57 protein-coding genes and 3 pseudogenes (1 of these 60 cut by a window edge) are annotated in these 57370 nt (G+C 50.1%); 36 read left to right on the top strand and 24 right to left on the bottom strand.

Annotated features, from left to right (window positions below; genetic code table 11):
- The 3 genes from HCX92_RS10530 to HCX92_RS10520 all read right to left on the bottom strand — a co-directional run.
- Window positions 1-142: the beginning of a TRAP transporter large permease subunit gene (locus tag HCX92_RS10530; RefSeq protein WP_169294923.1), read on the bottom strand. Its footprint begins 1784 nt before the window's first position; 142 of the gene's 1926 nt are visible here — the first part of the coding sequence; its start codon is at window positions 140-142; the stop codon falls past the left edge of the window.
- Window positions 139-765, bottom strand: coding sequence for a TRAP transporter small permease subunit (locus HCX92_RS10525; RefSeq protein WP_169294922.1), 627 nt, complete (start codon window positions 763-765; stop codon window positions 139-141). Before HCX92_RS10525 ends, HCX92_RS10530 begins: the two co-directional genes overlap by 4 nt.
- 118 nt (window positions 766-883) lie before the next feature.
- Window positions 884-2050, bottom strand: coding sequence for a TRAP transporter substrate-binding protein (locus tag HCX92_RS10520; RefSeq protein WP_169294921.1), 1167 nt, complete (start codon window positions 2048-2050; stop codon window positions 884-886).
- Window positions 2051-3080: 1030 nt separating this feature from the next.
- Between HCX92_RS10520 and flhD the strand changes: the two genes are divergently transcribed.
- The 13 genes from flhD (at window position 3081) to flhA (ending at window position 17983) form a co-directional block, all read left to right on the top strand.
- Window positions 3081-3440: a flagellar transcriptional regulator FlhD gene (gene flhD / locus HCX92_RS10515; protein ID WP_371808414.1), complete on the top strand. Its 360-nt coding sequence runs from the start codon at window positions 3081-3083 to the stop codon at window positions 3438-3440.
- Window positions 3437-4045: a flagellar transcriptional regulator FlhC gene (gene flhC / locus HCX92_RS10510; RefSeq protein WP_371808413.1), complete on the top strand. Its 609-nt coding sequence runs from the start codon at window positions 3437-3439 to the stop codon at window positions 4043-4045. The genes flhD and flhC overlap by 4 nt, the downstream gene beginning before the upstream one ends.
- Window positions 4046-4243: 198 nt before the next feature.
- On the top strand, window positions 4244-5827 hold the full coding sequence (locus tag HCX92_RS10505) for a PAS domain-containing methyl-accepting chemotaxis protein (protein ID WP_169294920.1): 1584 nt from the start codon (window positions 4244-4246) through the stop codon (window positions 5825-5827).
- A gap of 124 nt (window positions 5828-5951) precedes the next feature.
- Complete coding sequence (gene motA / locus HCX92_RS10500; RefSeq protein WP_169294919.1) at window positions 5952-6815, top strand: flagellar motor stator protein MotA; 864 nt, start codon at window positions 5952-5954, stop codon at window positions 6813-6815.
- A gap of 9 nt (window positions 6816-6824) precedes the next feature.
- Complete coding sequence (gene motB / locus HCX92_RS10495) at window positions 6825-8735, top strand: flagellar motor protein MotB (protein ID WP_169294918.1); 1911 nt, start codon at window positions 6825-6827, stop codon at window positions 8733-8735.
- A gap of 11 nt (window positions 8736-8746) precedes the next feature.
- Window positions 8747-10933, top strand: a complete 2187-nt coding sequence (locus HCX92_RS10490) for a chemotaxis protein CheW (protein WP_169294917.1) — start codon at window positions 8747-8749, stop codon at window positions 10931-10933.
- 2 nt (window positions 10934-10935) lie between these two features.
- Window positions 10936-11415: a chemotaxis protein CheW gene (locus HCX92_RS10485; RefSeq protein ID WP_169294916.1), complete on the top strand. Its 480-nt coding sequence runs from the start codon at window positions 10936-10938 to the stop codon at window positions 11413-11415.
- Between the two features lie 2 nt (window positions 11416-11417).
- Window positions 11418-12239 carry a protein-glutamate O-methyltransferase CheR gene (locus HCX92_RS10480; protein WP_169294915.1) on the top strand — a complete coding sequence of 274 codons (822 nt, stop codon included), beginning with the start codon at window positions 11418-11420 and terminating at the stop codon, window positions 12237-12239.
- 28 nt (window positions 12240-12267) lie between these two features.
- Complete coding sequence (locus tag HCX92_RS10475) at window positions 12268-13341, top strand: chemotaxis response regulator protein-glutamate methylesterase (RefSeq protein ID WP_281421613.1); 1074 nt, start codon at window positions 12268-12270, stop codon at window positions 13339-13341.
- Between the two features lie 38 nt (window positions 13342-13379).
- Window positions 13380-13784, top strand: a complete 405-nt coding sequence (gene cheY / locus HCX92_RS10470; RefSeq protein WP_169294913.1) for a chemotaxis response regulator CheY — start codon at window positions 13380-13382, stop codon at window positions 13782-13784.
- A 51-nt stretch (window positions 13785-13835) separates the two neighbouring features.
- On the top strand, window positions 13836-14510 hold the full coding sequence (locus tag HCX92_RS10465; protein WP_169294912.1) for a protein phosphatase CheZ: 675 nt from the start codon (window positions 13836-13838) through the stop codon (window positions 14508-14510).
- Window positions 14511-14673: 163 nt separating this feature from the next.
- Window positions 14674-15831 (top strand): flagellar biosynthesis protein FlhB, encoded by a 1158-nt coding sequence (gene flhB, locus HCX92_RS10460; RefSeq protein WP_169294911.1) that lies wholly within the window; start codon window positions 14674-14676, stop codon window positions 15829-15831.
- A gap of 49 nt (window positions 15832-15880) precedes the next feature.
- Window positions 15881-17983, top strand: coding sequence for a flagellar biosynthesis protein FlhA (flhA, locus tag HCX92_RS10455; protein WP_169294910.1), 2103 nt, complete (start codon window positions 15881-15883; stop codon window positions 17981-17983).
- Between the two features lie 26 nt (window positions 17984-18009).
- Here the strand turns inward: flhA and flgN are convergent, their stop codons facing one another.
- The 3 genes from flgN to flgA form a co-directional block, all read right to left on the bottom strand.
- Entirely contained in the window at window positions 18010-18516 is a 507-nt protein-coding gene (flgN, locus tag HCX92_RS10450) for a flagellar protein FlgN (RefSeq protein WP_169294909.1), read from the bottom strand.
- Between the two features lie 13 nt (window positions 18517-18529).
- The gene (flgM, locus tag HCX92_RS10445) at window positions 18530-18817 is read right to left on the bottom strand and encodes a flagellar biosynthesis anti-sigma factor FlgM (protein WP_169294908.1); all 288 of its coding nucleotides are present in this window, start codon (window positions 18815-18817) and stop codon (window positions 18530-18532) included.
- Window positions 18818-18980: 163 nt separating this feature from the next.
- Entirely contained in the window at window positions 18981-19703 is a 723-nt protein-coding gene (flgA, locus tag HCX92_RS10440) for a flagellar basal body P-ring formation chaperone FlgA (RefSeq protein ID WP_169294907.1), read from the bottom strand.
- A 165-nt stretch (window positions 19704-19868) separates the two neighbouring features.
- Here flgA and flgB point away from each other — a divergent pair, with 165 nt between their 5' ends.
- The 12 genes from flgB (at window position 19869) to HCX92_RS10380 (ending at window position 31915) form a co-directional block, all read left to right on the top strand.
- Complete coding sequence (flgB, locus tag HCX92_RS10435) at window positions 19869-20276, top strand: flagellar basal body rod protein FlgB (protein ID WP_169294906.1); 408 nt, start codon at window positions 19869-19871, stop codon at window positions 20274-20276.
- A 15-nt stretch (window positions 20277-20291) separates the two neighbouring features.
- Window positions 20292-20711: a flagellar basal body rod protein FlgC gene (flgC, locus tag HCX92_RS10430; RefSeq protein WP_169294905.1), complete on the top strand. Its 420-nt coding sequence runs from the start codon at window positions 20292-20294 to the stop codon at window positions 20709-20711.
- A 17-nt stretch (window positions 20712-20728) separates the two neighbouring features.
- Window positions 20729-21403 (top strand): flagellar hook capping FlgD N-terminal domain-containing protein, encoded by a 675-nt coding sequence (locus HCX92_RS10425; protein ID WP_169294904.1) that lies wholly within the window; start codon window positions 20729-20731, stop codon window positions 21401-21403.
- 30 nt (window positions 21404-21433) lie between these two features.
- Entirely contained in the window at window positions 21434-22888 is a 1455-nt protein-coding gene (locus HCX92_RS10420; RefSeq protein WP_169294903.1) for a flagellar hook protein FlgE, read from the top strand.
- Between the two features lie 18 nt (window positions 22889-22906).
- On the top strand, window positions 22907-23677 hold the full coding sequence (locus tag HCX92_RS10415; protein ID WP_169294902.1) for a flagellar basal body rod protein FlgF: 771 nt from the start codon (window positions 22907-22909) through the stop codon (window positions 23675-23677).
- A gap of 55 nt (window positions 23678-23732) precedes the next feature.
- Window positions 23733-24518, top strand: a complete 786-nt coding sequence (gene flgG, locus HCX92_RS10410; protein WP_169294901.1) for a flagellar basal-body rod protein FlgG — start codon at window positions 23733-23735, stop codon at window positions 24516-24518.
- Between the two features lie 35 nt (window positions 24519-24553).
- Window positions 24554-25246 (top strand): flagellar basal body L-ring protein FlgH, encoded by a 693-nt coding sequence (locus HCX92_RS10405; protein WP_169295006.1) that lies wholly within the window; start codon window positions 24554-24556, stop codon window positions 25244-25246.
- 36 nt (window positions 25247-25282) lie between these two features.
- Window positions 25283-26398: a flagellar basal body P-ring protein FlgI gene (locus tag HCX92_RS10400; RefSeq protein ID WP_169294900.1), complete on the top strand. Its 1116-nt coding sequence runs from the start codon at window positions 25283-25285 to the stop codon at window positions 26396-26398.
- 15 nt (window positions 26399-26413) lie between these two features.
- Window positions 26414-27463, top strand: a complete 1050-nt coding sequence (gene flgJ / locus HCX92_RS10395) for a flagellar assembly peptidoglycan hydrolase FlgJ (RefSeq protein WP_169294899.1) — start codon at window positions 26414-26416, stop codon at window positions 27461-27463.
- Between the two features lie 97 nt (window positions 27464-27560).
- On the top strand, window positions 27561-29213 hold the full coding sequence (gene flgK, locus HCX92_RS10390) for a flagellar hook-associated protein FlgK (RefSeq protein ID WP_169294898.1): 1653 nt from the start codon (window positions 27561-27563) through the stop codon (window positions 29211-29213).
- 10 nt (window positions 29214-29223) lie between these two features.
- Window positions 29224-30459, top strand: a complete 1236-nt coding sequence (gene flgL / locus HCX92_RS10385) for a flagellar hook-associated protein FlgL (protein WP_169294897.1) — start codon at window positions 29224-29226, stop codon at window positions 30457-30459.
- A 16-nt stretch (window positions 30460-30475) separates the two neighbouring features.
- Window positions 30476-31915 carry a methyl-accepting chemotaxis protein gene (locus HCX92_RS10380; protein WP_169294896.1) on the top strand — a complete coding sequence of 480 codons (1440 nt, stop codon included), beginning with the start codon at window positions 30476-30478 and terminating at the stop codon, window positions 31913-31915.
- Here the strand turns inward: HCX92_RS10380 and fliR are convergent, their stop codons facing one another.
- The 12 genes from fliR to fliF all read right to left on the bottom strand — a co-directional run bounded on the left by fliR (window position 31916) and on the right by fliF (window position 43203).
- On the bottom strand, window positions 31916-32695 hold the full coding sequence (gene fliR, locus HCX92_RS10375; protein WP_169294895.1) for a flagellar biosynthetic protein FliR: 780 nt from the start codon (window positions 32693-32695) through the stop codon (window positions 31916-31918). It abuts the gene before it with no gap.
- A gap of 39 nt (window positions 32696-32734) precedes the next feature.
- The gene (fliQ, locus tag HCX92_RS10370) at window positions 32735-33004 is read right to left on the bottom strand and encodes a flagellar biosynthesis protein FliQ (protein ID WP_169294894.1); all 270 of its coding nucleotides are present in this window, start codon (window positions 33002-33004) and stop codon (window positions 32735-32737) included.
- 32 nt (window positions 33005-33036) lie between these two features.
- Entirely contained in the window at window positions 33037-34092 is a 1056-nt protein-coding gene (gene fliP / locus HCX92_RS14995) for a flagellar type III secretion system pore protein FliP (protein ID WP_371808417.1), read from the bottom strand.
- A gap of 102 nt (window positions 34093-34194) precedes the next feature.
- Window positions 34195-34626: a flagellar motor switch protein FliN gene (gene fliN / locus HCX92_RS10360; protein ID WP_169294892.1), complete on the bottom strand. Its 432-nt coding sequence runs from the start codon at window positions 34624-34626 to the stop codon at window positions 34195-34197.
- Window positions 34627-34638: 12 nt separating this feature from the next.
- Entirely contained in the window at window positions 34639-35742 is a 1104-nt protein-coding gene (gene fliM, locus HCX92_RS10355) for a flagellar motor switch protein FliM (RefSeq protein ID WP_169294891.1), read from the bottom strand.
- A gap of 2 nt (window positions 35743-35744) precedes the next feature.
- Window positions 35745-36254, bottom strand: a complete 510-nt coding sequence (locus HCX92_RS10350; protein WP_169294890.1) for a flagellar basal body-associated FliL family protein — start codon at window positions 36252-36254, stop codon at window positions 35745-35747.
- A 175-nt stretch (window positions 36255-36429) separates the two neighbouring features.
- Window positions 36430-37875 (bottom strand): flagellar hook-length control protein FliK, encoded by a 1446-nt coding sequence (locus HCX92_RS10345; protein ID WP_248290045.1) that lies wholly within the window; start codon window positions 37873-37875, stop codon window positions 36430-36432.
- A 17-nt stretch (window positions 37876-37892) separates the two neighbouring features.
- Window positions 37893-38354, bottom strand: a complete 462-nt coding sequence (gene fliJ / locus HCX92_RS10340) for a flagellar export protein FliJ (protein WP_169294889.1) — start codon at window positions 38352-38354, stop codon at window positions 37893-37895.
- A complete protein-coding gene (gene fliI / locus HCX92_RS10335; RefSeq protein WP_371808412.1) occupies window positions 38351-39805 on the bottom strand; it encodes a flagellar protein export ATPase FliI in 1455 nt (484 codons plus the stop codon). Before fliI ends, fliJ begins: the two co-directional genes overlap by 4 nt.
- A gap of 3 nt (window positions 39806-39808) precedes the next feature.
- The gene (locus tag HCX92_RS10330) at window positions 39809-40594 is read right to left on the bottom strand and encodes a flagellar assembly protein FliH (RefSeq protein WP_169294888.1); all 786 of its coding nucleotides are present in this window, start codon (window positions 40592-40594) and stop codon (window positions 39809-39811) included.
- Window positions 40581-41585, bottom strand: coding sequence for a flagellar motor switch protein FliG (gene fliG / locus HCX92_RS10325; RefSeq protein WP_169294887.1), 1005 nt, complete (start codon window positions 41583-41585; stop codon window positions 40581-40583). The genes HCX92_RS10330 and fliG overlap by 14 nt, the downstream gene beginning before the upstream one ends.
- Complete coding sequence (gene fliF, locus HCX92_RS10320; protein ID WP_169294886.1) at window positions 41566-43203, bottom strand: flagellar basal-body MS-ring/collar protein FliF; 1638 nt, start codon at window positions 43201-43203, stop codon at window positions 41566-41568. The genes fliG and fliF overlap by 20 nt, the downstream gene beginning before the upstream one ends.
- Window positions 43204-43457: 254 nt before the next feature.
- Here fliF and fliE point away from each other — a divergent pair, with 254 nt between their 5' ends.
- Complete coding sequence (fliE, locus tag HCX92_RS10315) at window positions 43458-43820, top strand: flagellar hook-basal body complex protein FliE (RefSeq protein WP_371808416.1); 363 nt, start codon at window positions 43458-43460, stop codon at window positions 43818-43820.
- 46 nt (window positions 43821-43866) lie between these two features.
- On the opposite strand, the gene HCX92_RS10310 is transcribed toward fliE, so the two are convergent.
- Genes HCX92_RS10310 through fliD form a run of 5 tightly spaced genes read right to left on the bottom strand, consistent with a single transcriptional unit; the run spans window position 43867 to window position 47768 of the window.
- The gene (locus HCX92_RS10310) at window positions 43867-44148 is read right to left on the bottom strand and encodes an EscU/YscU/HrcU family type III secretion system export apparatus switch protein (RefSeq protein ID WP_169294884.1); all 282 of its coding nucleotides are present in this window, start codon (window positions 44146-44148) and stop codon (window positions 43867-43869) included.
- Entirely contained in the window at window positions 44148-45503 is a 1356-nt protein-coding gene (locus HCX92_RS10305; protein ID WP_169294883.1) for a flagellar hook-length control protein FliK, read from the bottom strand. The genes HCX92_RS10310 and HCX92_RS10305 overlap by 1 nt, the downstream gene beginning before the upstream one ends.
- A 9-nt stretch (window positions 45504-45512) precedes the next feature.
- Window positions 45513-45917 carry a flagellar protein FliT gene (locus HCX92_RS10300; protein ID WP_169294882.1) on the bottom strand — a complete coding sequence of 135 codons (405 nt, stop codon included), beginning with the start codon at window positions 45915-45917 and terminating at the stop codon, window positions 45513-45515.
- Window positions 45918-45953: 36 nt separating this feature from the next.
- Window positions 45954-46370, bottom strand: coding sequence for a flagellar export chaperone FliS (gene fliS / locus HCX92_RS10295; RefSeq protein ID WP_169294881.1), 417 nt, complete (start codon window positions 46368-46370; stop codon window positions 45954-45956).
- Window positions 46371-46400: 30 nt separating this feature from the next.
- Window positions 46401-47768: a flagellar filament capping protein FliD gene (gene fliD / locus HCX92_RS10290; protein WP_169294880.1), complete on the bottom strand. Its 1368-nt coding sequence runs from the start codon at window positions 47766-47768 to the stop codon at window positions 46401-46403.
- Window positions 47769-48078: 310 nt separating this feature from the next.
- Between fliD and HCX92_RS10285 the strand changes: the two genes are divergently transcribed.
- The 7 genes and pseudogenes from HCX92_RS10285 to HCX92_RS15080 all read left to right on the top strand — a co-directional run bounded on the left by HCX92_RS10285 (window position 48079) and on the right by HCX92_RS15080 (window position 54887).
- Window positions 48079-48837 carry an RNA polymerase sigma factor FliA gene (locus HCX92_RS10285; RefSeq protein ID WP_169294879.1) on the top strand — a complete coding sequence of 253 codons (759 nt, stop codon included), beginning with the start codon at window positions 48079-48081 and terminating at the stop codon, window positions 48835-48837.
- Window positions 48838-48982: 145 nt separating this feature from the next.
- Window positions 48983-50248 (top strand): FliC/FljB family flagellin, encoded by a 1266-nt coding sequence (locus HCX92_RS10280; RefSeq protein WP_169294878.1) that lies wholly within the window; start codon window positions 48983-48985, stop codon window positions 50246-50248.
- Between the two features lie 382 nt (window positions 50249-50630).
- Entirely contained in the window at window positions 50631-50966 is a 336-nt protein-coding gene (locus tag HCX92_RS10275; protein ID WP_169294877.1) for a hypothetical protein, read from the top strand.
- 433 nt (window positions 50967-51399) lie between these two features.
- Window positions 51400-51825, top strand: a complete 426-nt coding sequence (locus HCX92_RS10270) for a hypothetical protein (protein ID WP_169294876.1) — start codon at window positions 51400-51402, stop codon at window positions 51823-51825.
- Between the two features lie 572 nt (window positions 51826-52397).
- Window positions 52398-52538 (top strand): annotated as a pseudogene (locus HCX92_RS15085) (IS3 family transposase); the annotation flags it as partial.
- A gap of 108 nt (window positions 52539-52646) precedes the next feature.
- Window positions 52647-54110, top strand: a complete 1464-nt coding sequence (locus HCX92_RS10265) for a hypothetical protein (RefSeq protein WP_169294875.1) — start codon at window positions 52647-52649, stop codon at window positions 54108-54110.
- Between the two features lie 351 nt (window positions 54111-54461).
- On the top strand, window positions 54462-54887 hold the full coding sequence (locus HCX92_RS15080; RefSeq protein ID WP_169294874.1) for a transposase: 426 nt from the start codon (window positions 54462-54464) through the stop codon (window positions 54885-54887).
- Between the two features lie 111 nt (window positions 54888-54998).
- Here the strand turns inward: HCX92_RS15080 and HCX92_RS15075 are convergent.
- Window positions 54999-55122, bottom strand: a pseudogene (locus tag HCX92_RS15075) (transposase); the annotation flags it as partial.
- Window positions 55123-55330: 208 nt separating this feature from the next.
- On the opposite strand from HCX92_RS15075, the gene HCX92_RS10255 reads away from it, so the two are divergent.
- The 3 genes and pseudogenes from HCX92_RS10255 to HCX92_RS10245 form a co-directional block, all read left to right on the top strand.
- On the top strand, window positions 55331-55609 hold the full coding sequence (locus tag HCX92_RS10255; protein WP_169294873.1) for a type II toxin-antitoxin system RelE/ParE family toxin: 279 nt from the start codon (window positions 55331-55333) through the stop codon (window positions 55607-55609).
- A gap of 12 nt (window positions 55610-55621) precedes the next feature.
- Entirely contained in the window at window positions 55622-55954 is a 333-nt protein-coding gene (locus HCX92_RS10250) for a HigA family addiction module antitoxin (protein ID WP_169294872.1), read from the top strand.
- Between the two features lie 223 nt (window positions 55955-56177).
- Window positions 56178-57296, top strand: a pseudogene (locus HCX92_RS10245) (N-6 DNA methylase); the annotation flags it as partial.
- Between the last annotated feature and the right edge of the window lie 74 nt (window positions 57297-57370).

Genomic DNA, 57370 nt, shown 5'->3' with positions numbered 1-57370 from the left:
GCATGATGGCCACAACAATCAGGGCCAGCATGAGCAAGCCCATATGCCCATTAGTGATATCCGCCGGGGCGGGCATGAAAATAACCAAGGTGATAATAATGCCAAATAATATGGTAAGTCCGAACCAGGCTTCTTTTTTCATGGTTGATTCCTGTTTTTATCTGTTATGTATTCATCTGCTTGAATAATGTCTTGCGTTGAAACATGAACCATGTTTTTCAGCTTATCAACATCAACCTCTTCCACATCAATGTTCCGTGATGGCCATTGCCCCTTTTTCAGGCACATGATGCATCTGACGACTTCCACAAATCCTTGCAAAAACAAGGCAAAACCGGCAATGGGAATAATGGCCTTGAATGGATAGATAGGAGGGCCATCGGCCGTAATGGTGGAGTGTTCATTGATCACCCACGATTCGGAGGCGTAGTTGTAACCTGCCCAAACCAGGGCAATAATGCCGGGAAAGAAAAAAAGAAAATAAAGGATAAGATCCAGGCTGGCCTGCAGGCGAACCGGAAAAAAACCATACAGGACATCACCGCGAACATGGCCGTTTTTTCCTAGCGTATAAGCACCGGCCATCATGAATAGTGCACCGTATAGCATGTTCATGACATCAAATGCCCAGGCATGGGGTTGATGCAATGCATAACGTGAAAAAACTTCGTAGGTAACAAAAAGCGTGAGGATAAGGGCGCACCAACTGAATAGTTGGCCAATTAATGTGTTGACTTTATCAATAAAGCGCAATATTTTTCGCATACGAATTCGCCTGGCAGTATTGATCCATGGATGTCACTTTCACGCTTGGGAAGAATGAAAGTGACATGAAAGTGCCGTAAACGTCTAGTGCGTTTACAGAAGAGAACAAGCCCCGGCTTTAGGGTTTTTTGGCGGCTGGCCGGGCAAAATAATGGTTATAGGCCATGCGTCGGTTATTGTTGGTGTCCATGTCCCAACTGACCGCCCGCTCAGCAAATGCCCGCTGTGATTCCTCAATTTCCTTGAACAGGGGATTGCTTTCCGCTTTTTTGGCGACAATATCGTCCCAAGTGGTTAATTGCTGCTGAAGAATGGCGTCTGGCGTTTTGTAGAACTTGACATTGTCTTCGGCTTTCAGTTTGACGTAATCTTGTGAATAACGGTCTATGGCTTTCCAGGACATATCGGCCGAAGCGGCTTCTACCGCGTTTTCTATAATGGCCTTCATTTTGTCTGGCAGTGCATTATATTTATCTTTATTGAAGGTGATCTCAAAGGTTTCGGAGGGCTGGTGAAAGCTTTGCAGCATACATACCTTTGAAACATCGGGGAAGCCAAGCAAACGGTCGGAAGAAGCGTTGTTGAATTCAGCGCCATCTAACAGCCCGCGATCAAGGGCGGGTACGATTTCACCACCCGGCAGGGCATTAACGGCAGCTCCCATGGCGGTAAACAGGTCAATGGCCAGACCGTTGGTGCGGAATTTCAGACCTTTCAGGTCTTCTGCTTTGGCAATGGGCTTTTTGAACCAGCCCAGTGGCTGTGTTGGCATTGGGCCGCTCAGGAAGGAAACGACATTGCCACCAATAGAGTCATACAGCTTGACCAGTAATTCTTTACCGCCACCATATTTAAACCAGGCAAGCAACATATTGGCATCCATGCCATAGGCGGGTCCGGAAGAAAACAGGGCAAGCGCATTCTGTTTTCCATAGCTATAACCAAGTACGCCATGTCCGCCATCCAGGGTTCCCTTGGAAACGGCATCGAGCAAGGCGAAGGCAGGTACAACTGCACCAGCCGGAAGAACTTCGATTTTAAGCTCTCCGCCAGTCATGTCATTGATTTTTTTAGCAAAATCAAGGGCGTACTCGTGGAAAATATCCACAGTTGGCCAAGTGCTTTGAAAGCGGAAACTGGTGGGGGTTTGTGCACTGACAATGGCCGGGAAACCCATGCCTACGGCAGCGGCCGTACCGGCTGCCGCCGTGCCCAGGAATTTACGGCGTGATTCGGTTTGTGGTGGGGGTGCGGAAGGTTTTTTTGCAGGACTGTTATTAGCCATGGTTTGTCTCCTATGTGGCTGATACAACTGGTGATACCTGATAGTGATTATGTTTGTTGTGCTACAGACTGCGACTCCAACTAAATTTATACGCACTCTATTATTCATTGTCAAGATCTATGGACTAAGTGTAAGTGCCCATATTTAAATGCAAATTTTATGCTTTTTAAATTGTGCGTATGCATTGCCATGCTCTGCGTGGGAATGCCAGATGACACTCAAAATAATGTTCTTGATAATCGTGTTTTGAACTTGATGTGAATTTACATTTTGTGTGCTATTTTACTTACAATTATTTTGCATTGATCTATATCAAGAAAGTGCCATTTTGTATGGTGCTGAAATAACTGGTCATAATTTCACAATGTGGAATTTAGAAGGATGTAGGCGTGTGGGGAATGTGGCTATTGTGATTGATGGTAATAGAAATCATGGGATTTTTATCAAAAAACATTCTAATCAAATGATTTGAATAAAAGATATTTATTTTTAAAACAACAAAATAGTGCTCAAATTTGTAACATAATAATTCACTTGAATTTCAGGAAATGTAAATTTTGATGTTTTTATTTTTGTAAAAAATATTTTCATATAATTCATTTTTTCATTTGCTAAAGATCTGGATCCTAAAAACACAGATTTTTAAATAATCTCAAATTTTCATTATTGGAGTAATTATTATTAATTAGGGTGTTTTTTGAGGGCGAGAAACGTTACTTAATTGACTATAACAACACGATTTTTATAAAGCCATTCTTGTTTTTTTGTATTAAGCAGGCATAATTCGGTGGTCAAGACAATTAATAAAACACAAATTTATTATTTTGTCATCTAGGGTTTACCGCAGGATTCATAAAAAATAACAATTCTTTTTTATGATGGAAGCTTTGTTAATTAACTTTTTGTTTATCTGGTTTGTTAACAATGAGTTCAGAAGCGTGCAAGTAATTTGTAAATTGGCAAGACTATAATCAACGATGCGGTTATGACTTTGCTTGTGTTTCCGAATAAATTTAATAAGTGACTACGAATGATTAGTATTGGCCAGTCTCCCTTTATGCAGGACACCAACCTGGTGAATGAGTTAAGAGAAGTTAACTTGTCTTATTTACTGTTGGCTCAACGCATGTTGCGAGATGATTTTTCCAAAGGAATGTACCGTTTGGGACTTGGCAGGGAGGTCGCCGAGTTGTTGATGGATTTAAGCACTTCGCAGGTATTGTCGTTGGCATCTTCAAACTCCCTTATTTGCGGGTTCCGCCTGAATGATATTGCATTGCTGGGAGCTCTTACTAAAGATGGTATGAACGGTACCCTTAAGCAGGTACAGGCCTCCATGATGTTGGCACAGCAGAAGCCTGATCGTGTTATGCAGGAGGCATCTCGGTGAGAGAAAAGGTGAAAGCCAAGGCAACAGTGACGGCCAAGGCAAAACCAAAAAGTGTTCTGAAAGATGGTATGGACATTGCTCTGGCCAGCCAGATGATCCAGTTGGGGGCACGCTTGCAAGTGCTCGAGGCGGAAACCGATTTAAGCAGTGATCGGCTGTCCCGGCTCTATCATGAGATTCATCACCGCTCTCCGCCCAAGGGTATGTTGCCATACTCCACCGACTGGTTCATGTCTTTTTACCAGAATATTCATGCAACCCTGTTTTACAGCATTTATCTTAATCTGGTCAGTCATACTGATACCCAGGGGATACAGGCGATTATTGAAGCCTATACGCTTTATCTTGAACATGATGAGGTACAACGATCTTGGGATGAACAAAGCAACGAGCCGGTGTTGAGTTTTACCCGCGCCTGGATGCTGGTTCGATTCTTTAAAAGCGATTTAATGCAAATGTCCACCTGCTCACAGTGCAGTACGGCTTTTGTTACCCACAAGCATGAGTTGGAAAGTGGTTTTGTCTGTGTCATGTGCAAGCCGCCAGCCAGAATTGTGGGCATGCTTAACAAACAGGCAACCGCTTCTTATTACGGCAAGTTTTAGTCGATCTTCTGTCTGTCGGCCCCGTCTTGGTGGCTTGCCTTTGCCTTGGTTGCAGTGTCGTTCAAGGGGGCAGGGGTGCGGCCCTGTTTTTTAAAAAAATTAAATTAATGTCATTTATTGACGTTAATGAACATGCAGCACCGAAAACTATTAACAATTGTTGGCTGACATAAACAGCCTGAATGGATTGCCCAAATCATGCGTAAGAATTTGCCTGTTAACGATATTGAAACTTTAGTCCAGGATGACCAGTACCTCATTTCCAAAACCGATTTAAAAGGGCGTATCACTTACTGTAATCCGGCTTTTGTTGAAATAAGTGGCTTTACCCGGGAAGAGTTGATAGGCAAGCCGCATAATATTATTCGTCACCCGGATATGCCCGAGCTGGCATTCCAGGATTTGTGGGAAAGCGTGCAAAGCAAAAAGCCCTGGACGGGGCTGGTTAAAAACCGTCGCAAGGATGGTGGCTTTTACTGGGTTCTGGCCAACGTGACGCCTATTTTTCAGGGTAGTGAGGTAACAGGCTATGCTTCGGTCAGGGTCAAGGCGGATCCCGAGAGTATTGCCAAGGCCGAAGCCCTGTACAGGCAGATCAACAATGGCGAGAAAATACCCTATACGATCAAACAGGGGCGCAAAGTGCCCTTGGGAATCCGTCGTATCTTTGCCGGGGCAGGCCGCATTTTACAGAAAGGATTTGCACCTGGCCTGATGCGGGCAGCCATGTTGTCTGTCATAGGCATGTTGTTCCCGACATGGCTGGTTGCCACCCAAACCCAATTGCCGGGTGGTAACCCGACCCTCTTCGGAATCATGGCCTTGTTTGTTTTATCCATTGTGTTGCTGTCTCTGAAAATGGCCAGGGATATCAAACAGCCCATTGATGGTGCTGCCGATATTATCCGCCAGATTTCTGCTGGCAACCTGAACAATAACGTCAATTCCATTCCCAAAAACGAGATGGGTGAGCTGTATTACTACCTGGATATGATGCGCAAGGCGCTTATTGGCATCAGTGGTGAGGTCATGGTTGGGGCGGATGCAAACTCAAGAATTGTGACTGCATTGCAGAAAAACAGCCAGACGCTGGCCATGCAAACGGAAGATCAGGCGGCCTCGTTGCAGGAAACCGCAGCCAGCCTTGAAGAGCTGACGGTCACTGTCAAGCAGAATGCCGAGAATGCGCGTTCGGCCAACTCGATTGCCCTGGAAGGCTTGCGGGTGGCGGAAAATGGTAGTGACAAAGTCAATCAGGTCGTGCGTTCAATGGAAGAAATGAACGACAGCTCAAGAAAAATTGAAAGCATTGTCAAAATTATTGAAGATATCGCATTTCAGACCAATCTCCTGGCGATTAATGCCAGTGTCGAATCTGCGCGTGCCGGTGAGGCTGGACGCGGGTTTGGGGTGGTGGCTGCCGAGGTGCGTAATTTATCGCAAAAAAGCTCAGATGCCGCCAAGGAAATCAAGGCACTGGTTCTGGCTTCGGTAGAGGATGTCACACAAAGCTCCCGTCTGGCAGAAGAGGCGGGCAGTGTGATGAAGGAAATCATGGATTCGGTGCAGGGGATGGTCAATATCATGGCTGAAATTTCCACTGCTTCGGTTGAACAGTCCAGCGGGCTGCAACAAATCAACCTGGCCGTCAATCAGATGGATCATGCCGTACACCAGAATTCGGCCATGGTTCAGGTCCTGTCGCAGACCTCCGTTGAGTTGGGTCAGCAGGCACAGGAACTGAAGCAGTCCATTGGCGTGCTCAACAATATGCAGGGTTAAGAGCGGCTAAATGCAGAAGTAAGCCGGTTTTTGCGGGCTGTTCTATTCAATGGCCTGTACGCCCTGCCCGTAAAATGGTATTTTGGTCAGTTTTGGTGTCTTCGGATACGGGTAAGGGGCTAGCGTGTTAGTCGTCATTGGATACGGTATTGTATTAATTTGTGTGTTTGGGGCCTACGTCGGAATGGGGGGGCACCTTAGCGCCCTTTTTCAGCCGCTCGAGCTGGTTCTGATTGGTGGTGCGGCACTGGGTGCTTATGTGGCGGCCAACAACATGCGCTCCATCAAGCAATTGGGTAATAGCCTGGTGCGGCTTTTCAGAAAAAACAAATATGACAAGGCGTTGTATCTGGAAATTCTTGCATGCCTTTTTGTCATTACCCGAAAAGCTAAAAGCGAAGGTAAAAACGTCATTGAATCTCATATCGAGGCACCCGAGGAAAGTGATATTTTCAGTCAGTTTCCCATGGTGCTTGAAGATAAAAGGGTGCTGAATTTCATCTGTGACTATTTCAGGATGATTATTAGCAGTAACATGAGTGCCTTTGAGCTTGAGCAGCTCATGGATGAAGAAATTGACACGTGTCGCCATGAAATGAACGTCCCGGTCAAAGGTCTCAAAGCCGTAGGGGACGCTCTTCCTGCATTTGGGATTGTGGCTGCCGTTTTGGGCGTTGTTAAAGCACTGGCCTCCATTGACCAGCCCCCCGCCATTTTGGGTGACCTGATCTCCAAGGCAATGGTGGGTACCTTTTTGGGTATTTTGATGGCTTATGGCTTTGTTTACCCGGTGGCTGATGCGATTGAGCGCCGTAACAATGAAAGCGTCAAGACATTAGAGTGTATCAAGGTGACTTTGTTGGCCTATATGCACGGCTATTTGCCGGCTGTCGCGGTCGAGTTTGGCCGTAAAGTCCTGTTCTCTTCCGTTCGTCCCTCATTTGCGGAGCTTGATGAACAGGTTCAATTATCCAAGTCAGCCAAGTAAACATACAGTATGTCAGGTAATGCCCCACGTATAGTCGTCCGGAAAAAACGCCCTTCACATGATGAAGGGCATTCGGGTGGATCATGGAAGATTGCTTACGCAGACTTCATGACTGCCATGATGGCTTTTTTTCTGGTGATGTGGATTCTGTCGCTGGTGCCCAAAAGCGAACTTAAAGATCTGGCCGATTATTTCAGGCGGCCGCTGATTTCAGCTGTCACGGGTGATCCTCATAAGCAAGCCAGCAGAAACGTGATTCCAGGCGGGGGTACAGCATCTCCCATTCCCAACCAAAGCAATTTGCCGGATATTGGGGCCTTGATTCCGCAGGTTAACCGTAGCGAGCAAAGTGAAGATAGCGAACGTCTGGAAAACCTGAAACGCAGTGTCGATTTGCAAATTGAGAATAATCCGACCCTGAAAAATTTCAAGCCGCAGATGCTTATGGACATGACGCCAGAGGGTTTGCGTATTCAAATTCTGGACAACCAGCAACAGCCCATGTTTGCCACCGGCAGTGCACGGCTTAACCCCGAAATGGTTTATATCCTTAAAGAGCTGGCTCCATTGCTTAATGATATGCCTAATGGGATATCCATCAGCGGTCATACCGATGCCACGCAATATGTCACTGGTGAACATGCCTATAGTAATTGGGAGCTGTCTGCCGACAGGGCGAACTCTGCCCGGCAGGCACTGGTGAATAATGGTCTGTCTGAAAGCAAGATCAGACGGATATTGGGCCTGTCTTCAACCATCAACCTGGTCAAGGATGATCCGTATTCACCCATCAACCGGCGTATCAGCATTGTGGTGCTCAATCATAGGGCAGAGCAGGTGCTTGATAAAATGAATGCATCGCCGGCTCTGAAGCAGGAAGATCTGGATGCCAGGCTGAAACAGGAAAAAGAAAATACCAGCATTCCTGAGAAATCGTCCCTGGGTAACGTGCAAAGTCTTTCTCCTTCGGTTAATTCCGCCACCCTGGTCACGGCACCAGAAAAGACCCCTGAATTATCGCCCCGTCAGCTGCCCGTGCCGCCTCAAAGCGTGGTGTCAGTGCGCCAGGAGGAGGCTGCTATGCCGTTGGTTGCTGCTCAGTCAGGGCCCAGTCAGACAGAGGTCGATCAGCCTAAGCTTCAACTTCAACCTCAACCTCAACCTCAGCCTGAGACAGTGGTTCAGCTGGTTCAGGGCTTGGGTGACAGTGGTTATGATATTGAAAAAATCATGCCATCTCCTGCCAGTAAACAGGACAGTCTTTTGTGGCAGACGGCAGATACGGTTGTCGGGTCTTTAGTGGGAACCGCAACGGCAGCCATTCCTCCTTCATCGCTGCCAGAGCAGGTTTCAACCACATCGCCGGTGTCACAAAATAAAAACCGGAATTTTTCCCGGGAAGCCAAGGAAATTGAAAATCCTGCCGTTAATGTAGACAAGGCATTTGAAAATTCGCCCGCTTCAGATAAACCAGCAGTGCCAGCGAAGACAACTCCTTCAACCAACAATGCTTCTGACAAGACAGCGGCTTCCGGGAAGAAATCGGCTTCAACGCAGAAAGTAGAGCCCGCCATGAAAGCAGCCCCGGCTAAAAAAACAGAGCCGGTGAAGAAAGCAGAATCGGTGAAGAAAGCCGTACCAGCCAAGAAAGCAGAACCGGTAACGAAAGCCGCACCGGCAAAAAAAGCGGCTCCTGTCAAAAGCGTCAATCAGGAAGTCGATGATGGTGTCGGTAAGGTGGGAATCATCGCAAAGCAGGGAATGCCTCCAGCAAAGGTAAACCCGGGTAACAAGGTTTCGTCTGTGAGTAAAAGCGGCTCCGGGAATTCCTCCGACACGGCCAAACCAGGTCCATCGACCAAAGCGGTTGAGACGGAAATTGATCTCAGGAGTATTCTTCACAACAATTTTTATCAGTGACAGACAGGTATATGAGCAGCCCAGATTTAAGTGAGTTTCATGATACGTTTTTTGATGAGGCCCAAGAGCTTCTCCAGGGTATGGAGCAGACCCTGCTGTCCCTGGATCCAGAATCCCCTGATCACGAATCACTGAATGCGATTTTTCGTTGTGCCCATTCCATCAAGGGGGGGGCTGCCGCTTTTGGGGTTTTTGATGATCTGGTCAGCACAACGCACAAGCTGGAAAATATCCTTGACCTGGTGCGCAACGGGAAAATGCCCCTGACGCATGAGGCGATCAGTGTTTTTCTAAAAGCCAAAGATGTGTTGTGGGACCTGGTGCAGGCTTATCGGGAACAACGTGAACCTGGCAGCGAAAGCGCACATGAATTGCTGGTCATGTTGCAGCAACTGGGCGAAGGCAAGTCTGCCGAGGCAAAACCGGTCCTGGCACAAACTGATACTTCGTCTGTGCCAGAGCAGGCTGAGTCGGGTATTGAAAAGAGTACGCAGTCAAAAACACCGGTGGCAGAGCCTGAAACGACATCGCAAGCCACGCCGGAAGTTGTCATCCCTGAAGGGGAAAAACTGCTTAAGGTCACCTTGATGGATGTGTCGGAAAAAGACCGTTTGTCCTTGCATAATGAATTGGGCATCATGGGAACCCATATCCGGCAATCCAGTTCGGGCAATGAACATTATTACTGGTTAAGTTCTGCCTTGCCGCCCGAGGACATTATTGCCGTATGTTGCTTTGTGATTGATGAGTCACAAATTAAAGTGGAAGAAGACAAGCCTGTTGCACAACAGCCTTCCATAAAGGCTCCGGAACAGCTGGCGGTAACTCCAGCACCCGCTCCAGCACTGGCCACGGCAACTTCGTCGTCTTCGCCTGTCGCGGTGTCCACGACTGCTCCGGCACCCATCCTGACGGCAAAAACCGTTAGTGAGGCACCGGTAAAACAGGCGGTGCCCAAAGCCGCAGCGGCCAGCAAAGAAAGCGGCACGATTCGTGTACCCATCCAGAAAGTGGATCAGCTGGTCAATCAGGTGGGTGAAATGGTAATTAACCAATCCATTCTGATGCAGGCCAACCAGTCACTGGATCCCATTGCACATGCTTCCCTGATACAGGATATCGAGCATATGGGCAGTGCCTTGAGGACCCTTCAGGAAGCAATCATGGCTTTGCGTATGATGCCCATGGATTATGCGTTCGGACGTTTCCCACGGCTGGTGCGGGAGACCGCGAGCAAACTGGGCAAGCAAATCGAACTGATTACCAAGGGCGGTGGCACCGAGCTGGACAAAGGCCTGATCGAGCGCATGATCGATCCCTTGACCCACTTGATTCGCAACAGTCTTGACCATGGCATTGAAATGCCTGAAAAACGGATTGCGTGCGATAAAGACCCCGTGGGGAAAATTACCATCAGTGCGCAACACCAAGGTGGCCGCATCATCATCGAGGTAATCGATGATGGCGCAGGCATGGATCGTGAAAAGTTAATTAACAAAGCGATTGAAAAAGGTCTGCCCGCCTCGCATAACATGACCGATGATCAGGCCTTCATGCTTATTTTCGAAGCCGGGTTTTCTACTGCGGAAAAAGTGACGGATGTGTCCGGTCGTGGAGTCGGTATGGATGTCGTCAAGCGTAATATCCAGGAACTGGGTGGCCTGACGCAGATCGAGTCCGAAAAGGGCAAGGGCACAACCATCCGGATTTCGCTGCCCCTGACGCTGGCCATTATGGATGGCATGACCGTGCAATCAGGTAAAGAGCGATTTGTGCTTCCTCTGAGCCATATTGTTGAATGTCTGCAACCTGCCAGCGACCAGATCCGTATTCTTGAGGAAAACAAGGCCTTGCTGTTATTGCGGGGAGAGCATTTGCCCATTATTAATTTGTGGGAAGTGTTTTCGATTCCACATACAGAGCGTGATTTGCAAAAATCCATTATTGCTGTTTTGCAGGTGGGCAAAAGCCGGTATGCGCTGGCGGTTGACCAGTTGCTGGGCCAGCATCAAATCGTGGTCAAAAACCTTGAAACGCATTTCAAACGGGTACCGGGTGTGTCCGGGGCCACCATTTTGGGCGATGGCAGTGTTGCCCTGATTCTGGATGCGGCTGCCATTCTTGAGCAAAACAAGTTTGGATTGATGCCTTACGGTGCGGGATTCAATAGCCCCGTACTACAACAAGAGAGAGTTTAAGCATGAGCCAGGAAAAAAAAGATGAGCTGAATTATCACTGTCTGGTGTTTTGTGTCGATGGCCAGGAGTTTGCCATTGATATTCTGAAAGTCCAGGAAATCAGAGAGTATCAGCCGGTAAATGTGACACGCGTGGCACATATGCCTTCGTATATACAGGGCTTGATCAACTTGCGTGGGCAAATTATTCCCATCATAGATCTTCGTATTAAACTGAAAGTCCGCGAAGTCGAGTACACTCCGCAAACCGTGGTGATTATTCTGGGATTGTCTGACCGTATTGTGGGTATTGTGGTGGACAGTGTGTCAAATGTGGAGCTGATAGCCAAAAACACGATCGAGCCACCTCCCAGTGTGAATAATCCTGCCCCTTATTTAATTGGTTTGACCACTTACAAAGACCAGTTATTGCAAATCGTGGATGTTGAAAAACTGATTGATCATGAACACTGGACCTTAAGTGACCTTAACCATGAGACGTAACCATGGATGCCCTGACTCGATCGGCCTGGACAGAGACTAGTTATAAGCGTGCCTTGAAAATGCTTCATGACAGAAGCGGTATCATCGTGGGCGAGCACAAGATGAAATCAAGCGAAAGGTTGCTTGAGGGTTTGCGCAAAGAGTATGGTTTTGTGACCATTGACGATTTTCTGGATTCCCTGGGGAACAACAAGGATCATTCCGGTTGGCCAGCGTTTATCAATTGCTTTACCATTAACCATACTGCGTTTTTCCGGGAGCCGCATCATTTTGAAATTCTGGCCAAGTACATAGAAAAACACCGCACCAATTGTGCCATATGGTGTGCTTCCTGCTCTACCGGAGAAGAACCCTATTCCATTGCCATGGTGTTAAATGAAATAGTGGGTGAGCAGACGCCTTGCCCCAGGATTGTGGCCACAGACATTGATGGTCAGGCAATTCAAAGGGCCAAGGCAGGCATTTACAGTATTGACAAATTAACGGGAATTTCCGAAGAACGCCTGCGCAGGCATTTTCTCAAAGGCAATAATAAATTTGAAGGCAAGGCTAAAGTCAAACCGGCCTTATGCGACAGAATAGAGTTTTCCGAATTGAACCTGATGTCGTTTTCATGGCCAAAGCCTGCCATGTTTGATGTGGTTTTCTGTCGCAATACCATGATTTATTTTGATCACGAGACACAGGTGCGTCTGGTGGCAAATTTTGCGCGTTCAATGAAGCCGGGTGGCTTATTGTTTATTGGCCATTCAGAAACCCTGGCATCGACCACAGATCAGTTCACCCTGTTGGGACAAACTGTATACCAGCGCAATAATCGTTAGTTTTAAAGCAAGAAGAAATATGACTGAGTTGAAAAAAGGGTTGATCCGGGTATTGTGTGTTGATGATTCGGCACTGATGCGTCGGATTATGACAGAGGTAATTAATGCCGAACCGGATATGGAGGTAGTGGGTACAGCCCCTGATCCGCTGGTGGCACGGGATATGATCAAACAATTGAATCCCGATGTGATTACGCTGGATGTGGAAATGCCCAAAATGGACGGGTTGGATTTTCTGGAGCGCTTGATGCGCCTGCGTCCGATGCCTGTAGTCATGGTTTCTTCCTTAACCCAGAAACATTCTGCCATCTCTTTGCGGGCGCTTGAATTGGGTGCTGTTGAAATCGTTTCCAAACCCAATGCGCAGTCAGGCAAAACCCTGGAGGCTTACCAGCATGAAGTCGCTGAAAAAATCCGGGCGGCCAGTCGGGCCCGTTTGAAGCAATATGTAATGCCCGGTCAGGAAGTGCCGGTCATTAAAACAGCGGGCAATGTCAGTAATGTCAGGAATGACTGGGTGGTGGCAATCGGTTCATCCACCGGTGGAACCGAAGCATTGTCCAGGGTTTTGACGGGTTTGCCACGGGAATGCCCACCTATAGTGATTACCCAGCATATGCCGGCAGGATTTACCGCTTCCTTTGTGCAAAGGCTTGATCGCACATGTGCGTTAACCGTTCATGAGGCAAAAGGTGACGAGATGCTGGAAAGTGGCCATGTGTATCTGGCCCCCGGCAGTGTGGCTCACCTGGCCATTCGCAAGTCTGGCAGTGTTTACCGGACCGTGTTGATCGAGTCCGAACCTGTCAACCGTCACCGCCCATCGGTGGATGTCCTGTTTTCCAGTGTGGCTAAAGAAGCAGGAAAAAAAGCAACTGGTATCATATTGACCGGTATGGGTAAGGATGGTGCCCAAGGTTTGTTGGAAATGCGCAAAGCCGGTGCCGATACCTTTGTGCAAAATGAAGCCACTTGTGTGGTATATGGCATGCCCGGTGAGGCGATGAATATTGGTGCTACCGATGAAGCGGTGCCGCTTGAGAAAATTGGCGAACGGCTTTTCAAGGGGCTGGCCAAAGTGCAGTTGCCGCTTAAGCGATAATATGCAATGTTGAATACTAAAAATAGGATAAATGCAGTATGAATAAAGATATCAGGATTCTGATTGTTGATGATTTTCCGACCATGCGTCGTATTGTTAAAAACCTCTTGAAAGACTTGGGGTTTGAAAGCGTTGATGAGGCTGAGGATGGTGCGCAGGCGCTGGGTAAATTACGTAATGGCGTATCCGGTTATGATTTGGTGGTTTCCGACTGGAATATGCCTGTCATGGATGGGTTGACCATGCTCAAGGAAATCCGGGCCGATGAAAAACTCAAACAGATTGCCGTCCTGATGGTGACAGCAGAAGCTAAAAGTGAAAACATTGTGAGCGCCGCCAAGGCGGGTGCAGACGGTTATGTCGTCAAACCCTTTACCGCAGCGACACTGGAAGAAAACCTGAATAAGGTGTTTGAGAAAGCCAAGCGTCGCATGGGCGCCTGAAAATGCCAAACACCGGATGGATCGTAATACAGTCTGAAAAGGATTAAAACAATGACCGATTCAAAACAAGCCTTACCGGAAAACGGAAATACGGTGGATGAAGCACCGGTGTATGACCGGATTGCCCATGTTACCCGTTTGTTGCGTGACAGCCTGCGTGAACTGGGTCTTGAACCTAGTGTTCAGGCGGCTGCCAAGGCCATGCCTGATGCCCAGTCCCGTATTCGATATATTACGTCCCTGACCGAAAAGGCCGCCAATGATGTGTTGAATAGCGCGGAATTGGCCCAATCCCAACTGGGGCACCTGAAAGCGAGTGCCGTCAGCCTGTCTGAGGAACTGGTGCAGGCCATGCAGCCTGTTGAGCAGCCACAGGTCCAGTTGCCTGTGGAGCTGGCCAAAAATATCCAGGCCTTCCTGTCGGGTGTGAAAGAGGAAATCCGGCCGGTTGATACCGCCTTGATTGACATCATTACGGCTCAGGCTTTTCAGGATTTGACCGGCCAGGTGGCCAGCAAGTTGACGGTGCTGCTTGATCGCATCGAGCAGGAGCTGGTGCAGGTCCTGATTGAGTACATGCCCGAAAAATACAGTCAGGAAATGGATAAAGAAGCCCAGGCGGAAAACGCCTTGCTGAATGGTCCTGTTGTCGAGCATAAAGAAAACGGTGGAACCGTGCAAAATCAGCAGCAGGTGGATGATTTGCTGGCCCAGCTGGGTTTTTGAAGACCATTATGCTTTTTTACCTGCCTTATCCTGGCCATAACAGGCATTAAGGCGGGTTTTTCTTCCCTTACTCTTCCAATTGCCGTGCGGTCAAACCCGTTACACTAGTGGCAGTTTAGAATGCGCTCATTCCGGATAGCGCCATTTAACCGTACCTACCAGCATGGCAGAAGATAGCGACCTTGAAAAAACCGAAGCCGCTTCCCCGCAACGATTAAACAAAGCGCGGGAAGAGGGCCAGGTTGCGCGCTCGCGAGAGCTCAATACCTGCCTTATTTTGCTGGCGGGTGCCATGACACTTTGGGTCAGTGGCGGTTTTTTGTATGGGCGGCTGGTTTATATTATGCGAACCACCATGCACTTTGATTGGACGCTCAAAAGTGCGGTAGAAAGCCTTGCGCCAACCATGCTGGACAGCTTTTTACATGCCCTGACAGGTTTGTTTCCCTTGTTTGTGATCTTGGTGGTGGTTGCCATCGGCTCGTCGGTGGCGCTGGGGGGGCTGGTTTTTTCAAGCAAGGCCCTTACCCCCAATTTTGGGCGCATGAATCTGTTTAAGGGACTGGGGCGCATGGTGAGTGCCTCAACTTGGATTGAGTTGCTGAAAACCCTGCTGAAAGCGGCCTTGATCGGTGGCGTTGGGATAATGGTTATCAAATCGTATTTGCCACAAATGCTCGCCCTGTCTCATTTGTCCCTGCCAATGGCATTGGCCAAAGGGCTGGGGATGGTTTTGTTTTGCTGCGCTACCATTATTGGCTCCTTGTTGCTGATTGCACTTATAGATGTGCCCTGGCAAATGTATTCACATGCCAAAAAACTGCGCATGAGTAAAGAAGAAGTCAAGCGTGAACATAAGGAAAACGAGGGTGATCCGCATATCAAGGGCCGAATTCGCCAGCAACAGCGTGAAATGGCACGTCATCGCATGATGAGCAGTATTCCCGATGCGGATGTGGTGGTTACCAACCCGACCCATTATGCTGTGGCACTTAAATATGAGCAGGACGGAGACCGCGCGCCACTGGTGATTGCCAAGGGTACCGGAGAAATTGCCCGTAAAATCCGTGAAATTGCCGCAGAAAATAATGTGGTGCAGCTGGAGGCGCCGGCATTGGCTCGCGCCCTGTATGCCAATGTCGAGCTGGAACAGCCCATTCCGGAAGCGCTGTTTGCTGCCGTTGCCCAAGTGCTGGCCTGGGTTTATCAATTACAGCAGTACCGGCAGGGAATGGCTGAGGAGCCGGATCGGCCCGTGAATTTACCGGTGCCGCCCGAGCTTGACCCGCAGTCCGGGCAAACGCAGGCGCCTGCGACATAAAATGCCCCATGATCCTGCAAAACCCTGAATGACCTAAATTATTGAGTATATGAACCGTTTTTTTTCCTCACTGAAATTGCATGCGGCAGACTCCAGAATGCTGGCCGGTCCGGTGCTGATTGTCATGGTGCTTGCCATGATGATCCTGCCTTTGCCGCCTTTTTTGCTGGATCTGTTTTTTACTTTTAACATTGCCTTGTCCATCATGATTCTTCTGGTGGCCATGTTTACCAAAAAACCGCTGGATTTTGCCGCATTTCCATCGGTCCTGTTATTTGCTACGCTACTGCGTCTGTCACTGAACGTGGCGTCCACCCGTGTAGTTTTGTTGCATGGGCATACCGGGCCCGATGCCGCCGGTCAGGTTATTGAGGCATTTGGTCACTTTCTGGTGGGTGGAAACTTTGCTGTTGGTATTGTTGTTTTTGCCATTCTGGTCCTGATCAACTTTGTGGTCATTACCAAGGGTGCGGGCCGGATTGCCGAAGTGGGTGCCCGTTTTACGCTGGATGCCATGCCCGGTAAGCAAATGGCGATTGATGCCGACCTGAATGCCGGCCTGATTGCCGAGGATGATGCGCGCCGAAGAAGGGCGGAAGTGGCACAGGAAGCGGAGTTTTACGGTGCCATGGATGGTGCCAGTAAATTTGTGCGTGGTGATGCCATTGCCGGCCTGATTATTATGGTGGTCAGTATTGTGGGCGGGCTGCTGGTAGGTGTTATGCAGCACGATCTCAGTTTTAGTGAAGCCGGTCAGGTGTATACCTTGCTGACGATTGGAGATGGTCTGGTTGGACAAATTCCCGCACTCATCATTTCAACCGCGGCGGGTGTGGTGGTGTCGCGTGTGGCGAATAACCAGGATGTTGGCCAGCAAATGATGGGCCAGCTGTTTTCCAACCCGATGGTGCTTTATATTACGGCAGGCATTATTGGCATTATGGGCATGATTCCCAATATGCCGCATGTTGCCTTTTTGTCACTGGCCGGTTTCTTTGCTTATTTGGGCTATCGGATACAGAAAAAGAATGAGGCACTTGCCATGCAGGGACCTGTCCAGGAAGTCGAGGCCACGCCTGCGGATACCGCTGCCAAGGAAGCCCGCTGGGATGATGTGACCCTGGTGGAGCCCTTTGCCATGGAAGTGGGTTATCGCCTGATTAGTCTGGTTGACCAGGAGCAGGGGGGAGAATTGATTTCCCGTATCCGTAGTTTGCGTAAACAGTTTGCCCAGAATATGGGTTTTTTGCCACCTGTCGTACACATTCGGGACAATCTGGAGTTGCACCCCAGTGAGTACCGTATTTTGCTGTCTGGCGTTGAAATTGGTAAAGGTCAGGTTCAGCCCGGTAAATGGCTGGCGATTGATCCGGGTGGGGTGGAGTTTGAGCTGACCGAAGGTGAAAAAACCACGGACCCCACCTTTGGACTGACCGCGTACTGGGTAGGTGAGGATGTGCGTGAGCGGGCCCAGGTGATGGGCTATACCGTGGTGGATGCCAGTACGGTGATTGCGACCCATATTAACCAGTTGCTGACACGGCACGCGGCACATTTGCTGGGCCGTCAGGAAGTGCAGCAATTGCTTGAGCATATTGGTAAGGAAGAGCCCAAGCTGGTTGAGGATTTTGTGCCCAAGGCGGTGTCCCTGACGACCTTGCATAATGTATTGCGAGGTCTGTTGAGCGAAGGGGTGTCTATCCGGGACATGCGTACCATTGTTGAAGTGCTGACCGAGTGGGGGCCTATTTTGAGTGGGCAGACCCAGCCAGGTATGATGATAAATATAGAGGAATTGATTGCGCGGGTGCGCACGGCACTGGGCAGGGCCATTACTCAGCAGTGTTTTGGGGATGCGGTCGAGTGTAATGTGATTGGTCTGGCACCCCAGTTGACACAGGTCCTGACGCAGGCCCTGACCACGAGTGGTTCACTGGAGCCGGGTCTGGCCGATAACCTGCATACGGAAACCGATCTGGCCCTGCAAAAACAAACCGTTCACAATTTGCCGGCGGTCCTGGTGGTGCCACCGGTATTGCGTGCTTCATTGGCCAGGTTGTTCAGGTATGGATTTCCGCAGTTGACCGTGCTCTCAAATACGGAAATTCCCGAAGAACGGTACCTGAAAGTGACGTCGGTAATTGGTGGCTGATATGGGCCAGGTTCAGGCCTATGGATTTAAGCGCTTGCCAGAGGTTTGCCGGTACTGACCGGCTTGCGCATGCCCTTGTCATCATAGGTGTGTTGCACGCCTGCGGCACGGTTAAGGGAGTCAAGGGCATCCTGGTTGTATTTCAGGTAGCTGTGAATCATGATGGCATTGCTTTCATTCAGGCTTTTTGCCTGTGAAACAAGCTCGTTATAGTTGTTCCATTGTTTGGCCAGATCGCCCTGTTGTTGCGGGTCAAGCTTGTCAATGACAGCTGACAGGCTATTTTGTGTATCTGAAACTGGAAAGCGGGACTGAACCAACTGCATCCTTACTTTGTAGGAAGCTTCCAGTTGTTGGCCAATTTGCCATTTTTTTTGTGCCAGCTCACGCAAGGGTTCGGGCGAGCTGAATGCCATGAGCGCTGCGCATTCATCATTCAGGACTTGCAAAAACTGTTTTGCAATTTCTGTTTCCAGCACAAGCTGTTCCAGGATTTGGCGGGACAGGGTAGATGAATTGTTATGGGCGGTCATGGGCAAAAAGTGATTAACTCAGTATGTCAATGGCATCTTGTAAAATGCCTTCGGCAATACGTGTGGGGTTGATATTAAGCGTGCCATTGGCCAATGCCTGGCGAATAGCCTGTACGCGCTCAAGGTCGACATCATTTTCCGGGCTGGTAAGGTCGCGGGCCACCGGACTTAAATCCACCTTGGTGCTGCTGTCGGGTTGTACGGCGGCCGGTGTACTGGCGGGCGCGGGCGTACCGTTACGGGAGGCGGGCTTGGTAGAAACCGCCGTTGTATGATATAGCGAAGCGGGAGAAATTTTCATGGTCATGATCTTCGGGTCTGCCAAGAGGGTAAAAACCACCATGACAGCACTAAAACAGTTGGCTTACCGGTATTAACGGATGAATACTTGAAAACTTTAGCCAAAGAGCAATTTTTTCTGCCGTTAATGCGTTGATTATAAGCCAGGGTTGCCATCATGCTGCCTAAAAAAGCACATTAACCGTGTTGGCATTAATAACCGTTCCCATGATGACCTTGCCGGAACTGGTTTTAACCTGGATGCTGCCACCCACGTCTGCCGTGGTAAGGGCCTCTCCCTGCTGGGTAACGGTAAGGGCGCCTTGCCTTACCTGCAGCCGGACAGGCTGACCTTTGCTGATTGATTGCGGGCCTCGAATCATGTTCAGCTTAATGGGGCGGCCGATCGGAATGCGTGTATTGGCAATATGCCCCAGTAATTGTTCGGGGGTTGTGCGCGAGCTTGCCGGCAACTTGAGCAGATCACCCTGTTTTTCTTCGATATGGTGGGACATGATGGTTTGCCCGGCATCAATGTCTTGGGCGGCAACATAATAATTGCCTTCAATTGACAGTGAGGCACGCAAGTATTCGGTTTTTCCTGAATCCATGCAGCGAATGCCTATGGACATCGAAGAGCGCAGGGAGCCTTTGTTGGGCAGAAAATACACCCGGTCATGACAGCTTTCAAAGGATTGGGCCTTTGGCACGCTGACATTGATGGTGGGGGTGCCGTCAAGATTGGCCGCCTGTTCGGTAAGATAGTCTTCGGTTTCCTGCATGATGGCCTGCTGTAGCCCGGATATCTCATTGGCATGAGACATGCTGCCTAAGGCAGCCAGGCAAAGCAGGACCAGGCCGGGTGTTTTCAGGCCGGAGCCAAATAATTTTGTGCGAACCAAAGTCATTATCCTGTTCATAAGTTGAATTCTATCTTGGGGCCGTATTTTTGATTAGCCTGAATTAAGCAGGAAAACCCCCGTTTACCTTTCCTTTGTATTGACTTCGGATAGCTTAACATATTGACTGTAATGGCTTAAATGTATGTTGCGTCAGCAGCAGGGACAGGCACTATGGACAGAATTGGTAACGAATTCAAATTTTTGCAGACCGCAGTCGGTTTGCGCCAGCAACGGATGGAATTGCTTTCCACCAATATTGCCAATGCGGATACGCCCAACTACAAGGCGCGCGATTTCAGTTTCAAGGAAGTGCTTGCGCAGGCAAACGGAGTGCAAAAAGGCCTGGGTGACACGCAGCTTACCCTGACCTCGGCACGGCATATTCCGGCAGCGGCAACGGGACCTTTGCAGTTTTCACCCCAATATCGTTTGCCAACGCAAAACAGCCTTGATGGCAATACGGTTGAAATGGATGTGGAACGCGTGGCTTTTGCAGATAACACCATGCAATACCAGACTACCCTGACATTGCTGGATGGTAAGATTAAATCCATGTTGTCCGCTTTGCAGCCTAATTAACGGGAAGGAAACAGAATGTCTGACATGATGAGTATTTTCAGCATTGCGGGTTCGGCATTGAATGCGGGTTCTCAACGCATGAACGTGACGGCCAGCAATATTGCGAATGCCGATAGCGTGGCCGGGCCCAATGGGCAGCCTTACAAAGCCAAGCAGGTGGTTTTTAAAATGCAGCCGCTGGGCAATGCTTTCAGTCAGTATCCGATTGGGGGCGTGCAGGTCAGTAATGTGGTTGAAAGCCAGGCGCCCATGCGCTTGCAATATGATCCGCAAAGCCCTTATGCAGACAATAATGGTTATGTCACGCTACCCAATGTTGATGTTGTGGGTGAAACGGTCAACATGATTGCGGCAGCCCGTTCTTACCAGGCCAATGTGGAAGTGATCAATACGGCCAAGACGATCATGATGAAAACACTGACTCTTGGTCAGTAAAAGGAAAAAGGCAACTTATGACTATCATCAATCCAACCAGCGGTGCCAGTTCCCTGAGCGGTGGCGCAAGCAGCCTGGGCACAAGCAGTATCGCAGAAACACAAGAGCAGTTCCTGACCTTGCTGGTAACTCAGTTGCGTAACCAGGATCCCCTGAACCCCATGGACAATGCCGGCATTACGTCGCAGCTGGCCCAGCTGTCTACCGTAAGTGGTATAGAAAAGCTTAACCAGACCGTTCTGGCCCTTACCGGCCAGCTGGATGTGTCGCAGTCAATGCAGGCTTCAAACCTGATCGGCCGCCATGTATTGGTGCCCGGTGAAGCCATCAAGCTGGGTGAAAGTGGTGTGGCCACCCCTTTTGGGGTTGACCTGATGGGTGCAGCCGCCAGCCTGAAAGTGGAAATTGTGGATGCCGCCGGCAATCCGGTACGCACCTTCGATTTGGGGCCCCAGAATGTGGATGTCATTTCCATGCAGTGGGATGGTCTGGGCGATAATGGTACGCAGGCACCGGCGGGCAAATACACGGTTCGTGTAACGGCTCTTGATGCGGCCAATAGTTCCGTTCCTGCCGAGGCATTGCAATATGGGCAGGTACAAAGTGTTTCTTACAGCACCGAAGGCATGAAAATGGACTTGGGGCTGACCGGTCGTTACGCGCTGACTGATCTGCGTAAAGTAATGAACTGAAGATTAATTTTTTATAAGTGATTTTTTATCATGGCATTTGGACAAGGTTTATCAGGCTTGAACGCCTCGGCACAGAATCTGGACGTGATTGGAAACAATATTGCCAACTCGGCCACGGTGGGTTTCAAGGCATCGTCAGTAGCATTTGCCGATGTATATGCTTCATCACGGGTGGGTATGGGCGTGCAGGTTGCGGCCATTAACCAGCGCTTTACCTTGGGTAATATCTCTTCAACGGGTAATTCGCTTGATTTGGCCATTGATGGTGAAAAAGGCCTGTTCCGTTTGGTGGACACCAGTGGAAACGTGTCTTATACACGTAATGGTCAGTTCCAGGCAGACCGTAACAATTACATTGTCAATAGCAGCGGGCAGCGTCTTACCGGTTACATTGGTGAAAACAGCACCTTGCTGCAGGAACTGAAAATCCCGGTTGGCAATATTCCTCCCAAAGCAACGCAAAATACAGGCTTGATCACCAACCTGGATGCCAATGCGTCCATTATCTCCATTACCGGTTCTCCTGAGGTGTTGGGCGAAGTTGCGCTGGAGTCTGGTGGCGTTACCACGACCTATAATTTTCGGGTAAGCAGTACCGGTGGCCTGACCTGGACCGATGCGGCCGGTGCCACTGTACCGGCACCGCCAGATGGCACTTACACCAGTGGCACCTCAACCGTCACCCTGTCAGGCGGGCAGGTGGTTAGCGGGGCCCTGGACCCCACAGTGGCTTATCAGCCCGCACAGCAGGCAAGACCATTTTCACCGGCTGATCCGGCCAGCTTTACCCATTCGCTGAACATGAATGTGTATGACTCTTTGGGCAATGCCCATGAGCTGACCCAATACTTTGTCAAACGTGCCGGAACCACTGGTACCGAAAGCGAATGGGATGTTTATTACTATATGGACGGGGTCCCGGTGGATGCGCCTGCCGGTGGTGGCCCGTTACCCATGACCTTCGACAGTATTGGCCGTTTAACCAGCAGCAATACTTTAATGGTCACGGTTAACCAGCCCGGTACCGCAGCCGCCCCGGCAGAGCCATTGGTTATTAGAATGGATTACACCGGTAGCACGCAGTTTGCCGGTGCTTTTACGCCCAACTTTGTCCAGGACGGCTATGCAACGGGTGAATATAACGGTTTGTCCGTTTCTGCGGATGGTGCCATTGTGGCCAATTACACCAATGGTGAATCACAGGTCATGGGTTACGTGGCGCTGGCCAATTTTAACAACCTGAATGGCCTGCAGCCCATCGGTGGCAATGCCTGGCAGGAAACCCGTGACTCAGGCCCACCGGTTTTTGGTAAACCGGGTACCAACAGCCTGGCTCGTCTTAAAGGGCAGGCGGTTGAAGAGTCCAACGTGGATATGAGTTCCGAATTGGTGAACATGATTATTGCCCAGCGCAATTATCAGGCCAATGCCCAAACCATTAAAACCCAGGATCAGATCTTGCAGACCCTGATCTCCCTGCGTTAACCGGCAGGAGTGAAATAAATGGATCGTGCCATATATACAGCCAGCAACGGGGCAGCCAGAATCCTGGAGCAGCAGGCGGTTCTGTCCAATAATCTGGCGAACGTGAACACGCCGGGCTTTCGGGCCCAGCTTTCGCAATACCGTTCCACACCGGTGGTCAGTCCCTTAATTGGCAGTGCTGAAACCACCCGGGTGCTAACGGTGGCCACCACCTCGGATAGCGATATGGAGCAGGGGGCGTTTATGACCACCGGCCGTGACCTGGATGTTGCCATTCAGGGTGAGGGCTGGTTTGCGGTGCGGGCCCTTAATGGCTCCGAGGCGTATACGCGTGGCGGAAACCTGCAGCGTAACGCTGATGGTCTGCTGGTGACGGGGGGAGGCCTGATGGTGTTGTCTGAAGATGGCCAGCCCATTGAAATTCCCGATGCGGCCGCGATTGGTATTGAGCGTTCTGGCGGTATTAACGTCTTGGCCGCAGGTGATGCGCCCACCGAAGTGCAGCGGGTGGCCAAATTAAAGATTGGTGATCCAGGCAATGCCCGCATGGTGCGTGGTGATGATGGTCTGTTCCGTGCCGTCAACGCCCAGGGGCAGCAGGTTGAACTGCCTGATACCACACAGGTAACCGTTGTAAGCGGCATCCTGGAAGGCAGCAATGTCAGTGCCGCCGGCAATATGGTGGGGCTTATCCAGAATGCCCGTCGTTTTGAAATGCAAATGAAAGTTATCCAGGAACTGAGCAGCAAAGAGCAAAATGCGAACAGTCTGCTTTCATCGGCCGGGTAAACGCATTTTGCATGATTTTGTACTTAATTTATCATTGATTTAATCAGGAACCAATATGATACGCTCGCTATGGATTGCCAAGACAGGCCTTGAGGCCCAGCAAACCAATATGGATGTGATTTCCAATAATATTGCCAACGTCAACACCGATGGCTTCAAGCGCAACCGTGCCATTTTTGAGGACCTGATGTACCAGACCGTACGCCAGCCCGGCGCCCAGGTGGGCGATGCCAACCAGTTGCCTACCGGCCTGCAGGTGGGTATGGGGGTGCGTACCGTAGCCACCGAGCGTATCCATACCCAGGGCAATCTGAAAAATACCGGCAACAGTCTTGATATTGCCATCGATGGCAGGGGTTTCCTGCAGGTTGAAATGCCCGATGGCACCTTTGCCTATACCCGCAATGGTTCCCTGCAGCTGGACCAGAACGGCCAGCTGGTTACTGCAGGTGGTTACCCCATACAGCCGGCCATTACCATTCCCGATAATGCCTTAACCATTGAAATTGGCCGGGATGGTACGGTGTCGGTCACCCAGCCCGGTGCAACCGGCACGAGCATCCAGGTGGGCCAGCTGGAGTTGACCACTTTTGTCAATCCGGCCGGTTTGCTCAGCCTGGGTGAAAACCTGTATGCCCAAACCGATGCATCGGGCGCCGAAACCGTATCCACACCAGGTTTGGATGGCACCGGCAGAATTTTGCATAAATATACCGAAACCTCTAACGTGAACGTGGCTGAAGAGCTGGTTAACATGATTGCCACCCAGCGGGCCTATGAAATGAACAGCAAGGCCATTACCACTTCCGACCAGATGCTTGCCCGCCTGACCCAGATCTGATTGACTCACTCACTTTGCGATACCGCCTTATGTCTATGTCTTTTCGTTCGATTCGTCTGTTTACGGTTGGTCTGATTATTGCCCTGGCCAGTGGTTGTGCCATGGTGCCTCATCCCAAAATCGTGGATGGTCCCCTGACAGCCGAGCCCATGCAGCCCATGCCCGAGGTCCGGCAAGAGCCGGACGGTTCTATTTACCGGGGTGGACAGGCAGGCGTTTTTCCCTTGTTTGAAGACCGTCGGCCACGCAATGTCGGCGATATCGTGACTGTGGTGATTGAAGAGAAAACCAATGCCTCCAAGCGTGTGGCAACCACCACCAATCGTAACAGCGGCATGGATTTTGGTGTAACCGCTGCGCCTGACTGGATGCCAAGCGCATTGTCTGCCGATGAGCGTTTTTCTGCAGACGGTAGCAACGATATGGAAGGCAAGGGTAGCAGTACGGCCAATAACATGTTCACCGGTAACATTACCACGACCGTGATTGGCGTGTTGGCCAATGGCAACCTGAAAATTGCCGGGGAAAAAGCCATTGCGATTAACCAGGGCAGTGAGCACCTGCGTTTTTCAGGGGTGGTTGACCCGCGTTCCATTACCGGCACCAATACCGTGTCTTCCACTCAGGTGGCCGATGCCCGCATCGAGTTTCGTAGCAAGGGTGTGATGGACGAGGTGCAAACCATGGGCTGGTTGCAGCGGTTTTTCCTGAACATTGCACCGTTCTAAGTGTTTAATACTCATAATTGGAGTTGCAGTTTGACAATGAAATCCGGAATCCTGAAACACCTCATGGCATTGGTCTTATGGGTCGGTGTGGCTCAGGGTTTTGCCCTGGCTGAACCGTTGCGAGACCTGGCCTCCATCCAGGGGGTGCGCGACAACCAGTTGATTGGTTATGGTCTGGTGGTAGGTCTGGATGGCAGTGGTGACCAGGTGCGTCAGTCGCCCTTTACCCAACAAAGCCTGACCAATATGCTGGCCCAGCTGGGTGTTACGGTGCCTGCAGGGGTCAATATGCAGGTTAAAAACGTGGCGGCAGTCATGGTAACGGCAACCCTGCCTTCGTTTGCCCAGCCTGGTCAATCCATTGACGTGAACGTCTCTTCCATGGGTAATGCCAAAAGCCTGCGGGGCGGCACCTTGTTAATGACCCCTCTTAAGGGGGCCGATAACCAGGTATATGCCCTGGCGCAGGGAAATATCGTGGTGGGTGGGGCGGGGGCCCAGTCTGGTGGCAGCCAGGTCCAGGTTAACCAGTTAAATGGCGGCATGATTACCGGTGGTGCTCTGGTGGAGCGCACGGTGCCGACACGTTTCAGCAAAGACGGTATTATCCGGATAGAAATGCATGATACCGATTTTGGTACCACTGAAAATGCCGTGGCAGCCATTAACAAGGTTATGGGAGCAGGCGCGGCAAGATCCGTGAACGGACGCGTCATTGAGGTGCGTGGCCCCATGGTTGAATCGGCGCAAGCCGCTTTTCTGGCCCGTTTGCAGGCTATTAATGTCACGCGTGCAGCGGCACGCGCCAAGGTTATCGTGAATGCGCGTACCGGTACCGTGGTCATGAATCAGTCGGTCACCATTGATCAGGCTGCCGTGGCTTTTGGCAGTCTGGCCGTGGTCATTGACCAAAGTGTTGATGTGAACCAGCCCAATACCCCTTTTGGTGGCGGGCAAACTGTTGTTACACCCAATACCAATATCCAGGTTCAGCAGCAACAGGGCAAATTGCAAATGGTGAATCGAGGCGTGCGTCTGACAGATGTGGTGCGTGCCTTAAATGCCCTGGGTGCCAGTCCGCAAGACCTGATTTCTATTCTCCAGGCATTAAAAAGTGCCGGTGCCCTCAGGGCCGATCTGGAAATTATTTAGTTAACAGGAGTCGCCATGACAATTACCAGTTATATCCCCCGTCCCGGCGTGAGCCGTTCTGCTCCACAGTTTGTCATGGACATGAATTCGCTGCACCAGCTCAAGCGCCAGGTGGCCGGGCAAATGAATACCTCGCTGGAAGATATTGAAAAAGGCGAAAAAGAAGTTGCCCAGCAATTTGAGGCCCTGTTTATCCAGACGCTGTTAAAGCAGGCACGTGCCACGCGTCTGGGGGAAGGGATGTTTGACAGCGACCAGACCCGTTTGGTGCAATCCATGGCCGATGAGCAAATGGCGCTCAATATGGCTTCGGGCAAAGGCATTGGCCTGGCCCAGTCCTTGCTGGAACAAATCAGGGAAAGTGGTTCGGCAGCCTTGCTCAATACAGGCAAGTCAATGGATGCGGGTGATTTCACCAGTGTTAATAAGGCAACGTTGATGTCGATGCCAGCAGAACACAAGGATGCGATTGGCGAACTGATTTCTTCTTTGGGTAATCGGGTGCGCATTTTTGCAAAAAACGTGGCTTCGGTGATTGGTGTCGCGGATGATGCACCGGAACGCATCAGCAGCTTTGTTGAGAAAATGGGTCCTGCTGCCAGTGCGGCATCGGCCAGTACCGGGATTCCCGCTTCACTGATTTTAAGTCAGGCCGCGCTTGAGTCAGGTTGGGGACGCCGCGAAATTCTGCATGAAAATGGACAGACCAGTTATAACCTGTTTGGGATCAAGGCAACCGGAGGCTGGAAGGGTAAAGTGGTTAATGTAATGACTACCGAATATGTCAATGGGATGGCAAAAAAAATGAAACAGCCTTTCAGGGCCTATGATTCTTATGAAGAGTCGTTTGCCGATTATGCCCGCCTGATTAGCCAGAACGAGCGCTATAAGCATGTATTGACGGCAGAAAATGCCCATGAAGCGGCCCGGCAGATCCAGAAAGCCGGTTATGCCACAGACCCCAAATATGCCAGCAAACTGATCAATATTATGGGGTATTTTGAAGACCGTTCGTTGGCGTCCAATACCGCGTCCCTTGATAAAAACCGGATTTCCACCATTTAAGCTGGTCAGCGCGCTTTTTTTGGTGCCTTGGCTAAACAATTGGATTTTTCTGCCGTTAACCAACAGAAAGACAAGTAATATTTATTGACGGAAAATTATGAATTTGGCCAAACTTGGGTTAACCGCCCTGAATACGGCGCAGGCTCGCCTGACAACAACCAGCCATAATATCAGCAACTATAATACCCCCGGTTATGTCCGGCAGGAAACCCTGATCTCAACGGCAGGCGCTTCCTCAACGGGTAACGGTTTTTTGGGCCGTGGTGTTGCGGTGGATACCGTTCGTCGTGCTTATGACTCTTTTCTGAACAGTCAACTTGTTAACAATGAAAGCAAGGGGGCATTGCTGGCCGCCTATGGTGGCCAGATTGCGCAACTCAATAATGTGCTGGCAGATCGCACGGTGGGTATCGGGCCAGCCATCCAGTCGTTTTTTGACGGTGTCAATGCCGTGGCCAGTAACCCGGCCGATCCGGCTTCCCGCCAGGAACTGTTGGGCCGTACCCAAACCGTCGTAACCCAATTCAATGAACTGGGGCAGTTCCTTGATCAGCAGCGTGGTGAAATCAATAATCAGATTGACAACTCGGTTATTTCCATTAATGCCCACCTTAGCCGCATTTCCGAATTGAACCAGCAAATTGTGCAGGCCAAGGGGGCGAATCCTCATCATGAACCCAATGACCTGCTCGACCAGCGTGATTATGAAATAGCACAACTCAACCAGATTGTGAATGTCAAAGTGGTTGAGCACGACAACCAGGTCAGTATTTCAGTGGGAAATGGCCAGCAGTTGCTGAGTCAAAATAAAATTTATCCCTTAACAACCGGACCATCGGCAGAAAACCCCAAAAATACCGTGGTGTATGCCACCATTCCGGTGGGTAAACAGGGTGAAGTCGTTAAGGTTGAGCTGGACGAAACCAAAGTAACCGGCGGTTCGCTGGGTGGTCTATTGAAATACCGTCGCGAAAGCCTGGAAGTTGAACAGCGTGAAGTAGGCCAGCTTGCCACTGCGTTTGCCCTGTCCATGAACGAGGCCAATGCCAAGGGCCTGGACTTGAAAGGTGAGCCCGGTCAGGCAATTTTCAATGTACCGGCTCCGGTGGCCATCGCCAATTCCCAAAACGTGGGTAATGTAAAACTCACGGCCACTTTCCAACCTGATGCCGCAGGTAAAATACAGGCTTCCGATTACGCCATTTATTTTGATGGCAATACTTACACGGTTACCCGCGAAAGCGACAACCACATTATTCATACCGGTGCCACGCTTGAGGGCGTTGCGGTTGACGGCATGCAATTGAAAATGGAAGGTGGTGTTCCGTCGGCCGGTGATCGCTGGACCTTGTCTGCGGTTGCCAACAGTTCGGTACAAATCAGTGTGGCCATTACCAATGGTGACCAGTTTGCCGCCGCCGATGCCGAAGGTGGCGTGGCCAACGGCAATAATGCCCTGGAGATGGCAAAGCTGCAAAGCAAAAAAGTGTTGGGTGGCACGAAAACCTTTAATGAAAGTTTTTCACAAATCGTCAACCGGGTCGGCGTTCAGGCCCAGCAAAACGAATTCATGATTGCCTCCCAGAATGCCCTGACCAAACAAAGCTATGCGGCACAACAGGCTTTGTCAGGGGTTAACCTGAATGAAGAGTACATCAAGCTTGAAACTGCCCAGGAAATGTTCCTGGCCGCTTCGCGTATCATCGAAGTCAGCACAGTGCTGATGGACACCATTTTATCTTTGAAGTAGGGGTTTAGGCATGCGCATAAGTACCAGCCAGTTTTATAAAACAGGATTAAACACCATCAATACCCAGCAAGCCCGGCAACTGGATATTTTTACGCAAATCGGAACCGGCAAGAAAATTGTTTCTCCCAAAGATGATCCTCTGGGAGCGGCCCGAGCATTGAACTTGTCCAACAATATGGCCATTAATGACCGTTTTGCCGAGAACCGCAGCATTGCCACCCAGAACCTGGCTTTTGAAGAAAGTATCCTGAGCGAAGTCGCCACCACATTGGTTGCCATCAAGACAAGAATTGTGGAAGCGGGCAATGGCACCATGGCCGATGCCGATCGGGCCACGCTGTCCGAGGTGGTGAACAGCCTGCGCAACCAGGTGCTGGGTCTGGCCAATAGCACCGATGGTAACGGACAATATATTTTTTCCGGCAACCAGTCGGACCGTGCCGCTTTTGCACCTGATGCCAACGGCAAAATCAACTGGCAGGGTGATCTGGGCAACCGGGCGATCCAGGTCAGTACTTCGCGTCAGTTGAGTTCGGCCGATACCGGCTATGCGGTATTTACCCGGGCCGTTTCCGGCGAGAACAGCTATTTGACATCGGCCGCCCGCACCAATACCGGTACCGGGCATATCAGTGCGCCCAATATCAACGATCCGAAGGGCGCCAATGTCGGCAACAATTTCAGTATTGTTTTCGGTGGCACACCGCTAAGCTATACGGTTGAAACGCGTAATGCCGATGGCGTGGTACTGGGTACGGATGGGCCAAATGTTTATGATGCCAGCCAGGCACGACTGGTATTGCCCGGTGGTGTGGATGTTGTCTTTTCCGGCACGCCTGCCGAAGGTGATACATTCAGCGTCAATTATGCCCAGAATGAAGATATCAATATCTTCAACACCCTTGATGAGCTGGCTGCCGCCCTTAACACACCGACCAGCACCGATCCGCAAGCGGCCGCCCGGTTGAGCAATGTGATGTCGTCGGCCATTCAAAAAATTGAGGCCAACTACAATACGGTGCTGACCACCCGTGCCTCAATTGGTACACGAATGAATGAAATCGAGTCGCTGAACATCAGCGGTGAACAGCGCAGACTTGATTTCAGAGCTGAAATTTCAGCCATTGAAGATGTTGACTTTTATGAAGCAAGTACCGAACTGGCCATGCGTGGTATGGCGCTTGAGGCTGCATCCCTGGCGTTCAAGAAAATTCAGGGTCTTAGTCTGTTCAAGACTTTAGGTTGATATTGGAGTTGGTACCATGAATTTTTCTGCAATACAAATTAAATCAAGCCTGCGCATTTTGGTGGCCATTATTATTTTGGGTACTTTTGCCGTGCTGGCAATGGCTGTTGTCAGCAATTTCCAAAGCACCACTTCTATCCAGACATTAAGCCAGGCGCTTGCAGAGTATGCCCCGGCCGATGTGGCCCTGAAAAACACAAAGCTGCTTGAGCAATCCGAAGAAAATACCCGCTATGTGATATTGACATCCGCGGTGATTGCCTTGCTGACCCTGTTATTTGCTTTCTTCGTGCATCGCCTGTTAACCGCGGTGATTGTCAAGCCGTTTGCCCGTGTGGAAGATTACTTCAGCCGCATGGCCAGGGGTGAACTTAACCAGAACATCCAGGTGGTTGGCAACAATGAAGTGGCTCGCATCATGCGTGGTCTGGTGGACATGCAGGACAAACTGGGCAGTATTGTCGACCAAGTGCGTGATAACCTGAATGTCATTAATGAAAACGGTGACAAGCTGGGTGAGGACAATCTGAATTTAAGTGCGCGTACCGAGCAGCAATCGGCTGCTTTGCAAGAAACCGCAGCCAGCATGGAAGAGCTTTCCAGTACCGTTAAGCAGAATGCTGAAAACGCCCGTCAGGCCAATCAACTGGCGGTTCAGGCTTCGCATGTGGCGGAAGAGGGAGGCGAAGTCATGCGAAAAGTGGTTAGCACCATGGAAGAAATCTCCGTGGGCTCCAACAAGATTGCCGATATTGTCAGCATGATTGACAGCATTGCTTTTCAAACCAACATTCTGGCCATTAATGCCGCGGTTGAGGCGGCACGTGCCGGTGAGCAGGGCAATGGCTTTGCCGTGGTTGCGTCTGAAGTGCGTGCGCTTTCCCAGCGCAGTGCCGAAGCCGCCAAGGAAATCAAGCTGTTGATTGATGCGTCGGTAGACAAAGTCGGCGATGGTGCCAAACTGGTTGGCCAGGCCGGTGAAACCATGAGAAATATCGTGACATCCATTTCGGAAGTCACCACCATCATGGGAGAGATCTCTTCCGCGACCGAAGAACAGGCCAGTGGGATTGACCAGATCAACCGTGCCGTGATCCAGATGGATAACGTTACTCATCAGAACTCGCAACTGGTTGATCGCCTGGCTGCCTCAACGCAATTCCTTAATGAGAAAATTGATGAGGCCATGAATACGATGTCGCTGTTTGTGACCAAAGGACATCGCTCATTTGTGGATGAGGCAATTTATCAGTCCCAGAAAACCAGTGTTAAAAACTCATCTCCTGCACGGATTGCCGTCAATAAAGAGACGCCATCGTTGTCATTGCAGGAGGCCTGGAACCAGCGTATGGAATTTGGTGAGCAAGACGTGCCTTTGTTGACCGAAAGGCCCGATAAAAACTTGCGTTCACCGTTCAAGCTCCATAAAAAAGAAGATGACTGGGTTTCTTTTTAATTAAAACCCATTCATGATACGCCCCATCTGTTCAAACCCATTGAAGAAAAACACTTCAAGGAATTGATTCAGATAGGGTAAAACGGTCATTAACAGCATCATGCTGAAAGTGAGCGTGATGGGAAAACCCACGGCAAACACTGAGAACTGTTGCGCGGTTCGGTTAAGAATACCCATGGCCAGGTTAATCGTGAGCAGGGAAATAATCAGGGGGATGGCAATCAGCATTCCTGCAATAAAAATTTGTGCGCTCCATTCGATCAGCAAACCAATACCATTCAATTGAAGGGTGGCATCGCTGATGGGAAGAATTTCAAAAGACCGTGCCAGGCCTGAAATTAAAATAAGATGCCCGTTGCCGGCAATAAAAATAAGCATGGCCAGGGCATTGAGCAGACGTGACATGACGCTGGTATTGCCACCGTTGGCCGGATCAAAAAATGACGCAAAAGAAAGGCCCATTTGCAGGCCGATCAATTCACCGGCCATATTCACCGCGGCAAATACAATACGCATGCTAAAACCCATGGCCATGCCAATCACAATTTGTTTGGCCATCATGATCATGGCAGCCCAGGAATCGGGCGGGATGGTTTCAAAAGGGCCGATAAACGGTGAAATGGCCACCGTTAAAATAACCGAAATGCCAATTTTGACCATCACGGGAACGGTAGATTCACCCAGTACGGGCGAGCTGCCCACAAAGGCCGCAATGCGACACATGGGCCACAGGAACAGGCCAATCCAGGTGTACAGTTGATCCAGTGTGAAGGTAATCATAAAGAAACAGGCAAACCGCTTTTGGCAAGCCAGGCCGGTTTATTGTGCCAGGTTGGGGATGGACACAAACAGTTCGCGAATGTAATCAGTAAGCGAACCGATCATCCAGGGCCCCAATAGCACCAGGACAGCACCTACGGCCAGAATTTTGGGAATGAAAGACAGCGTCATTTCGTTGATTTGCGTTGCCGCCTGGAAAATGGCAATAACCAGACCCACCACCAGCGTGGTAATCAGCAGGGGGGCTGCCAGCGAAAAAGCCAGACGTAAGGCGATATACGTCATTGACATGATGGATTCTGAAGTCATGCAAATTCCTTGTAAACAGGTACGGGCCGTGATTATTGGTAAAAGCTGCGCGCCAGGGAGCCCAACAGCAAATGCCAGCCATCAGCCAATACAAACAGCATGAGTTTGAACGGCAGGGAAATAGTAACCGGTGGCACCATCATCATACCCAAAGACATCAAGACGCTGGCAATCACCAGGTCGATAATCAAAAACGGGATGAAAATCGTAAATCCGATCTGGAAAGCGGTTTTCAGTTCACTGGTCACGAAGGCCGGAATTAAAATACGCATCGGTACGGCTTCGGGACTTTCAAATTCATTAATATTGGCCATATCGGCAAACAGCGCCAGATCGCTTTCCCGGGTTTGTCCAATCATGAAGGCATGGATGGGGCGGGAGGCCCGTTCAACAGCCTGCTCAAAGGTAATCTGGCCGGCATTCAGGGGAGCATAGGCATCTTCGGCAATCTGGTCCAGCACCGGTGACATCACAAAAAAAGTCAGGAACAGGGATAGCCCGATAATCACACTATTGGGCGGGGAAGCACCGGTGCCCAGTGCATTGCGCAACAAACCCAGCACAATCACGATGCGGGTAAAACCGGTCATCATTAAAATGACGGCAGGCAAAAAGCTTAAGCCGGTTAGCAAAAGCAGGGTTTGCATGCTAAGTGAATAGGTTTGCGAGCCGTCGGGGTTGCTGGCGCTGGTTAAGGCCGGCATGGCCACCTGGGCAAATGCCGGATCGGCCATTAACAATAAGGCGGGCAACAGGCAAACCAGCAGCATTTTAATGGGTAAATGCCGCTTCAGGGTATCACGAAAAGTCATTTTTCCTTCAGGGGAAGCGGACGTGGCTGGCACTTTGGCGGATGATGAATGGCCAGTCGTATCGCTGTCATGCGTCTCGTTTTCAGGTGGGGTTTCAGGGGCTGGCATCTTATGCAACAGATTGATTTGCTGGGCAGTCACACCCAGCACCAGTTGCTCGTTACCGGCTTGCACCACCACCACCTCTGTTCGTGGTCCCAACGGTGTGCGGGAAATAACCGGCAAGGCGGAATTTCGTCTTATTTTTCCCAAGAGCCCGGTTTTGCGGGCCACCATGCCAAACAGGATAATACAGAACAGTACCAGCCCAAGCGCGGCAAAAACCCGGATAATGGCCAGTTGATCCATCGTTATCCCTTAATTCTGGCTAACCGCAGTTTAACGGCGGTTGAAAGGGCGGTTCAGGCGGTTCAGACGTTCTGCCGGAGTGATGATATCGGTTAGACGAACGCCATAATTGCCGTTCACGCTTACAATTTCACCTTGGGCAATAAGCATGCCGTTGATCAGGACGTCCATGGGTTCGCCGGCCTGGGCGCTAAGCTCAACCACCGAACCCTGCCCCAGTTTCAGAATGTCCTTGATGGGCAAACGGGCACGGCCCAATTCAACGCTAAGCTGAACCGGAATATCCTTGATAAATGAAAAATCGGGGTGGATTTCTTCGGCTGGTGGGGCAGGATCAAACGACTCGAAAATGGAGTCGTGTGTTTGGCTTGCCGTTGCACTGGCCTGTTCGGCCATGGCTTTTTCCCATTCACTGGCCAGGTCGTCCTGGTTAATATCATCAGGTGGAGTAGTATTGCTCATGGTTTTTTCAGTTTAAATAGGTTTTTCAGCGTTAAGAGGAGCAGCGCTCAGCTCATGATCATCAAGTAAAATTTCATCATCAATGGTGGTCGTGTCTTCAATTACCACTTTGGGTTCTTCGGGTGTGTCAAAAGTTGGCAGTTCAAGACGCTTGATCACGCTTAGTGCATAGTGTTTGTTATAGGTGCCGTATTTGGCACTGATAACCGGAATGCCATCAACAGTGGCTTCTATCTCGGTGGGCAACCTGATGGGCAAAACGCTGCCTTCTTTCAGTGCCATTAATTGTTCCAGCGTACATTCGGCAGTGGTGAAGTTGGCCACCAGCTCTACTTCGGTCTCGGGTACCTGGCCCGACAGCTGGCGCAGCCATTTGTTTTCATTACCCTTGACGCTCTCATCCTGAAAAGGCTCGGTTAACAAGTCCTTCAGGGGTTCGATCATGGAATAGGGCAGGCAGACATTCAGCAAACCACCAATGGTGCCAAATTCGATGCGAATGGGGGTAACCACCACGACTTCGTTGCCACTGGCAATATTGGCAAACTTGGTGTGCATTTCAGAGCGCAAGTAGTGGTATTTGATGGGATAAACCGGCTTCCATGCATGCACATAGCTTTCCAGGGTATGCATGAGCAGACGATGAATGATGCGTTGTTCGGTCGCGGTGAAGTCGCGGCCTTCCACCCGGGTGTTTTGTTTTATCTGTCCACCAAACAGGGTTTCGATAATCAGGAAAACCAGGGTGGGGTCAAAGCAGAACAGGGACAGGCCGCGCAGGGGTTCGAGCCTGACCATGTTCAGGTTGCTGGGCACGGGCAGATTGCGTTCAAATTCGGCAAATGTCTGGATTTTAATGGGCAATACCGAAATATCGGCATTGCGTCGCATGAAACTAAGCAAAACGGCCCGCAGGTTGCGGGCAAATCGTTCATTAATCAGCTCGAAGGTTTGCATTCGCTTGCGAATGACCCGTTCAGGTGACGACAGGTCATAAGGGCGAACGCCATCGGGGTACACCGGCTCTTCAACCTCGATCTTGGGCGTTGGTGTACCTTCTATTTCTGCAAAAAGGGAATCTACCTCGTTTTGAGATAAAAACGTATCATAAGCCATTTTTATTGCACAACAAAATTGGTAAACAATACATCGGTAATGTGCTGAGTATACGCCTCTGGATAGAAGGCGGGCAGCAATACACGTTTGACCGCCTCTTTAATCTGGTCGGGAGTTGCTTTGTCATGAATGGTTTCAGGGTTCAGGGAAGACAGCTCGATGAGGATGCGACTGCGGGCTTCAGGCAGATACTTGGTTACCCGCTCCATGCTGGCCTGGTCTTCAAAGCGCAGGGTAAAGCCCACATACAGCACCCGTGAAAACCCGTTGCGGTTAAGGGTGACGGTAAACGGATCCAGTTCCAGGAAAATGGGGCTGCTACTAACCATGGGAACGTGCGGGGCGGCAACAGGCTGAGCAACCTGCTGGCCTTGTGTTGGCTGGACGGGCATCATTTTGCCCATGTAATACCACATGGCTGCACCCCCTATGCCAAGGCATAGAATGATGATGATGAATGTCTTGAAAAAAGAACCCGACTTCGGGCTTGAATTATTTGTCTCTTTGCTCATGAAAGGCCATTACCAAATCTAAAATAACACCAGGATCAGCGTATATTATCGCCCATAAATCATCAAGCCATTGCCTGGAATAAAGGGGGTTTTCTCCCTTTATAGACCATTTGACGGATTATGCCAAAATCGGGCCAAGGCTTGGCCGTCAGATTTTACCAGGCAAATGAACCAATCAGGCAAATGTCTTGATCAGTCCGTCATGTTGGCGTGGTTGCGTGGTTACGGATTCGCCAGCATCAGACAGGATGCCGGTGCCGCCTTCAAGGTGCCTGGTGGCACCTGCCGTCTTATTGTCTTCCATGAAGAAACTGTCCTGCCGGTCTTGCTGGTCGACATGGGCCTGTCCCAGGGAAAGCCCTTTTTCCTGCAGGGCCTGGTGCAAATCGGCCAGTGAATTTTCCAGTGCCTGGCGAACCGCGGCGTTGCTGGCCACAAAAGCGGCCTGGGCCACGCCATCCTGGATGCTGATGGACACTTTAATAGGGCCCAGCTCGGGTGGATCCAGTCGCATTTGGGCAATGTGCGTACCATTGGCCTGCTGCCTGAAAAACAGGCTGGCCTGGGTAGCCAGTTGCTGGGCCATGGCCTGAGACCAGCCCGGATGGTAAAAAGAGGTGCCAATGGAAATAAGCGGGCTGGCGGGAGCCTGCGCCGGCGTGTTGGCCGCCGTGGCGCTAATGGCCTGGCTTGCATTGGCGTTGATATTGGCGGCAGCAGCTTCAGACAGGGTATTTACAGCCTGGTTGAGCAATGGTTGGGGGGTGGTTTTAAAACCCGGGTTTCGAGGGTCGGTTGGGTCGGCGGTGACGGTATCGGGGGACAGGCGGCCAAACAGGGTATCGCGCACTTGATCGGTGGCCTCTTTGGTGGCATTCAGGTTGACGACCCGGCCAGCCAGATTGTGTTTGTCGAGCGCAGCCAGCTGTTCAGCGTCAAGCCGGGTATTTTCAGTATTGCGCAAGGTATCGGCCTGCTCTTGCCCGGAACCGGCCAACTTGTTTTTAACAAACTGTGCCAAAGCGCCCGAGGTGGCTTGTGTTTCCAGGGGGGCGTTAAACGGATTTTTACCGGACAGGCGACTGGCCAGGTTTCTTTGAGGTTCGATCAGCTGGCTTAACAGGGTATTTTCAAGCGATGGCATGCCGCCCTTGTCGCCTGTCAGGGCATCTGCCCCAGGGGAGCCTTGCTGAAAAAAGGCGTGTTCCGCCAGCACATTGACTGGCAATACTTCATTCGTGATTGGCGCGGCATCCGGGGCCTGTTCCGGCCTTGTCCGGTTTTCCGTATCGGCGGTATTGTCGCTGGCGGCTACCTGATCTGTCTGGCTTGTCTCGTTATCGGGTGAACTTGTGTTTTCCGTGTGATTGGTGGCCTTGCCATTGTCGGCCTTGCCTGAAGCCGGCTTGTTTTGACTGGCGGTACGGTTGATGCTTTGGCTGTTTTGGGTATTGCCTTGCGTGTTTGCCGGTGGGGAAGCGGGCTTGCTTTGCGACGCGGCAGGGGCCTGCATGGCCAGAATGCCTGAAAAGGTATTATTGGCGCCGGACGCCTGATGGTTGTCAGCCCCTTCCGTTTTCAGGAGCTTGCCGGTGCCCAGGCTATTACTGATTGTTGTCATTCTCATACCCATAAATGTTAACCACCTGACTGTTGCCGCCTGCTGGCTAAATAAGCACGTGCGGCAAACTCGTCGTTCATTTTCTGTTCTTGCCGGTTGGCAATTTTCAACTGTTCCTGTTTTTTGCGGTCTATCAGTGCCTGCATGGAGTTTACCTCACGACGGGCCTCAAACCAGGCTTCCCGTTCTTTTTCAACCTGTTTTTCAAGCTGCGCAATAATGACCCGTTGTTGCCCCAGCGCTTCTTCCAGGGTTGAAATGAACTTCTGGAAATTCACGCATTGAGCCGAGCTCATGCCTTCCTGCAGGCGGTTCTGAAGCCGGGCAATATAATCCAGCCGGTATTGCTCAAGCATTTCAAGCTGTTTGGTGGACTGGGTAATATTGGCTTCGGTTTGTGCCACCACACGCGCCCGATCGTCCATTTTCTGAACGGCCAGTCCATGCAGGGTCTCAAAAGAATCGCTATTATGGCTCATAAGGTCAGTCCTGCAAACAGACGGCCAAGTTCCCGTGTCGCTTGTTCCATATCAACCTTTTCATCAATATCCTGCATCAGGAACTTGCGCAGGAAAGGGTAGCGGTCGATGGCGGTGTCAATTTCAGGGTCATTGCCTTTTTTATAGGCGCCCACGGCCAGCAAGTCCCGGTTGCGCTGGTACATGGAATACATTTGCTTGAACTTGCGGGCCATTAGCATATGTTCCTTGCTGACCACGGCCGTCATTACCCGGGAAATGGAGGCTTCAATATCAATGGCCGGATAATGCCCGGTTTCGGCCAGCGAACGGGACAGCACCACATGGCCGTCCAGAATGGCGCGTGAAGAGTCGGCAATCGGATCCTGCTGGTCATCGCCTTCGGTAAGGACGGTATAAAAGGCGGTAATTGAGCCTGTGGTTTTTCCATTCACATTTTTACCATTGCCGGCCCGTTCCACCAGGGCTGGCAGGCGGGCAAAAACCGATGGCGGATAACCTTTGGTGGCCGGGGGCTCGCCAATGGCCAGGGCAATTTCACGCAAGGCCATGGCATAACGGGTTAAGGAATCCATAATCAGCAAGACATGTTTGCCCTGATCCCGGAAAAACTCAGCCAGCCGGGTGGCATACACACACCCCTGGATGCGCAATAAGGGTGATACATCTGCTGGTGCCGCGACCACCACCGAGCGGTGCATGCCGTCGGCACCCAGGTTTTGTTCAATAAATTCTTTCACTTCCCGGCCACGTTCACCAATCAGGCCCACCACAATCACATCGGCCTTGGTATAGCGGGCCATCATGCCCAGCAAAACCGATTTACCTACCCCGGAGCCGGCAAACAGCCCCATACGTTGGCCTCGGCCAACGGTTAGCATGCTGTTAATGGCGCGCACGCCGACGTCCAGCGGGGTGTCAATGGGCGCCCGGTCAAGTGGATTAATATACGTGGCGGCCAATGGTGCCGACCAGGCATTTTCAAATGGGCCAAGGCCGTCCAGCGGTTTGCCGGCGCCATCCACCACCCGGCCCAGCAAAGAAAAACCGACCGGCAGGGTGTGACCGCCCTGGTTGCTTAAATTGGCATAGGCATCATCATCCGCCTGCAAGGGAACCCGCGGAGGTAACGGGGCTTCAGCGGCTTCCACCCGGGCATTGGGCGGCAGGCCGGAAATATTGCCATAAGGCATCAAAAACAGGGTGTGCCCCTGAAAACCCACCACTTCGGCCTCGACCCATTGGTTGCCCACCATTTGAATACGGCAGGCGGCCCCCAATGGCAAGGCCAGCCCACTGGCTTCCAGCACCATGCCGGTGGCACGGATAATGCGTCCGGAACTGGTTTGGAGCGGACTGACCTCAACCCGGCTGGCGGCACGCTTAAGCTGGTCTTGCCAGGCGGCAACACCAGAAATGACGGGGGCTTTGGCAGGGGTGGGCGTGTTCACGGCTTACTCCTGTTTTTCCGGGTTGGTTGGCAGGCCAAGGCTGGCCAGTGCCTGTGTCCAGCGGGTTTGCAAGGTGGCATCAATCTCGCCGTAGGCGGTTTGCACATACCAGCCGCCCGGTTCAATGCCGGGGTCTGCTTTCAGGCGAATATGGTCGGGCAGGGGCAGCTGACCGCTTTTTTCAATCAGTTCGTAATCCTCGGGGTTAAGCTGCACTTCCATGGCCTGGGTCACGCCCGGTGGCTGGGTAATGGCTTGCCTGATCAAGGGGATTAAATGTTCGGGGTGCTGTTTCAGCTCTTGCCCAATCACATGGCGGGCAATGGTGGTGGCCAGTTCAATAAGCGCCTGGCCCATGCTGGCATCCAGGCTGGCATATTGCTGTTGGGCCTGTTCGGCCAGGGCCAGCAAACGGGCCTGCTGGGAAGCGGTCAATTTGGCAGCCGCTGCCAGTCCTTCGGTATAGCCCTGTTCATAGCCGGCATCGTAACCTTCCTTGTTGCCGGCGGCCAATCCTTCGGCGTGACCGGTGGCATAGCCCTGTTCCTGGGCTTTTTGCAGGGTGTTTCTGCGCTCTTGTTCAAGCTGCTGCTGGCGTACCAGTTCCGGGTCGGGCTCGGCCTGTTGTTGCGCCTGCTGCTTTCTAAGCGTTTCAGGGTCAACAATCGTCTCCATTTTCCAGGGTGACCAGCCGCTGCCGTCCATAGGCGGCTGTTCCGCATTTTTCTTGAAAACCGGATCGGCAAGCACCAGGGTATCAGAAAGGTGTTTGGGCTTAGACGTAATCATCGTCAGAGGTTTTGCTTAGTGAAATCTGGCCCGTGTCGGCAAGACGGCGGGCAATACCGATAATCGCACGCTGTTCGGCCTGAACCACCGATGCACGGACGCGGTTCATATCCTGTATCTCGTCACGCAGCATTTGTGCCGCACGGTTGGACATATTCTTGAAGAAGCGCTCACGAACTTCCTCACTGGCGCCTTTCAGGGCCAGTACCAGCATATTATTGTCGGTAATTTCGGCCATAATGGTTTGCAGGGTAATATCATCCAGATCGGCCAGGTTCTCGAAGGTGAACATTTCTTCCTGAACGCGTTGTGCCAGCTCGGCGTCACGCTCTTGCAAGTGCGTAATCATGGAGGTTTCCAGGCCGGCATTCATGGTGTTGAGGATCTCGGCCGCAGCACGAACACCACCCATTTTGCTGCGTTTGGCGGTTTGACCGGAAAGCACGCTGTTGAGTACATCGGTCAGTTCGCGCAGCGCGGTTGGCTGTACCCCGCCAAAGGTGGCGATACGGATAATCACATCGTTGCGTACCCGTTCGGTCAGCAGTGCCAGGGTATCGGCCGCCAAATCGCGATCCAGGTGAACCAGAATCGTGGCGATAATCTGCGGGTGTTCACCGGCAATCAGTTCGGCAATATTGGCCGGTTCAAGCTGGTTAAGGGCTTCAATGCCGTTTTCCTGCTTGGTCAGGTCAAGAATGTCTTCCAGAATGCCTGCGGCCCGATCGGCACCCAGGGCCTTGTTCAGAATGGCGCGGATATATTCCTCGGAGCCCAGGTTGACCGACAAGAACTGGTCGGCATCCTTGCGGAACTGTTCCAGCACCTGATTCACGCTGTTGCGCGTCATGTTTCTCATGCCAATCATGGCGGCGCCCAGCTCCTGAACCTCGTGGGCACCCATGTGGCGCAGTACCTCAGCCGCGGCTTCTTCGCCAATGGACATCAACAGGATCGCACAACGTTCCATTTTATTTTCTGCTGTCATCATCGTTTTGATTTATCCAGGATCTAAGTACCATTGCCACGGCACGTGGGTCTTCGGTTGCAATTTTCATGACCACTTTAAGATTGTCTTCGTAGTGATCATGCTTGACAGGGATTTCGGACTGGGCTTTGCGTTCGGCTTCAGCCTGTTGCAAGGCAGCCTGTTTTTTCTCAGCCAGCTCCATGTTTTTACGTTCTTCCAATGAGCGGATAAGCGGTTTGAATGCCTTCAGCCAGATCAGCATGACGGCGATAAACAGCAACAGGTATTGTCCCAGGGTTTTGGCCAGGGCATGTATTTGCGGGTCTTGCCACACCGGCATGTGCGGTTCTGAGGTCGTGAACTCGCTATTGACCACATTCAGGCTGTCACCGCGCGCTTCGGAAAAGCCCACGGCTTCCCTGACCAGGGCATTGATTTGCTGCATGGTGTCTTCGGGCAGGGGAGTGGCTTCACCGTTTTCGTTTTCGCGGAAATTAACCACCACGGCAACGGAAAGCCGTTTAATGGTGCCGACTGAATCCTTGACGTGACTGATGGTGCGGTCAACTTCGTAGTTGATGGTGGCGTTATTGGTTTGGCTGGCCGGGTTCTGCACCGTGGTGGCGGTAGCTGCCGTGGCATTGGTGCCTGGCGGGTTTTCAATGGGGGCAACCGGTGGTGCAGGGGGCTCGTTGGACAGGGCACCCGGAATGCCCATGGGCTGGCCAATGCCGGACTGGGCCGTGCGGTTGGTTTGCTCGCTGCGAATGGCAGCTTCATCGGGTTTCTGGTTGGGGCGAAACACCTCGGAGGTTTGTTCGCGCTGGGCAAAATCCAGGCTGGCACTTACCTGGGCATGCACATTGCCACGGCCCACTACCGGTACCAAGATGGAAATAATGCGTGCCGTCAAGCGCTGTTCCAGTTCATCGGTAAATTTAAGGTGTGCCTGGTTGGCGCCAATGCCCTCAAGCCCGGCACTGGATGACAGCAGGCGACCGCTTTGATCAACAATAGAAACATTTTCGGCCGTCAGGCCCGGAACGCTGGAGGCCACCAGCCAGGCAATGGCGGCAATTTGCCCGTCACCCAGGCTGCGACCGGGGCTAAGGGTGACCAGGACCGAGGCGGTGGGCAGTTTCCGGTCACGGACAAACAGGGTTTGCTTGGGAATGGCCAGGTGAACCCGGGCGGTTTCCACCGAATTCATGGCTTCAATAGAACGGGCCAGCTCGCCTTCAACCGCGCGCTGGTAGGTAACCTGTTCGGCAAACTGGCTGGCCCCGAACTGGGGGTTGTCCATGAGTTCAAAACCAACGCCACCGCCTTGCGGCAGGCCCTGTTCGGCCAGCATCATGCGGGTTTCATGCACTTTGTCGGCAGGCACCAGAATGGCAGAACCGTTTTCATTGAACTGGTAAGGTACGTTCAGTTTTTCAAGCGCGGATACAATCGCGCCACCGTCCTTGTCTTGCAGGTTGGAAAACAGTACCTTGTAGTCGGGCCCACGCATCCACAGCAGGCTGACAATGATTAACGCCACCAGGCCGGCGGCAGCACCCATTAATACCGGGCGCGGTAACACCAGCAGGCGTTCCACAATAGGGAAGCGGGCAGCAAGCTTATCCAGTCCGCTCATGCCGGTCTTCCTGTAAACCGTAAGGCAGTTAATGCTGTGAATTCAATAATGACCATGGGAAACAACAAAAGACAATTATCCAGTTAAACTTTTTCAGACAGGTATTATCACCTGTCCGGGTGTAAAGCAATCAGGCGTTAAAGCGGGGTTTTTTGGCTTATTCGGGCTATTGAAACAAAAGGGCTGGGGGTAATATGTGGCATATTCGTTTTATTTGCCACTTAGTGTTACGTCAGGATATTTCTATGCAAGCCATCTCGCCATTAGCCATTTCAGGCATGAATTCATTGCAGCAACAAATGAAAGCAATGGCCAATGACGCAAAAGCCGGTAAGGTTTCCCTGCAATTGGGCAGCATGCAGCCCTTAAACGCACCCGCCGCAGGTGTTACCAAAGCCTCTTTTGCCAGTGAACTGGATGCCGCCATCAAAAGCATCTCGGCAACGCAACAAGCCGCCAACACCCAGGCCGAACAATTCATCATGGGCAAACCGGGGATATCGTTGAACGATGTCATGATAGACATGCAAAAGGCCAGCATTGGCTTCCAAAGTGCGATCCAGGTCAGGAATAAACTGGTTCAGGCTTACCAGACCATTGCCAGCATGGCGATATAATTCAATGCTCCTCCTGCGCAAGGGGGGGTGAAGCACCGGGGTGGATTTACCTTTCCTGCGCCGCTTCCAGTGAATAAATCCATGCCAACAACTCAGCCACGACGGTATACAGCTCGGGCGGGATTTGCTGGTCCAGGTCCACTTGCATCAGCATGGCCACCAGTTCCGGTGATTCATGTACGGGTATATTGTGCTGTTTGGCCAGCTCGATAATGCTTTGTGCAATATTCCCCATGCCCTTGGCAACCACCTTGGGTGCCGGGTCGGTGGCATGGTAAGCCAGGGTGACGGCCGTTTTACGTGTTTCAGGTATGCCTGGCTTATTCATCACGCTTCCTCTTTTTGCTCAATCACAGACTGCGATTGACTCGGGTCGGTGAATACCTCAAATGAATGGGTTTCCAGGCCCAGTGCCTGCAAACGGCGGGTAAATTCGGGCATGTGCTGCAACAGCAGGGATGTGGTACTTTGATTGTCTTTCAGTTTGGGGTTGTCAATAACCTGATATTGCGCCTGCACGTGATTGTCAATAATCTGCACCATGATGCGGATTTTTCCAAGCTGGGGCAAACTTAACGTTAAGGTGGTTGACCAAGGGGTATGGGCTTCGCCCTTATCCTGGTGTGTCGCTTCACTACCGGCATCATTTTTTTCTTCTTCGGGCCGGTTGGCCGGTTGCTGGGCGGCAAAGGCTTGTGGGTTGTCTTTCTGGATTTCCCAGCTCATGGCAGCCCCTTGCCAGGCTTCACCCTGCCATACAATACGTTGTTGATGGTGCATTTCCAGCTGCTGCTGGACCAGGCTGGCCAAAGGACCGGATAGCGCAGGAGGGGCGGCTTCTGCCTTGCCCTGGGTAAGGGCCGGGAACAGGGAGATATGCCGGTTGATTTGCTGCTCTGCCTGTTGTTCTTTTAACAACAGCGCCTTGGGGTGATTGGCCAGCTCTTTTAAATTACCGTTGCTGCGTAAAAGGCGCCATATCGTGGCCTCATACGACAGACCTGGCCGGGTAATTTCACGGGTTAAGGTTTCGCGGATGATGGATGCAAAAAGGCTGGAGCCCAGCGCCCGTATTGCTTCTTCTTTTAACGGCGTGCCAGCACTTGTTGCCTGGGCACCTGCTGCACCCGCAGCGCCTGACGAAGCCCCGCCGCTTGTCTGCAAACCCGCTCCACTCGTGGCTGCGCTGTCAGCCGGGCGCGACAGATAAGATAATAACTCTTTGGGATTTTTGGGGATGATGGGTGCCTGGTTGGGGTTGCTTAATGGCGCAGCCTGTTTAGGCATATGCTCAAGCAGGGCAAGAACGCTTTTTGCGGCATTGCTCCAGCGGGTGGAGGTGGACTTCAGTGGGGTGCGGGTTGCGGCTTCTGCTGCATTACTGCCTGCCTGGCCAATTGCCTGCTGGCTGCCTGTATTGTTTGCATTGCCAACTTGGGCGCCCTGTAAAGCGGTACGATGCCCCAGCGTTGCCTGCACATTTTGTGCCACCGCCTGGAAGTTGCCTGTTTGCAAACGTGCCTTGGTGGCGTTTTCAAGTGCCTCGGGTCGTGCGGCCGAGCTGGTGGGCAGGACCGATTGCCGGCTACGGGCCGATTGCAGGTGTCCCTGCGCGGATAACGTCACACCGAGCGCGGTTTCCAGTCGTTGTACAAGAAGAGTGCTTATGCTGCTTGATGACATAAGCCATGCCTACCCCGCCAGCTTCATACCAGAATAAGCCTTGACCATTTTCTTTTGCTGGCTGCGTGTGTGCAGCAATTGCGACAGCCGTTTCATTTCAGGAGAAACCGCATCACGCACGGCAGCGTCATGCATTAGCACCTGGCGCAACAAATGCGAGCAGATTTCCTTTTCTGCCTTGTTGTTGGGCTGAAGATTGGCCTTGTTGCGAAGCACTTCCACCTCATGTACATAACTTTGACCCAGCGAAAGCGTGGCTTCCCAGTTTTCCTGCCGGGCTGCCTCTTCCATTTGCCGGGTAATGTTCACCAGCTGCTGGTAGGCTTCTATAACGCAGCTATTGCACTCGGGGGGGAAAGGTCCCGTGGCATTGGCTGGGTTAGCCTTATTGCATTCTGAAGGATAAAAAGTCATTTCAATATCTTCTGGTCTAATAGTAGTAAACCAACCCTATTTACGGGGCTTATTAGCGGTGGCTGTTTTCCAGGCACTGGTAATATCATCAAGCATTTTTTCAACGGTATCCAGGTGTGATGCCTCTTGGTTCACACTGGCCAACAACAACTGCTGCGACATTAATCTGAAGCTGAGAATCATGTTCCTGGCCGCCTCGCCGGAAGATTCGTCTATACCGGGAATAAGGCCTGAATCGATAATACTGATGGCCTTTGAAATATTTTCACCGCGTTTGGCAATATCGCCATTCTGGAAATACAGCCTGGCTTTTACAACGCAAGACTGAACGGCTTCCAGCATGATGGTGATCAGCTCCTCGGGGGAAGCGGTAAGTACCTGTGTTTCAAGACCTACTTTTGCATAAGCCTTAACAGGGTTCTGGCCATTAGCCATGTTGGTAGTGTTCATCATAATATGAAATAAACCCTTAAAAATCAATCATTATTTACTGCCACTGGTATTCCACATGGACAATTGCTGGCTTAAATAGGCCGACGTCCCATTCATTTTTGCAACCAGTGAATCCAGCGCGGTAAATTGGGCCCGGTAGCGTTCCATCGTGGCTTCAATTTGAGCCTGCTTGCGCTCATATTGCGAATCCAGGTCTTCGATGCGTGTCTTGGCGCCATTGCTGGCCGTGGTCACAATACCGCTGGTACTGTTAATCAGACCCTTGGTAATATCTTGTGTATACGTGGCAATACCGTTGGTTTTGTCCTGGAACAGCTTGGCAATGTCGTCACGGTTTTCTGCCAGGGCTTTGCTGAATTTAGCATCGTCCAGCTTAATAGTGCCATCGGCCTGGGTGCGGATGCCCAGGTCGGACAGCGTTTTAAACGCACCGCCATTGCTGCTTTGGAAACTCATGATGCCGCTTAAACGGGTTTGTACCGTACGGGCCGTATTGTCGCCGTTCAATATGCTGCCACCGGCCCCTTCGGTATAAGCCGTGCTGCTTTTAATGAACTTCTGGACATTGTTATAAGCCGTAATGAATTCATTAATGGCTTCTTTGGCTTTGTCATCGTTGCGCGTAACCGTTAGCGTTTGTGCTTCGGTGTCTACCTTACTTAAATTCAGGGTAACGCCCTGGATGACGTTTTCCAGCCTGTTGGTGGCCTGGGTCACTTTAATCCCGTTTACTTTAACAATTGCATCAGACGCAGCCTGCTCGGTCATGCTGGCTTTGTTTAGCAACGTGCCCAGCGCACCATCGTTACCCTCCACGGTAATTTCACTAATGGATGCTTGTGTTCCGGTAGCGGTAGTGCTAATCATTAAGCGGTAAGGGGTCTCAGAGCCATCGTTCATGATACTGGCGCTAAGCCCCAGCTCTTTGTCGGCATTAATGGCTTTGGCAATCTCTTCAAGAGAAGTGCCTTTGCCGGTCAGGTCCAGGGTTTTTACTTCGCCATTTTTCAGTGTAAATTTAACCACGCCACCCGTGCCGTTCGCGGCGGCTTTGTCGGCCACGCCATTGGCAATAAGCGTTTGGGTAGACGCCAAAGACGTAACCTGAATACGGTAACTGCCCGCCACCGCAGAGCTGCTGGCACTGGCGCTAAAGCTCTCACCGGTTTGGCTGGCCGTGTACTGCCCAAAAGTCGTATCACCTTCAAACGCCTTGGCGGCAGTTTGCAGTTTTTCTACCGCGCTGGACAGTTGGCCATAAGCAGACAGGCGTGCGTTTTCGGTACTTTTACGCTGGGTAATTGTGCTTAATACGGATTCTTCGCTGGTGCGAAAGCCATCTAGCAAGGTAGATAAATCTAAACCTGAACCAACGCCAATGCTGGAAATGTTAGCCATAATATAAACTGTGTCTTTGTGTTGGGGGATTGTTTTCGGATATTGAGATTAACGGCAGACTTTTGCGAATCTTTAATTAATATTACTACTAAATAAACATTAAAAACCAGACCAGCAGAACTAAAGAAAGAGAACCGGTGAACAGAAACCGCTGGATTATGACAACAATTACAAGACTGCCTGTCATAATGACAGATAAACCCGCTTTCCAAAGCAGCAATTACCCGCCAAACCCGGGCTAGTTCTGCCTATTGAATGCAAGTAAAATCGTTAATAATGACAAAATGTATACCAACCACATTCATTGTGCATGAGCAAGGCTACGTTACCAAGACCCTCTATAGAGCAGATATTGCGCGAACACGCACCCTTGGTGCGTAGCATTGCCCTTAAAATGATGGCCCGGCTGCCCGCCAATATAGAACTGGATGATCTGATCCAGGCGGGTATGATTGGTCTGCTGGATGCTGCCCAGCGTTTTGAAAACACCGGTGCCGCGCAATTTACCAGCTATGCCAATACAAGAATACGGGGTGCCATCACCGATGAGCTGCGCCGGCAAGACTGGCTGCCCCGCACCCTGCGCAGCAAAAACAGCAAAATCCAGAAAGCCATGGCCCAGGCCCAAAAAAAACTGGGCTATGAACCTGGTGATGAAGAAATTGCTGAAGAGCTGGGTATTACCGTAGACGCCTACCGCGAACAGTTGAGTGATGTGGGCACGGTACATGTGGTGCATTACGAAGACTTCAGATTTGACAGCGACGAAGGCGAACGGGAAAACAATCAGCTGGACAGGTTGATGGGGGGAACCGATGAATACAACCCGCAAGCGGCCCTGCTAAATGAAGAATTCAAATACACCCTGGCCGAATGCATTGGCAAACTGCCTGAAAGGGAACAGCTGGTATTGTCTTTAATATTTGAACAGGCCTTGAACCTGAAAGAAATAGCTGCCGTACTGGAACTGACCGAGGGCAGGGTATCGCAACTGCGCTCGCAGGCGGTGTTGAGATTGCGTGGCATGCTGAAAGAAGCGTATTGGGATCAGTTGCCGGAAAGTTTTTAATAAAAAAATAAAAAATAATTAAAAAAAGATTAAAGAAAAAAAAACAGGGGCCGTTAATAACACTATAAACCAGCAGTAAGCCTTCAAGACAAAGGTGAAATGACTTGGTTTTTCTTGAAGTGATCTTATTTTTTTGGAGTGTTCCATGTCTGTAATTAATACAAACTATCTGGCTCTTGTTTCCCAGAATAACCTTACAAAATCCCAAAATGCTTTGGGTTCTGCGATTGAGCGTCTGTCTTCCGGCTTGCGCATTAACAGCGCCAAAGATGACGCTGCTGGTCAGGCGATTGCCAACCGCTTCACCGCCAACATCAAGGGCCTGGCCCAAGCTGCTCGTAACGCCAACGATGGTATCTCGATCGCTCAGACGACCGAAGGCGCACTGAACGAAATCAACAATAACCTGCAGCGCGTTCGTGAGCTGTCAGTACAAGCAGCGAACGGCACGAACTCGGATTCCGATCTGAAGTCGATCCAAGACGAAATTAACCAGCGTCTTTCCGAGATCGATCGCGTCTCCAGTCAAACTCAGTTCAACGGTGTTCGTGTGCTTTCTAGCGACAACGACTTACAGATTCAAGTTGGCGCGAATGATAACGAGCTCATTAGCATCGGGCTGAAGCAAATCACCAGCAATACACTTGGCCTTGATGGTTTCCAAGTTCAGAACAAAACGGAGCTCGCCACCGTTACTAAAGGTAATGTCGGCGACGCATTTACCTCGCGCACGATAGCTACTGACGGAAATACCGGTTCAGAAGAAGCCGCAGAGGGTCTGTATGCTTTGAAAGACGGCTCGGGCTACGTCGTAAAAACCACGAGTGGCTACTATAGTGCGACCACTACCACAGTAGCAGACGGCGATTTGGCAGTTACGGCTTGGAACTCCAGCAGTACTGCCGTTGACGCGGACGATGTTGACGTGGCAGGGGGAGATATCCAATCTGGACGCGCTACCATCGATCTGACGGGTGGAACCACATATTCCGCTATTCTGGATCAAAACGGTACAGCTACGGGCGATTATGTAACCCTAGAAGCTGATGGTAAGTACTACGACTTGTCCTTTAATGATGCAGGTGCAGGTACGAAGGCTGATGAAGCGTCTGCACTTGTTGTTACCACCGACCGGACTGTAGACGCATTGGACACGTTGGACAAATCTTTGGCCAAAGTGGATTCCCTCCGGTCTGAGCTGGGTGCGATTCAAAACCGCTTTGAATCTACAATCGCTAATCTGAGCAATACCGTCACCAACTTGTCCGCAGCTCGCTCGCGTATTGAAGACGCTGACTACGCAGTTGAAGTCTCCAACATGACTCGCGCTCAGATCCTGCAACAGGCTGGTACCTCGGTTCTGGCTCAAGCCAACCAAGTACCGCAAGGCGTTCTGTCGCTTTTGCGTTAAGCCTGAAATGCTCAACAGGCGGGTGGTGGTTTGCCTGCCTGTTGGTTTTCGCTGTTTTGTATGGAAAACGCCAGCTCTGTTTTTTGGGTTGGCGTTTTTTTACATATTTTCATGGTTGCATTTTGAAACTTTTTATATTTTTTAGAATCGTTTGCTAAATCACCAGGCTGTATCTACATTCATTTAGTAAAAATAAAACTACTTCTTAATTAATTTTTATCAATTTTTTAAATAAAAAGAATAATAAAATAGTTATGATTAAACCTAATGGACCAACCTCTCTGAATGATGTTACAAAAGCTGTTCATAAAGGTATAAAAAGGCTTATCAAGATTACCTTTCACTTTCAGACTATAATGTTTGCCAGGCTCCTGAATATTTTTTGACAGTAAAAATTGCAGATGCGTTAAAGGGACTAAGATTATATGTTGATTTGGAGTGTTCAGTTAATCTTACTTTAGATAAAGCAGGTGCTAAACAACCTGGCCCTATACTTAAAGACATTAGAAGAAATGGCCGTTTTGATTTTGTTGCTCATAGTTATAAAGATAAACCACGATTTATAGGTGAAGTTAAAAATTCTGTCAGTACTCCTATTCGCCTGGAAAACGATTTAAAAATAATTTGTCATGCTCTGGATTATGGAAAAACCAATAGTTTTCAATCAGGAATAATCGCATTTTTTGTTTATAAAAAAAATCAAAAAAAACTCATCTGAAAAACTCGAAGAATTAATATCAAATATAGAAAAAAATGTGCTGAAGCAGGTAGTAAATTTAATTTTAAAATAAGAATGACTCATGCACCTTTGGCTCGTCATGCTGATTATACAAGTGATTCTGTTTGTATGGTGATATCGAAACAATAAAAAATCAGTAAACTCCTACTTGTATTTTGAGTTGACTGAATGAGTGGTGAAAATTTATTCGTTCCCATACCCTGAACTGACCCCAAAAAGTTGAGTGGGTGTCCAATTTTCTGGGGTAAATTTATGTATGAATCACACAAATTAGTGATACAATAAGTGCGGTATTTATTTACTTTAAATACTACGTATCGGAGTTTTTTTCTCTGTTTTTGGTTACGAACTGCCTAACAAATTTTCCCAAGTAAATATTCTAAACAACTTTAATTAGAAATATCAAAGCAAAATGAAAGAGTACAGAACAGAAATTTCCGCCCTCCTTTTTTTATTAATATCTTATTTCTTGGCAAAAGGATTTTTCTTCTCAATTGATGGCGCAAGTTTTTTTGAAAATTATAATATAAAAAGAGCCTTGATCTCGATTTATGAAGACAGAAATTTTCAGAGCGTAAACGAAATTAGAACCATCTACATACCCGGCATTGCTGTAGCATTGTTTTTCTATTCCTTATTCGGAAAATCCAGAAAAAAATTCTTATCCATAAGTTTTGGTTATTTGTTGATTTTATTAATAAAGCCGATTTTGGAATACAACGTCCTATCGGATTTTTTATTTGACGGTGGCATCAGTTTTTCATATTTAAAATACTTACTGCTTATTTTTTTCTGTAGTATTAGTGTTTATTATTGCAATGAGCTACAAACAAAATAAAATCACTGTCATTTCTAAATGAGTATAATGAATCCATTTGCTTTTTGGAAAGCAATTGAAGTTTATTTACACCCATCTGTAGGCCATGATGGGTGATTCCTTTCTCCGAATTCGATAGTTAAAAAATAACGCTTCGCCCTATACTCCCGAGTTCGACAGTTAAAAATGTAACCTATTGATTTGTAAAGAATCGTTTTAAAAACGCTCCACTACAAATTAATTTTTTATTGATTTTCTGTTATCTTCTTTGAAAATGCTTTTATTGTGAATTGTTTCTAGAATTCAGTCAAGATATCTAAAAATGTAATGGCATGCCATTTGTTTATTTAATTCAAATGGTTAGAGCCAAACTGTCGAACTCAGGCGGTCAGAAACTGCCAGCCAATTGGCTCCGTGACGTTGAACCCTGAAAAACAGTGACAACTACCTTGACAAACACAGCAACTGCCCCATAAAATGTAACAGCTGCTTTTCACCAACAGTAGTCGTTTAGTGAGGCTGCTGAAGCAGTTGTGTGAAGGTGGAAACTCTCTAGGTAAGACTGGTTGATTCAGACCGATTGCATGCATGACCGGCGCTTCGCTACCCGTGATCAAGCAAGACAGGTCATCATGAACTGACTGGCCTTCTAGAATTACCGCAGATTGCATTCGAGCTTGGGCTATCTCAGTCTACAATACGAGCAACGCCGGCACATGGCACAGCACAAAAAAGGCTACGTAAGCAAGGAATCAAGAACTCTGCAAAACAGGGGTAGTATCAGTCGGAATTCTTGCTACGTAGGCGTGACGATGCTGAAAAAATAGAAAGGGATATAGCGTATGTCGTTGTTGAGGTTTTTGCAGGCTCGAAACTTTTCAAGTTCGAGGCGAATTCATGTTGTACCCAATATCCCGAAAAAACTCTTAAGTAATGCCCTTTCTGCCTATGGCCTGAATGTAAATCCCAGCGAAGTGGTTGTGTTGATTGACAATACCATGCTCGCCAGCGGCAAGGACGGCTGCCTGATCTGTCAGGATTACCTAGCCATCCGCGATAGCTTCAGTGATGCCATAGTCTATGCCTACGACGATATAAACTCCCTGGAGCTTAAAGGCCGCAAACTCTTCCTCAACAAGCGTCAGGAGATTGTCCTCAGCATGCAGGATCAAGGCGATCTGTACGATTGCTTTTCCCTATTGCAGGAATGGCTGCGGGTTCGGGGCGACGAGCAGTTTTCCCTAGAGGTGGGCGCCACCAAGCCCGAAGCAGTGCCCGCGCAGGTAAAGCCGATTGCCGATGAGGTTCTCGCCTTGGCGGTGATGGAAGAGGCAACGCCTGATGATTCTCAGAAAAAAGTCAGCGTCAAGGACAAGTTATTGGGCTACGTTGCTGAGGCCATCGAGCACAACAAATCGCAAATACTGCCGTTCATCATGGACAAGACTGGCAATGCATCCCTTGCAGCTTTGCGTGATGACAGCAATATTGAAAGGCTTGGTAGTGTTATCTACGCCTTACTACCTGGTGTTGTGCGCTTGGCCCTAAAGGAAGACGCCTTTGTGCGTTTCGTTCTCGACAACCGCAACAAGCTTCTTGATAAACTACTAACCGATGAAGCCAAGCAGGTCGCGGTGTTGCAAGAGATTACTTCGACGGCGCAATTGAAATCGGATTATCACACTGAGCTCGATGGCCTACTGATGGATGACGAACCGGTGGTGCAACCAGGGCAACGGGCGATTGAAAAGATGCTGGCCATCATAGCCGGCCTGAAACAGGAGCAATGTGACAACCAGGATTCAGTCGATTTTTGGCAGTTGCCGATCGACTACTTGGGTGCTGTGATTCCCAAGGCGAAAAAGCTGATAGGCAGCCCGGATGAGAAGATTGAAGCACAAATTCTCTTTGTGCTGGCCTTGATGTACGGCTTTTCGTTTCACAAAATTCCCGAACCGATCCGCCAGCAGGATGACCTGCTCAAGTTCTTCATGATTGGGCTCGTGATGGTAGGCGAGAAATATCAGGAGCGCAGTCCCCATAGCAATTTCAGTCAAGACGAGCTGATTGGGTTGGCATTTGGCATGGCCAAAGTGGTCACCAAGCAACAACTCAAGGAGTCGGTCAGGAATTTGTTGGATCACAGGGACGAAGCCGAACAACCCGGCTACTTCGAAATCGACGACATCTTGTTGCTACTGCGTGAGGCTAACGGGTTTGCGCAACAGTGGGGCAACAACCTGATGGATGAGTTCATCGCTGAAGAACGTGCTCTACAGAATAAATGGGGCGATCTGCTGAACTAGCGGGCGTAACCTCGTGCATGCTGGTTTCTCTAGGCGTGTAAATTGGCACTGTCCCTGTGCGTCAGCTCTAAACTGACCACAGCGGGTAGTGGGGTGTCGCCGTCACTAATACCAACAACTAGGTGTCTGGTTCCGGATAAGTGCCGCTCTTGACGAATAAATCAGATGCTTTCATCTTTCAAGTGCTTGTACTGGGGCTTCATGCCCTAGTGTCTTTTGCGGCAAGTGGTGGTTGTACAACAAGACAAACCGCCCGAGTTCGACAGTTTTTGTAAATGTCCGGTAAAACCACCTTTTCAAACACGCCATTAAGCGAGAGTATACGTGTCCACGATCATTAAATGGACACGTATGGACTATCTAACAGAGATACCTGGTGCAGAACCGGCACGGCAACCCCGTCGGCGGGTTCACAGCCCAGCATTCAAGGCCCATTTGGTTGCCTTGTGCCAAGACTCGGCCACCTCCGTGGCGGCCATTGCCCGGGCACACAATATTAATGACAACATGCTTCATCGCTGGATACGAGAGGCGCAGGCAAAGACACCAGCAACCCCGTCTTTTATCACCTTGCCAACGTCAGCCGAAGTGGCCCGTCCCGTCCAACAAGATAGGGCCGGCCCATATCCAGGTAAGGCTGCAAGGCGTAAACTTACCCTAAAAAGGCACAAGCCAAAATCAGAGATTTCTGCCATTATCATCTTTGATGGAGGAAATCATGAAACGATCCCGGTGTTTGTTAAGGTAGTTGGAACCTCTACCAATGTTAGATTTTAGCGATATCTGTCCGCTCCTGGGGTGAGAGCTTGTGGTCCGGTGCCGGTTTGACGGCCGTAGGACGCTTGTCGTGCCGCACGGCACTGTGCTCAAAGCCTTGTAAGGACTCTTCTTTCCAGCGTTTGACCTGATCAGGATAAAGCCCTATTTCACGGCAATACGCACTGAGCTTCGCCTCGGACAGCGTTGCTGTTTCAATGACGGTCGCCAGCTTGGCTTGGGCTGACCATTGTTCTGACGCTGTCCTTTACCGCCTGTCTGGTTTAATTCAGCGGATGACAACTATCCTGCCAGGGGGGAATGCAAATAATCCATATGAAAAAATTGTCTCATCTTTGGTTTTTTACAGTTTGTATGACATATGATGGCCTTTTTTTACTTTTATTTTAATAACGGTTGATGTTATTAACGCGTTGCGTTACTATTATAAAAAATCAATATTTATGATTACTCATTTTGCTTGCGGTGACACAGAGGATTTATTTAACGGTAAGCGTGTCAAGCGTTTCGTTAATATTGAGCGGGTTGCAATGCGTAAATTGCAACAGATTCACGCAGCAATGAGCTTACAGTTCCTGCGAGCGCCACCAGCAAACCATTTAGAGCTATTGAGTGGCGACAGGAAAGGGCAGTACAGTATTCGTGTAAATGACCAGTGGCGGGTTTGTTTTGTATGGAACAATGGCAACGTCAGTCATGTTGAAATTGTGGATTATCATTAAAGGAAAAAGACAATGGCACGCAGAGAAATCCCCCTTGTTCACCCCGGTGAAATTTTATTGGAAGACTGGCTTATACCCTTGGAAATCAGCCAATATGCTTTGGCCAAAGCAATTGGTGTGCCTGCCCGTAGAATCAATGAAATTGTGAAGGGCAAGCGGGCAATTACACCTGACACAGCATTGCGTTTGGCTGCTTTTTTTAATACTGATGCACAAAGCTGGCTGGGTCTTCAAGCTCATTACGATACAGAGTTGGCCAGAGAAGCCCTTTACGATACGCTGGCGCATATCCAGCCTTTTACCGTCAATAATGCCGGGGGTTCATCTAAGTTGGCGGCACATTAATGAAAATATGATGAGGATGCATAATCCATCCTTGTCAGGAGAGTTGTTACTGTTTTCACAGGCATTTTCCGGCTCCCATGCTCCTGCGTGTGAATGCATACCAATACAAACCCCCACACCCCAACAGAAAAAAACACAATTTTAAAAAAAATCCCCCAGTACTCCCAAAACATAACAAAATGTTATTAACATAACTACCAACACAAAAAGCCCTTAACCTACTATGACAAACAATAATTTTTCCCAGCTTGCCGCTTTTATCTGGCAGGTTGCCGATCTGCTGCGTGGTGATTTCAAGCAATCCCAGTACGGCCGCATCATTTTGCCCTTTACCTTGTTACGTCGTTTGGAATGTGTGCTGGAAGCCAGTAAACCGGCCGTTCTGGCAGAACACCAAAAAATAGCAGCAAAAAACCTGCCGGAAGAGGCTCAGGAAAAATTTTTGATACGTGCCACCAACGGCCTGTCTTTTTTCAACACTTCCCTCATGAGCCTGGGCACCATGGGGCAAAACGATATCAAGGCCAATTTAAACACCTACGTGCAAAGTTTCTCGAAAGACGCACGGGAAATTTTTGAACATTTCAATTTCATTGAATTTGCCGGTTTGTTAGATGAGGCCAACCTTTTGTACAAAGTCGTACAAAAATTTGCCAATACCGACCTTAGCCCCGCACACGTGTCCAATCACGATATGGGTCTGGTGTTTGAAGAGTTGATTCGTCGTTTTGCGGAAGGCTCCAACGAAACCGCTGGTGAGCACTTCACCCCGCGCGATATCGTACGCCTGACCACTGCCCTGGTGTTTATGGAAGATGATGAGGTTTTAAGCAAAGAGGGCATTATCCGCACCATTTATGACCCAACGGCTGGTACGGGTGGCTTTCTTTCAGCGGGTACTGAATATGTACATGAATTAAACCCCAAAGCCGTCATGCGTGCCTTCGGACAAGAGCTTAACCCCGAATCATATGCTATTTGTAAGGCGGATATGCTGATTAAAGGCCAGGAAGTCAGCCGGATTAAACTGGGCAACACCTTGTCCAATGACCAGCTGTCAACAGACAAGTTTGACTACATGCTGTCCAACCCGCCATTTGGGGTAGACTGGAAAAAGATAGAACAGGACATCAAAGACGAGCACCAGCAAAAGGGTTTTGAGGGGCGTTTTGGCCCGGGCCTGCCACGGGTGTCTGATGGCTCTTTGCTGTTTTTATTGCATTTAATTAGCAAAATGCGCAACAGCAATGAAACTGGGCAGGGCAGCCGGATTGGTATTATCTTAAACGGTTCACCCCTGTTTACCGGCAGTGCGGGCAGTGGTGAAAGCGAAATCCGTCGGATTTGAAACGATTGCGGGACATCGAGGTGGAAAATGCCCGTCTAAAGAAAATGTACGCAGAATTGGCTTTGGAG

Source organism: Advenella sp. EE-W14 (assembly GCF_012923605.1).
Lineage (GTDB): Bacteria > Pseudomonadota > Gammaproteobacteria > Burkholderiales > Burkholderiaceae_B > Advenella > Advenella alkanexedens.
This window is presented reverse-complemented; position numbering and strand designations above follow the sequence as displayed.

Bases quoted from the DNA above. Each gene is read 5' to 3' on its own strand.
- HCX92_RS10525 (WP_169294922.1), bottom strand. From the start codon at position 765: ATGCGAAAAATATTGCGCTTTATTGATAAAGTCAACACATTAATTGGC.
- HCX92_RS10520 (WP_169294921.1), bottom strand. From the start codon at position 2,050: ATGGCTAATAACAGTCCTGCAAAAAAACCTTCCGCACCCCCACCACAA.
- flhD (WP_371808414.1), top strand. From the start codon at position 3,081: ATGATTAGTATTGGCCAGTCTCCCTTTATGCAGGACACCAACCTGGTG.
- HCX92_RS10505 (WP_169294920.1), top strand. From the start codon at position 4,244: ATGCGTAAGAATTTGCCTGTTAACGATATTGAAACTTTAGTCCAGGAT.
- motB (WP_169294918.1), top strand. From the start codon at position 6,825: ATGTCAGGTAATGCCCCACGTATAGTCGTCCGGAAAAAACGCCCTTCA.
- HCX92_RS10490 (WP_169294917.1), top strand. From the start codon at position 8,747: ATGAGCAGCCCAGATTTAAGTGAGTTTCATGATACGTTTTTTGATGAG.
- HCX92_RS10485 (WP_169294916.1), top strand. From the start codon at position 10,936: ATGAGCCAGGAAAAAAAAGATGAGCTGAATTATCACTGTCTGGTGTTT.
- HCX92_RS10480 (WP_169294915.1), top strand. From the start codon at position 11,418: ATGGATGCCCTGACTCGATCGGCCTGGACAGAGACTAGTTATAAGCGT.
- cheY (WP_169294913.1), top strand. From the start codon at position 13,380: ATGAATAAAGATATCAGGATTCTGATTGTTGATGATTTTCCGACCATG.
- HCX92_RS10465 (WP_169294912.1), top strand. From the start codon at position 13,836: ATGACCGATTCAAAACAAGCCTTACCGGAAAACGGAAATACGGTGGAT.
- flhB (WP_169294911.1), top strand. From the start codon at position 14,674: ATGGCAGAAGATAGCGACCTTGAAAAAACCGAAGCCGCTTCCCCGCAA.
- flhA (WP_169294910.1), top strand. From the start codon at position 15,881: ATGAACCGTTTTTTTTCCTCACTGAAATTGCATGCGGCAGACTCCAGA.
- flgN (WP_169294909.1), bottom strand. From the start codon at position 18,516: ATGACCGCCCATAACAATTCATCTACCCTGTCCCGCCAAATCCTGGAA.
- flgM (WP_169294908.1), bottom strand. From the start codon at position 18,817: ATGAAAATTTCTCCCGCTTCGCTATATCATACAACGGCGGTTTCTACC.
- flgA (WP_169294907.1), bottom strand. From the start codon at position 19,703: ATGACTTTGGTTCGCACAAAATTATTTGGCTCCGGCCTGAAAACACCC.
- flgB (WP_169294906.1), top strand. From the start codon at position 19,869: ATGGACAGAATTGGTAACGAATTCAAATTTTTGCAGACCGCAGTCGGT.
- flgC (WP_169294905.1), top strand. From the start codon at position 20,292: ATGTCTGACATGATGAGTATTTTCAGCATTGCGGGTTCGGCATTGAAT.
- HCX92_RS10425 (WP_169294904.1), top strand. From the start codon at position 20,729: ATGACTATCATCAATCCAACCAGCGGTGCCAGTTCCCTGAGCGGTGGC.
- HCX92_RS10420 (WP_169294903.1), top strand. From the start codon at position 21,434: ATGGCATTTGGACAAGGTTTATCAGGCTTGAACGCCTCGGCACAGAAT.
- HCX92_RS10415 (WP_169294902.1), top strand. From the start codon at position 22,907: ATGGATCGTGCCATATATACAGCCAGCAACGGGGCAGCCAGAATCCTG.
- flgG (WP_169294901.1), top strand. From the start codon at position 23,733: ATGATACGCTCGCTATGGATTGCCAAGACAGGCCTTGAGGCCCAGCAA.
- HCX92_RS10405 (WP_169295006.1), top strand. From the start codon at position 24,554: ATGTCTTTTCGTTCGATTCGTCTGTTTACGGTTGGTCTGATTATTGCC.
- HCX92_RS10400 (WP_169294900.1), top strand. From the start codon at position 25,283: ATGAAATCCGGAATCCTGAAACACCTCATGGCATTGGTCTTATGGGTC.
- flgJ (WP_169294899.1), top strand. From the start codon at position 26,414: ATGACAATTACCAGTTATATCCCCCGTCCCGGCGTGAGCCGTTCTGCT.
- flgK (WP_169294898.1), top strand. From the start codon at position 27,561: ATGAATTTGGCCAAACTTGGGTTAACCGCCCTGAATACGGCGCAGGCT.
- flgL (WP_169294897.1), top strand. From the start codon at position 29,224: ATGCGCATAAGTACCAGCCAGTTTTATAAAACAGGATTAAACACCATC.
- HCX92_RS10380 (WP_169294896.1), top strand. From the start codon at position 30,476: ATGAATTTTTCTGCAATACAAATTAAATCAAGCCTGCGCATTTTGGTG.
- fliR (WP_169294895.1), bottom strand. From the start codon at position 32,695: ATGATTACCTTCACACTGGATCAACTGTACACCTGGATTGGCCTGTTC.
- fliQ (WP_169294894.1), bottom strand. From the start codon at position 33,004: ATGACTTCAGAATCCATCATGTCAATGACGTATATCGCCTTACGTCTG.
- fliP (WP_371808417.1), bottom strand. From the start codon at position 34,092: ATGGTGGCCCGCAAAACCGGGCTCTTGGGAAAAATAAGACGAAATTCC.
- fliN (WP_169294892.1), bottom strand. From the start codon at position 34,626: ATGAGCAATACTACTCCACCTGATGATATTAACCAGGACGACCTGGCC.
- fliM (WP_169294891.1), bottom strand. From the start codon at position 35,742: ATGGCTTATGATACGTTTTTATCTCAAAACGAGGTAGATTCCCTTTTT.
- HCX92_RS10350 (WP_169294890.1), bottom strand. From the start codon at position 36,254: ATGAGCAAAGAGACAAATAATTCAAGCCCGAAGTCGGGTTCTTTTTTC.
- HCX92_RS10345 (WP_248290045.1), bottom strand. From the start codon at position 37,875: ATGACAACAATCAGTAATAGCCTGGGCACCGGCAAGCTCCTGAAAACG.
- fliJ (WP_169294889.1), bottom strand. From the start codon at position 38,354: ATGAGCCATAATAGCGATTCTTTTGAGACCCTGCATGGACTGGCCGTT.
- HCX92_RS10330 (WP_169294888.1), bottom strand. From the start codon at position 40,594: ATGATTACGTCTAAGCCCAAACACCTTTCTGATACCCTGGTGCTTGCC.
- fliG (WP_169294887.1), bottom strand. From the start codon at position 41,585: ATGATGACAGCAGAAAATAAAATGGAACGTTGTGCGATCCTGTTGATG.
- fliF (WP_169294886.1), bottom strand. From the start codon at position 43,203: ATGAGCGGACTGGATAAGCTTGCTGCCCGCTTCCCTATTGTGGAACGC.
- HCX92_RS10310 (WP_169294884.1), bottom strand. From the start codon at position 44,148: ATGAATAAGCCAGGCATACCTGAAACACGTAAAACGGCCGTCACCCTG.
- HCX92_RS10305 (WP_169294883.1), bottom strand. From the start codon at position 45,503: ATGTCATCAAGCAGCATAAGCACTCTTCTTGTACAACGACTGGAAACC.
- HCX92_RS10300 (WP_169294882.1), bottom strand. From the start codon at position 45,917: ATGACTTTTTATCCTTCAGAATGCAATAAGGCTAACCCAGCCAATGCC.
- fliS (WP_169294881.1), bottom strand. From the start codon at position 46,370: ATGATGAACACTACCAACATGGCTAATGGCCAGAACCCTGTTAAGGCT.
- fliD (WP_169294880.1), bottom strand. From the start codon at position 47,768: ATGGCTAACATTTCCAGCATTGGCGTTGGTTCAGGTTTAGATTTATCT.
- HCX92_RS10285 (WP_169294879.1), top strand. From the start codon at position 48,079: ATGAGCAAGGCTACGTTACCAAGACCCTCTATAGAGCAGATATTGCGC.
- HCX92_RS10280 (WP_169294878.1), top strand. From the start codon at position 48,983: ATGTCTGTAATTAATACAAACTATCTGGCTCTTGTTTCCCAGAATAAC.
- HCX92_RS10270 (WP_169294876.1), top strand. From the start codon at position 51,400: ATGAAAGAGTACAGAACAGAAATTTCCGCCCTCCTTTTTTTATTAATA.
- HCX92_RS10265 (WP_169294875.1), top strand. From the start codon at position 52,647: ATGTCGTTGTTGAGGTTTTTGCAGGCTCGAAACTTTTCAAGTTCGAGG.
- HCX92_RS15080 (WP_169294874.1), top strand. From the start codon at position 54,462: ATGGACTATCTAACAGAGATACCTGGTGCAGAACCGGCACGGCAACCC.
- HCX92_RS10255 (WP_169294873.1), top strand. From the start codon at position 55,331: ATGATTACTCATTTTGCTTGCGGTGACACAGAGGATTTATTTAACGGT.
- HCX92_RS10250 (WP_169294872.1), top strand. From the start codon at position 55,622: ATGGCACGCAGAGAAATCCCCCTTGTTCACCCCGGTGAAATTTTATTG.